The following is a 56633-nucleotide window of genomic DNA, read 5'->3' as shown; positions in this document are numbered from 1 at the left end:
CGTCGAACAGGACCAAGTACGTGGTGTCGTCACTCAAATGGGCCTGCGTTTCTTCGCAGAATCCGTCGTACTGACCACCGGCACTTTCCTGGGTGGGCTTATCCACATCGGTATGCAGAATTATTCCGGTGGTCGCGCTGGCGATCCGCCGTCGATTGCTCTGGCAAAACGCCTGCGGGAATTGCCGTTGCGTGTCGGTCGCCTGAAAACCGGGACTCCGCCACGTATTGACGGGCGTTCCGTGGATTTTTCGGTGATGACCGAACAAGCCGGCGATACGCCGATTCCGGTCATGTCGTTCATGGGTTCCAAGGAACAGCATCCGAAACAGGTCAGTTGCTGGATCACCCACACCAATGCGCGTACCCACGAAATCATTGCCGCGAACCTTGATCGTTCGCCGATGTATTCCGGGGTGATCGAAGGCATTGGCCCGCGTTATTGCCCGTCGATCGAAGACAAGATCCACCGCTTTGCCGACAAGGAAAGCCACCAGGTCTTTATCGAGCCGGAAGGGTTGACCACCCACGAGCTGTATCCGAACGGAATTTCGACTTCGTTGCCGTTCGACGTGCAAATCCAGATCGTGCAATCGATTCGCGGTATGGAAAACGCGCACATTGTGCGTCCGGGCTATGCCATCGAGTATGACTACTTCGACCCGCGCGACCTGAAATACAGCCTGGAAACCAAAGTGATTGGCGGGCTGTTCTTCGCCGGCCAAATCAACGGCACCACCGGTTATGAAGAAGCCGGGGCCCAAGGTTTGCTGGCCGGGACCAACGCAGCATTGCGTGCACAGGGCAAAGACAGCTGGTGCCCGCGTCGCGATGAGGCCTACATCGGCGTATTGGTCGACGACCTGATTACCCTGGGTACCCAGGAACCGTACCGGATGTTCACATCTCGGGCGGAATACCGTCTGATCCTGCGCGAAGACAACGCCGACCTGCGCTTGACCGAAAAAGGTCGCGAGCTGGGCCTGGTCGATGACGCCCGCTGGGCGGCCTTCTGCAAAAAACGCGAAAGCATTGCGCTCGAAGAACAGCGTCTGAAAAGTACCTGGGTTCGCCCGGGCACGGAGCAGGGCGACGCCATTGCAGAAAAATTCGGCACGCCGTTGACCCATGAGTACAACTTGCTCAACCTGCTTTCCCGTCCGGAAATCGACTACGCTGGTCTGGTCGAAGTGACTGGCCAGGGCGCAGAAGACCCCCAGGTTGCCGAACAGGTTGAAATCAAGACCAAATACGCAGGCTACATTGATCGCCAGCAGGACGAGATCGCCCGGCTGCGCGCCAGTGAAGACACCAAGCTGCCTGTGGATATCGACTACACCGGGATTTCCGGTTTGTCGAAAGAAATCCAAAGCAAGCTGGGGATAACTCGGCCGGAAACCCTCGGCCAGGCTTCACGTATCCCTGGCGTCACGCCGGCAGCGATCTCGCTGTTGATGATTCATTTGAAAAAACGCGGCGCGGGCCGTCAGTTGGAGCAAAGCGCTTGAGTTCGTTGGTCACCTTGCAACACGCCGAAGAGTTATCCACAGGAGCGCGCCAGTTGGGCGTGGTCCTGACCGAAGCCCAGCATGAGTTACTGCTGGGCTATCTGGCCCTGTTGATCAAATGGAACAAGGCTTACAACCTGACCGCGGTACGTGATCCGGACGAGATGGTGTCGCGGCATTTGCTCGACAGCCTCAGCGTGATGCCGTTTATCGAAAACGGCCGCTGGCTCGACGTCGGCAGTGGCGGCGGCATGCCTGGCATTCCGTTGGCAATCCTGTTTCCCGAGTCCCATGTGACCTGCCTGGACAGCAACGGCAAGAAAACCCGCTTCCTGACCCAGGTCAAACTCGAGCTCAAGCTGGATAACCTGCAAGTTATCCACAGTCGTGTCGAAGCGTTCACGCCTGAACTGCCTTTCAACGGGATCGTGTCCCGGGCGTTCAGCAGCATGGAGAACTTCAGCAACTGGACACGCCACCTGGGCGACCGTGATACCCGCTGGTTGGCAATGAAGGGCGTTCATCCAAGCGACGAGCTGTTAGCATTGCCGGCAGACTTCCACCTCGATAGCGAACACGCCTTGGCCGTACCTGGTTGCCAAGGCCAACGCCATCTGCTGATACTGCGCCGCACGGCATGATTGGGAACACAAGCAAGAATGGCTAAGGTATTCGCGATAGCGAACCAGAAAGGTGGCGTGGGTAAAACCACCACCTGTATCAACCTCGCAGCATCCCTGGTCGCGACCAAGCGTCGGGTGCTGCTGATCGATCTCGATCCACAGGGCAACGCCACCATGGGTAGCGGTGTGGATAAACACGGCCTGGAAAACTCGGTCTACGATTTGCTGATTGGCGAATGCGACCTGGCCCAGGCCATGCACTATTCCGAGCACGGCGGTTACCAACTGCTGCCGGCCAACCGCGATCTGACCGCGGCGGAAGTGGTGCTGCTGGAAATGCAGATGAAAGAAAGCCGTCTGCGCAGCGCCCTGGCGCCCATTCGCGACAACTACGATTACATTTTGATCGACTGCCCACCGTCGCTGTCGATGCTCACGCTTAACGCCCTGGTAGCCGCCGATGGGGTGATTATCCCCATGCAGTGCGAGTACTACGCGTTGGAAGGCCTGAGCGACCTTGTGGATAACATCAAGCGCATTGCCGAGTTGCTCAACCCGAAACTGCAGATCGAAGGCTTGTTGCGGACGATGTTCGACCCGCGCCTGAGCCTGATGAACGATGTGTCGGCGCAGCTCAAGGAACACTTCGGTGACCAGCTGTACGACACCGTGATTCCACGCAACATCCGCCTGGCCGAAGCGCCAAGCTATGGCATGCCCGCGTTGGCGTACGACAAATCCTCGCGTGGTGCCATTGCCTACCTGGCATTGGCTGGCGAGATGGTTCGCCGCCAACGCCGTAATTCACGCACCGCTGCAGCCCAGCCAACTTAAGGAACCCCCATGGCCGTCAAGAAACGAGGTCTCGGACGTGGACTGGATGCACTGTTGAGTGGTCCGACCGTCACATCGCTTGAAGAACAAGCGGTGCAGGCCGACGAGCGCGAGCTGCAGCACTTGCCGCTGGACTTGATCCAGCGCGGCAAATACCAGCCACGTCGGGACATGGACCCCCAGGCCCTGGAAGAACTGTCCAACTCGATCAAGGCCCAGGGCGTGATGCAGCCCATCGTGGTGCGCCCCATTGGCGGTGGCCGCTTTGAGATCATCGCCGGTGAGCGCCGCTGGCGTGCCAGCCAGCAGGCCGGCAAGGAAACTATCCCGGCGATGGTGCGCGATGTGCCGGATGAAACCGCGATCGCCATGGCGTTGATCGAGAATATCCAGCGTGAAGACCTCAACCCGATCGAAGAAGCGATTGCGTTGCAGCGTTTGCAGCAGGAATTCCAGCTCACCCAGCAGCAAGTGGCCGAGGCGGTGGGCAAGTCCCGCGTCACCGTGTCCAACTTGTTGCGTTTGATCGCGCTGCCGGAAGTGATCAAGACCATGTTGTCCCACGGCGACCTGGAAATGGGCCATGCCCGTGCGTTGCTCGGTTTGCCCGAAAATCAACAGGTTGAAGGGGCGCGACACGTTGTCGCACGAGGCCTGACCGTACGTCAGACTGAAGCGCTGGTGCGCCAATGGCTCAGCGGCAAACCTGCACCGGTCGAAACCGCCAAACCTGATCCGGATATCGCCCGACTCGAGCAGCGCCTGGCCGAGCGCCTGGGCTCTGCGGTGCAAATTCGTCACGGCAAGAAGGGCAAAGGGCAATTGGTCATCGGATATAACTCCCTTGACGAGCTTCAAGGCGTCCTTGCCCACATCCGCTGAAACATTTGCTTATGTAGCGCGTGATCGGAAATCACTACCCGACAGTTGAATAGGGGCTGAACCGCCCCTATACTCTGCGCGCATTTTGTCGGCACAAATTATGCCAAGTTATTGATTTCCGGCAGCCGACCATTGAGGAGCAAGAGTGATGGAAACCCGCACGCCAAACACGTTGCCGTTCCATCGCTTGGCTGTTTTTCCGGTTCTACTGGCTCAATTTGTCATTTTGCTGATCGCCGCATTGGCGCTTTGGTATTGGCATGGAGTCGTAGCCGGGTATTCAGGACTCTGCGGAGGCCTGATAGCCTTGCTGCCCAATATGTATTTTGCTCACAGGGCCTTTCGGTTTTCCGGCGCCCGAGCAGCCCAGGCTATCGTCCGGTCTTTTTATGCTGGCGAGGCGGGGAAACTGATTTTGACGGCAGTGCTGTTTGCACTGACCTTTGCAGGTGTGAAGCCATTGGCGCCGCTGGCTGTATTCGGCGTCTTCGTGTTGACCCAACTGGTCAGCTGGTTCGCTCCCCTGCTAATGAAAACAAGACTTTCGAAACCTTAGGGCGTTTGAGGCAACCATGGCAGAAACAACCGCTTCGGGCTATATCCAGCACCACTTGCAGAACCTGACCTTCGGTCAGCTTCCTAATGGCGGCTGGGGCTTTGCCCACACCGCAGCAGAAGCCAAAGAAATGGGTTTCTGGGCTTTCCACCTGGATACTCTGGGTTGGTCGGTCGCATTGGGTCTGATCTTCGTCCTGATTTTCCGCATGGCGGCGAAGAAGGCGACTTCCGGTCAGCCAGGTGCTTTGCAGAACTTCGTTGAAGTATTGGTCGAATTCGTCGATGGCAGCGTGAAAGACAGCTTCCATGGCCGTAGCCCGGTGATTGCACCGCTGGCACTGACCATCTTCGTGTGGGTGTTCCTGATGAACGCCGTCGACCTGATCCCGGTGGACTGGATTCCTCAGTTGGCCATGGCGATCTCCGGCGACCCGCACATTCCATTCCGCGCCGTATCCACCACTGACCCGAACGCCACACTGGGCATGGCTCTGTCGGTATTCGCGCTGATCATTTTCTACAGCATCAAGGTCAAGGGCATCGGCGGCTTCATCGGCGAACTGACCCTGCACCCGTTCGGCAGCAAGAACATCTTCGTTCAAGCCCTGCTGATCCCGGTGAACTTCCTGCTGGAATTCGTCACCCTGATCGCCAAGCCGATTTCCCTGGCTCTGCGACTGTTCGGCAACATGTATGCCGGCGAGCTGGTGTTCATTCTGATCGCTGTGATGTTTGGCAGCGGCCTGCTCTGGCTTAGCGGCCTGGGCGTAGTACTGCAGTGGGCGTGGGCTGTGTTCCACATCCTGATCATTACCCTGCAGGCCTTCATCTTCATGATGCTGACCATCGTCTACCTGTCGATGGCGCACGAAGAGAACCATTAAGACCAGTCTCGACTAGTCTGATGTCCTTCCCGGTCAAACGGGAAGGTGGCCCAACAGGGCTATGAAACGATTTGTTTTACCGCTTTAAAATCTAAAAAACCTAAACCATACGACGTAAAAGTCGGGAGGAAAGATGGAAACTGTAGTTGGTCTAACCGCTATCGCTGTTGCACTGTTGATCGGCCTGGGCGCCCTGGGTACTGCCATTGGTTTCGGCCTGCTGGGCGGCAAATTCCTGGAAGGCGCAGCGCGTCAGCCAGAAATGGTCCCAATGCTGCAAGTTAAAATGTTCATCGTCGCCGGCCTGCTCGACGCCGTGACCATGATCGGCGTTGGTATCGCACTGTTCTTCACCTTCGCGAACCCCTTCGTTGGTCAACTCGCTGGCTAATCACTCGACTTTTCGAGTGATTGGGGTGATGGACAACGAATGAGCGAGGTGTTGGCGTGAACATTAATGCAACCCTGATTGGCCAATCCGTTGCGTTCTTCATTTTTGTAGTGTTTTGCATGAAGTTCGTGTGGCCTCCGGTCATCGCGGCTTTGCACGAACGTCAGAAGAAGATCGCGGATGGTTTGGACGCTGCCAGCCGTGCAGCTCGCGACCTGGAGTTGGCCCACGAGAAAGTGGGTCAGCAACTGCGCGAAGCTAAAGCACAGGCAGCCGAGATCATTGAGCAAGCCAAGAAACGCGGTAACCAGATCGTCGAAGAGGCTGTTGAAAAAGCCCGCGTCGAAGCTGACCGTGTGAAGGCTTCGGCTCATGCCGAGATCGAACAGGAACTGAACGGTGTCAAAGACGCGCTGCGTGCCCAACTGGGTGCTCTGGCCGTTGGCGGTGCTGAGAAGATCCTCGGTGCCACAATCGATCAAAACGCGCACGCGGAGCTGGTTAACAAACTGGCTGCTGAAATTTAAGCGAGGGCGATCATGGCAGAACTGACCACGTTGGCCCGACCTTACGCTAAGGCAGCCTTCGAGCACGCCCAGGCCCACCAGCAACTGGCCTCTTGGTCAGCCATGCTCGGCCTGGCTGCAGCAGTGTCGCAAGACGACACCATGCAGCGCGTGCTCAAGGCCCCGCGCCTGACGAGCGCAGACAAGGCCGCCACTTTTATTGAAGTGTGCGGCGACAAGTTTGATGTGAAGGTGCAGAACTTCATCCACGTCATTGCCGAAAACGACCGTCTCCCGCTATTGCCGGAGATCGCCGCTCTGTTCGACCTGTACAAGGCCGAAGCAGAGAAATCGGTAGACGTTGAAGTGACCAGTGCTTTCGCATTGAACCAAGAACAGCAAGACAAACTCGCCAAGGTTCTCAGTGCACGACTCAATCGGGAAGTGCGCCTGCAAGCTTCGGAGGACGCATCGCTTATTGGTGGTGTTGTTATCCGTGCCGGCGACCTGGTTATCGATGGCTCGATTCGCGGCAAAATCGCGAAACTTGCCGAAGCATTGAAATCTTGAGTTTGAAGGGGCAGCAGAGCAATGCAGCAACTCAATCCTTCCGAAATAAGTGAAATTATCAAGGGCCGCATCGACAAGCTCGATGTGACCTCCCAAGCCCGTAACGAAGGCACTGTCGTCAGCGTATCTGACGGCATCGTGCGGATTCACGGTCTGGCCGACGTTATGTACGGCGAGATGATCGAGTTTCCGGGCGGCGTCTACGGTATGGCCCTCAACCTGGAGCAAGACTCCGTAGGTGCCGTTGTATTGGGCGCGTACACCAGTCTGGCTGAAGGCATGAGCGCCAAGTGCACAGGCCGCATCCTGGAAGTTCCGGTTGGTAAGGAACTGCTGGGTCGCGTTGTCGACGCACTGGGTAACCCTGTTGACGGTAAAGGTCCACTGGGCAACACCGAGACCGACGCGGTCGAGAAAGTTGCTCCAGGCGTGATCTGGCGTAAGTCGGTAGACCAGCCTGTACAGACTGGCTACAAGGCTGTCGATGCCATGATCCCAGTCGGCCGTGGCCAGCGTGAGCTGATCATCGGTGACCGTCAGATCGGTAAGACCGCTCTGGCGATCGACGCGATCATCAACCAGAAAGACAGCGGCATTTTCTGCGTCTACGTAGCCATCGGTCAGAAGCAATCGACCATCGCCAACGTGGTTCGCAAGCTGGAAGAAAACGGCGCCCTGGCCAACACGATCATCGTGGCTGCCAGTGCTTCGGAATCTCCTGCGCTGCAATTCCTGGCACCGTACTCCGGTTGCACCATGGGTGAATTCTTCCGCGACCGCGGTGAAGACGCGCTGATCGTTTATGACGATCTGTCCAAGCAAGCAGTGGCTTACCGCCAGATTTCCCTGCTGCTGCGCCGTCCACCAGGCCGTGAAGCTTACCCAGGCGACGTGTTCTATCTCCACTCCCGTCTGCTGGAGCGCGCATCCCGCGTTTCGGAAGAGTACGTAGAGAAGTTCACCAACGGCGCAGTGACCGGCAAAACCGGTTCCCTGACCGCACTGCCGATCATCGAAACCCAGGCTGGCGACGTTTCCGCGTTCGTTCCGACCAACGTGATTTCCATCACCGACGGTCAGATCTTCCTGGAATCGGCCATGTTCAACTCGGGCATCCGCCCTGCAGTGAACGCCGGTGTTTCGGTATCCCGTGTGGGTGGTGCCGCTCAGACCAAGATCATCAAGAAGCTCTCCGGTGGTATCCGTACCGCTCTGGCTCAGTACCGTGAACTGGCGGCATTCGCCCAGTTCGCTTCTGACCTGGACGAAGCGACCCGTAAGCAACTTGAGCATGGTCAGCGCGTTACCGAGCTGATGAAGCAGAAGCAATACGCCCCAATGTCGATCGCTGACATGGCGTTGTCGCTGTATGCCGCTGAGCGTGGGTTCCTGACCGACGTTGAAATCGCCAAGGTCGGCAGCTTTGAACAAGCGCTGATTGCTTACTTCAACCGCGATCACGCCGAATTGATGGCGAAGATCAACGTGAAGGGTGACTTCAATGACGATATCGACGCTGGCATGAAAGCCGGTATCGAGAAGTTCAAGGCCACCCAAACCTGGTAAGCCGCAGCGGGAGCCGCAAGGCTCCCGCTTGCTAACCTGATAGGTGTTACATGGCAGGCGCAAAAGAGATTCGCAGTAAGATTGCGAGCATCAAAAGCACGCAAAAAATTACCAGCGCCATGGAAAAAGTGGCGGTCAGCAAAATGCGCAAGGCACAAATGCGCATGGCTGCTAGCCGTCCTTATGCGGAGCGTATCCGCCAGGTAATTGGGCATCTGGCCAACGCCAACCCGGAATACCGCCACCCGTTCATGATCGACCGCGCAGTAAAGCGTGTGGGTTATGTGGTAGTGAGCAGTGACCGTGGTTTGTGCGGTGGTCTGAATACCAACCTGTTCAAGGCCCTGGTCAAGGACATGGCGGTAAACCGCGAAAACGGCGTCGAGATTGATCTGTGTGTTGTTGGTAGCAAGGGTGCGGCCTTTTTCCGCAACTTCGGCGGTAACGTCGTTGCAGCTATCAGCCACCTGGGTGAAGAGCCGTCGATCAATGATTTGATCGGCAGTGTGAAGGTGATGCTGGATGCGTACCTGGAAGGCCGGATTGACCGCCTGTCCGTGGTATCCAACAAGTTCATCAACACCATGACCCAGCAGCCAACCGTGGAGCAATTGATTCCACTGGTGGCGACCCCGGATCAGGAACTCAAGCACCACTGGGACTACCTCTACGAACCAGACGCCAAAGAGCTGCTTGACGGCTTGATGGTGCGCTACGTGGAGTCGCAGGTGTACCAGGCGGTGGTCGAGAACAACGCAGCTGAACAAGCGGCGCGGATGATCGCGATGAAAAACGCTACCGATAACGCCGGTGATCTGATCAGCGATTTGCAGCTGATCTACAACAAGGCGCGTCAGGCTGCGATCACCCAAGAGATCTCGGAAATCGTCGGCGGCGCTGCCGCGGTTTAACGGTTCAAATATTCAGAGGATCCAGCTATGAGTAGCGGACGTATCGTTCAAATCATCGGCGCCGTTATCGACGTGGAATTTCCACGCGACAGCGTACCGAGCATCTACAACGCGCTGAAAGTACAAGGCGCGGAAACTACCCTGGAAGTTCAGCAGCAGCTGGGCGACGGCGTAGTTCGTACCATTGCGATGGGTTCCACCGAAGGCTTGAAGCGCGGTCTGGACGTTGTCGACACTGGCGCTGCCATCTCCGTACCGGTCGGTAAAGCGACCCTGGGCCGGATCATGGACGTACTGGGCAACCCGATCGACGAAGCTGGCCCGATCGCCACCGAAGAGCGCTGGGGCATTCACCGCGCAGCACCTTCGTTCGCAGAACAAGCGGGCGGCAACGACCTGCTGGAAACCGGCATCAAGGTTATCGACCTGGTTTGCCCGTTCGCCAAAGGCGGTAAAGTCGGTCTGTTCGGTGGTGCCGGTGTAGGCAAGACCGTAAACATGATGGAACTGATCCGTAACATCGCCATCGAGCACAGCGGTTATTCCGTGTTCGCAGGTGTGGGTGAGCGTACTCGTGAGGGTAACGACTTCTACCACGAGATGAAGGACTCCAACGTTCTGGACAAAGTGGCACTGGTTTACGGTCAGATGAACGAGCCGCCGGGAAACCGTCTGCGCGTAGCCCTGACTGGCCTGACCATGGCCGAGAAGTTCCGTGACGAAGGTAACGACGTTCTGCTGTTCGTCGACAACATCTACCGTTACACCCTGGCCGGTACTGAAGTATCCGCACTGCTGGGCCGTATGCCTTCGGCAGTAGGTTACCAGCCGACCCTGGCTGAAGAGATGGGCGTTCTGCAAGAACGTATCACTTCGACCAAGGAAGGTTCGATCACCTCGATCCAAGCGGTATACGTACCTGCGGATGACTTGACCGACCCGTCGCCAGCTACCACCTTCGCCCACTTGGACGCTACCGTCGTTCTGTCCCGTGACATCGCTTCCCTGGGTATCTACCCAGCGGTCGATCCACTGGACTCGACTTCGCGCCAGCTGGATCCGAACGTGATCGGCCAGGAGCACTACGACACCGCTCGCGGCGTTCAGTACGTGCTGCAGCGTTACAAAGAACTGAAGGACATCATTGCGATCCTGGGTATGGACGAGCTGTCGGAAGCCGACAAGCAGTTGGTAAACCGTGCTCGTAAGATCCAGCGTTTCTTGTCGCAGCCGTTCTTCGTGGCTGAAGTCTTCACCGGTGCCTCGGGTAAATACGTTTCCCTGAAAGACACCATTGCTGGCTTCAAAGGCATCCTCAACGGTGACTACGACCACCTGCCAGAACAAGCGTTCTACATGGTCGGCGGCATCGAAGAAGCGATCGAGAAAGCCAAGAAACTGTAATCCTGGCGCCCGGAAACGGGCGCTCATCAGGTTGAGGCAATCAGATGGCTATGACAGTCCATTGCGATATCGTCAGCGCGGAAGGGGAAATTTTCTCCGGTCTGGTCGAGTTTGTAACAGCGCACGGTGACCTGGGTGATCTTGGTATCGCCATGGGTCACGCCCCGCTGATCACAAGCTTGAAGCCAGGTCCGATCACTCTGACCAAGCAAGGCGGGGAACGTGAGGTGTTTTACATCTCCGGTGGTTTCCTCGAGGTTCAGCCGAACATGGTCAAGGTACTTGCCGACACCGTGCAACGTGCTGGCGACCTGGATGAAGCCTCCGCTCAGGAAGCCGTCAAGGCTGCCGAGAAGGCGCTGAACGAAAAAGGCGCAGACTTCGACTACAGCGCTGCTGCAGTCCGTCTGGCCGAGGCCGCAGCCCAGCTGCGTACTCTCCAGCAGATCCGCAAGAAGTAAGCGGCCACGCCGTTTTGCTTGATGCGTGATTGATTAAAAAGGGTAGCCTCGGCTACCCTTTTTCTTTTTTTGCAAAACACTTCTTTGGTCTGAACCCGGACCGCCCAGGATTGGTAGCCATTCATGTCTCTTGAAATCGTCATTCTCGCCGCAGGCCAGGGCACCCGCATGCGTTCTGCCCTGCCCAAGGTGCTGCACCCGGTCGCGGGCAACTCCATGCTGGGTCATGTTATCCACAGCGCCCGGCAGTTGGACCCACAGCGTATTCATGTGGTGATCGGCCACGGTGCAGACCTGGTTCGCGAGCGTCTGGCCGCGGACGATCTGAATTTCGTATTGCAAGACAAGCAACTGGGCACCGGACACGCGACTGCGCAGGCTGTGCCTTTCATCACCGCAGACACCGTGTTGATCCTCTACGGCGATGTCCCGCTGATTGAAGTAGAAACCCTGCAACGCCTGCTCAAGCACGTGGTGCCTGGCCAGATGGGCCTGCTCACCGTTGAGCTGGATGACCCTACGGGTTACGGCCGCATTGTGCGCAACGCCGATGGCAAGGTCGCCGCGATCGTCGAGCACAAAGATGCCAGCGAAGCCCAGCGCGCGATTACTGAAGGCAACACCGGCATTCTCGCGGTGCCTGCCAACAAGCTCGCCGACTGGATGAGCCGTTTGTCCAACAACAATGCCCAGGGCGAGTACTACCTCACCGACGTCATCGAGATGGCCGTCAGCGATGGCCTGGTGGTCGCCACCGAGCAGCCCCACCACCCGATGGAAGTGCAGGGCGCCAACGACCGCAAGCAACTGGCAGAGCTGGAGCGTCACTATCAACTGCGCGAAGGCCTGCGCCTGATGGCCCAGGGTGTGACTCTGCGAGACCCCGCGCGTTTCGATATACGTGGTGAAGTCACAGTGGGCCGCGACATCCTGATCGATATCAACGTGATCCTCGAAGGCCGCGTGATCATTGAAGACGGTGTGGTCATCGGCCCGAACTGCGTGATCAAGGACAGCACCTTGCGCAAAGGCGTGGTGGTCAAGGCCAACAGCCACATCGACGGTGCCGTGATGGGCGAGGGCAGCGATGCCGGGCCGTTTGCGCGCTTACGTCCGGGTAGTGAGCTGGGGGCCAAGGCCCATGTGGGTAACTTTGTCGAACTGAAAAACGCTCACCTGGGTGAAGGCGCCAAAGTCGGCCACCTGACGTACCTGGGCGATGCCGTCATCGGCGCCCGCACCAACATCGGTGCCGGTACCATCACCTGCAACTATGACGGTGCCAACAAGTACCAGACCACCATTGGTGAAGACGTGTTCATCGGCTCCAATAACTCGCTGGTTGCTCCAGTGACCATTGGCGATGGTTCCAACACCGCTGCGGGCTCGACTATTAACCAGGATGTGGATAAGTCCCAACTGGCCGTTGCCCGCGCTCGCCAACGCAACATTGACGGCTGGAAACGCCCGGTCAAAATCAAGAAGACCTGAGTTATCCACAGTATTTGAAATACTCGGTACCCATGTGGGAGCGGGCTTGCTCGCGAATGCGCAATGTCAGTCACTGAAGGTGTGCCTGATACACCGCCTTCGCGAGCAAGCCCGCTCCCACATTTGATAGGTGGTGACTTAAAATTCGCTTCCAGTGCTTGACGATCTTTCGCCAATAGGTTTTGATTGCCTTCGTTATCTTTCGAAACGAAACTTATCACTACCATGTCGAAACGAAACACCCCCCAACGACGCCACAACATCCTGACCTTGCTCAACGAACAGGGCGAAGTCAGCGTGGACGAATTGGCCAAACATTTCGAAACTTCGGAAGTGACCATCCGCAAGGACCTTGCCGCCCTCGAAAGTAACGGCCTACTCCTGCGTCGCTATGGCGGCGCAATCACCATGCCTCAAGAGTTGGTGGGCGACGCTGCTCAGCCGATCTCGGCCTACAAGCGCGCCATCGCCCGTGCGGCCGTGCAGCGTTTGCGTGAACATGCGCGCATCATCATCGACAGCGGCAGCACCACCGCCGCGATGATTCCCGAACTGGGCCATCAACCGGGCCTGGTGGTGATGACCAACTCCCTGAACGTAGCCCGCGCCTTGAGCGAACTGGAACATGAACCGGTGCTGTTGATGACCGGTGGTACCTGGGACCCGCATTCGGATTCGTTCCAGGGCCAGGTCGCCGAGCAGGTGCTGCGTTCCTACGACTTTGATCAGCTGTTCATCGGTGCCGATGGCATTGATCTGCAGCGCGGCACTACCACCTTCAACGAGCTGCTGGGCTTGAGCCGTGTGATGGCCGAGGTCGCCCGTGAAGTGGTGGTGATGGTCGAATCCGACAAGATCGGCCGCAAGATCCCCAACCTGGAACTGCCCTGGAGCAGCGTCCATACCCTTATTACCGATGATCGCCTGCCGCTCGAGGCCCGCGACCAGATCCAAGCCCGCGGCATTACGCTGATATGCGCGGCAATCATCTAGGAGAAGCACCATGTGTGGAATTGTTGGCGCAGTCGCCGAACGTAACGTTACTGCCATCCTGATCGAAGGCCTCAAGCGCCTTGAATACCGCGGCTATGACAGCGCCGGTGTGGCCGTCTTCACCAACGCCGGCAAGCTGGAGCGCATGCGCCGCCCGGGCAAGGTCAGCGAGTTGGATCAGGCCCTGGCCGGTGAGCCGCTGGTAGGGCGCTTAGGGATCGCCCACACCCGTTGGGCTACTCACGGTGCGCCGTGCGAGCGTAACGCCCACCCGCACTTTTCCGGCGACCTGGCGGTGGTGCACAACGGCATCATTGAAAACCACGAAGTGCTGCGCGAACAGCTCAAGGGCCTGGGCTATGTGTTCACCTCGGACACCGACACCGAAGTGATCGCCCACCTGCTCAACCACAAGCTCAAGGACCACAGCGACCTGACCACCGCCCTCAAGGCCACGGTCAAAGAGCTGCACGGTGCCTACGGTTTGGCCGTGATCAGCGCCAGCCAGCCTGACCGCGTTGTGGCAGCCCGCAGCGGCAGCCCGCTGGTGATCGGCCTGGGCCTGGGTGAGAACTTCCTCGCCTCCGATCAACTGGCCCTGCGCCAGGTGACCGACCGCTTCATGTACCTGGAAGAAGGCGACATTGCCGACATCCGCCGTGAAAGCGTGCAGATCTGGGACGTGAACGGTCAGTCCGTCGAGCGCGAAGCCGTGCAATACCGCGATGGCGCCGAAGCCGCTGACAAAGGCGAGTTCCGCCACTTCATGCTCAAGGAAATCCACGAGCAGCCGTCCGTGGTACAGCGCACCCTGGAAGGTCGCCTGAGCCAGAACCAAGTACTGGTGAACGCGTTCGGCCCGCAAGCCGCCGAACTGTTCGCCAAAGTGCGCAACGTGCAGATCGTCGCCTGTGGCACCAGCTACCACGCCGGTATGGTGGCGCGTTACTGGTTGGAAGAACTGGCCGGCATCCCGTGCCAGGTCGAAGTCGCCAGCGAGTTCCGCTACCGCAAAGTGGTGGTGCAACCCGACACCCTGTTCGTGACCATTTCCCAGTCTGGTGAGACCGCCGACACCCTGGCCGCCCTGCGCAATGCCAAGGAACTGGGCTTCCTCGGCAGCCTGGCCATCTGCAACGTCAGCATCAGCTCCCTGGTGCGTGAATCCGACCTGACCCTGCTGACCCAGGCCGGTCGCGAAATCGGCGTAGCTTCCACCAAAGCCTTCACTACCCAACTGGTGGGCCTGTTGCTGCTGACCCTGTCCCTGGGCCAAGTGCGCGGCACCCTCGCTGAAGGTGTCGAAGCCACCCTGGTGGAAGAACTGCGCCGCCTGCCGACCCGCCTGGGCGAAGCCTTGGCCATGGACAGCACTGTGGAAAAAGTCGCCGAACTGTTCGCCGACAAGAACCACACCCTGTTCCTCGGCCGTGGTGCGCAATACCCGGTGGCGATGGAAGGCTCACTGAAACTCAAGGAAATCTCGTACATCCACGCCGAAGCCTACCCGGCCGGTGAGCTGAAGCACGGCCCGCTGGCCCTGGTGGACGACGACATGCCAGTGGTCACCGTGGCGCCGAACAACGAACTGCTGGAGAAGCTTAAATCCAACCTGCAGGAAGTACGCGCCCGTGGCGGCCAACTGATCGTCTTCGCTGACGAGAAGGCCGGCATGACCAACGGTGAAGGCACCCACGTCATCAACATGCCGCACATCCACGACACCCTGTCGCCGATCCTCTACACCATCCCGCTGCAGCTGCTGTCGTACTACGTTGCTGTGCTTAAGGGCACAGACGTTGACCAGCCGCGTAACCTGGCGAAGTCGGTGACGGTGGAGTAAGCCTTACCGATGTACCCAAAAGGGGCTGTGTTTAACAGCCCCTTTTTTCGTTTTGGATTCGCTTAATTCAAGGATGCGTACTGATGCAAAGCTCTTCTGCGACTGTCCAGGCACGTTTGCACGATCGTCGGTTCGTGGTCGCGAATAACGCCCAAGGGTTGTCCGGTACCGGCACCGTGTTTCATTACAAAGTCGAAGACGGGGTGATTTCGAGCACTTACCAGGGTGGCCGAATTTGCCTGGGAACGCAGGTCGGGCGGGTGACCGGCCCAGATGCTATCGAGCTGCTTTATCAGTGCGTCACCCTGGATGGGGAGCTGCTTGCAGGGTGGTCACGAGGCACGGTAGGTGTGGATCACGCCGGGCTCACAACGCTGAGTTTCGTTTGGGGCTGGCTATCGGGTGCGACAGGAGGCGGAGAGTCTAGCTATGTCGAGATCACTGGCTTGAGGTATTGAAAGCACCACAAAACCTACAGGTAAGCGCATATTCCCTGTGGGAGCGGGCTTGCCCGCGAAGGCGGCGTGTCAGTCGCTGCATCTGTTACTGCACCACCGCTTTCGCAGGCAAGCCAGCTCCCACATTTGGATCTCCATGGGGTTTGTGAAAGGGGTGGCTCAGGTCCACCAGTAGCGCACGAGATGAAAGAAGATCGGCGCCGCGAAGCACACCGAATCCAGCCGATCCAGCATCCCGCCGTGCCCTTCGATCATATGCCCCCAATCCTTCACGCCACGGTCACGCTTGATCGCCGACATCACGATCCCGCCGGCAAACCCCAGCAAGTTGATCAGCAGCGCGATCAGGAACGACTGCCAGGGATTGAACGGTGTGGTCCACCACAGCGCTGCGCCGATCAGCGACGACAACAGGATCCCGCCGACAAAACCTTCCACGGTTTTCGACGGTGACAGGTTAGGCGCGATTTTGTGTTTGCCGAACAGCTTGCCGCACACGTACTGCAGCACGTCCGACAGTTGCACCACGATCACCAGATAGGCGATCAGCAGCAGGTTACGGCCTTCGTAACCCGGTATGTCCAAGGTCAGCAGCGCCGGGACGAAAGACACGCAGAACACGGCGATCATCAACCCCCATTGCACCTTCGATGCCCGTTCCAGAAAGTGCGTACTGTCGCCGCCCAGGGAGGCGAGGATCGGCAGCAGCAGGAACACGTACACCGGGATGAAGATCGAGAACAGCCCATACCAGTCGGCGTAGATCAGCAGGTATTGCAGCGGCAGGGCCAGGTAAAACGCGGCCACCAGGGCCGGGTAGTCGCTGCGCCGGGTGGGCGTGAGGGTGAGAAATTCGCGCAGGGCGTAGAACGACACCGCGTAGAACAGCAGGATCACCGCGCCGGTGCCGAGCCAGAAGGCGATGCCGATGACCACCACCATTACCCACCAGGCGTTGATGCGGGCGTTGAGGTTGTCGATAACTGCGTTGGGGCTGCCACGGGTGCGCAGCTTGAGGATCAGGCCGATCAGCGAGGCGATGACCAGGATCGCGCCGATGCCGCCAAATAACATCAGGGTTTGGCTATCCATCTCAAGAATGCTCCGGGGCAAGGGCGAGCAGGGCGTCGCGGCTGCGGGCAAGGAAGGCGGCTTTGTCTTCGCCTTCTTCCAGTTGCAGGGGGGCACCGAAGCTGGTGGTGCATAACAAGGGCAGTGGCAACACGCGACCCTTGGGCATGACCCGGTTCAGGTTGGCTATCCACACGGGGACCAGCTCGGCTTGTGGGTAACTCTTTGCCAAGTGATACAAGCCGCTTTTGAACGGCAGCAAGCCATCCTCCAGATTGCGCGTGCCTTCGGGGAAAATGATCAGCGAGTCGCCGCCCTCCAACGCCGCAAGCATGGGCTGCAGAGGGTTATCCACAGGGTCCTTGCGCTCACGGTCGATCAGCACGCCATTAAACACTCGATTGATGATGTAGCGGCGCAGCGCACTCTTGTTCCAGTAATCACTGCCGGCCACCGGGCGTGTGAACTTGCGCAAGTTCTGCGGCAGCGATGCCCATACCAGCACGAAGTCGCCGTGGCTGCTGTGGTTGGCAAAGTAGATACGCTGCACCGGTACCGGCGCGCACCCCAGCCACAGGCTGCGGGCGCCGGTGACGGTGCGGGCCATGGAAGTAATCAGCGTGGCGACCACGGGTTCGAACATGGGAATTCCTTATCCGGCGAAAGGTAGCCAAGGGCTGGCGAGGATGACGCCCAGGGTCAGCAGCGCTTGCGCGCCCAGCAGCCAGGCTTGTTTACGCAACAGTTTGAGGGCGCCACGACGGCGTTCAGTCCAGGGGCGACCGGCTCGTTTGGGCGGTTGCAGGCCAAGGGTCTGCAGGGCCTGGTCGAGGTCTGGCGTGCGGGTGGTGTCGCGAGCGAGCAGGGCGAACAGGTCGGCGTCAAAGGCCACCCGCAGCGCCCAATATTTTTGCAACAGGCCCAGCACAATCATCCACAGGGCCAACAGCAAGCAAATGGTGGAAATACTGGCCAGCAACAACTGGGCGAGGCCGAACAGCACACCGAGCAGCGTCAGCCCTGTGGATAACTGATCCAATGATCGGCCACGGCGCAACAGGCTGGCGACGACCTGAAGTTCCATATCAGCAGGCATTTGGCAAACCCTCCAACGCTTGACGGTGTGCGGGGTGCAGGACCACATCGGCCCGCGCTGTACGAATAATAGTCAGCGCTTGCTCAACCGTGGCGGCGCGCCCCGTATTCAGCAGCCAGGCGGCGACGGCGGTGGCGCTGCGTGAGTAACCGAGGGCACAACACACCAATAGCGGGCCGCTCGCTCGCAGGCGTTCAATGGCGTGGGCGGCTTTCAGGCATTCATTGGGGGTTGGGGCGATCAGGTCCAGCACGGGCACGCAGGCATATGCACGGCCTTGTGGATTCATCGGCAGTTCGGCGCATAAGTCGACGATGCTCGCGAATGAACGCTGTTCACCGGTTGTAGGAATGCGCCCAAGCCAGACGTTATCCACAATCAGGTCCGGCTGTGGATGTTTGCGTGTCCACAGCCGCGAATTGATCCACGCGCCCGCCAGATAAGGCGCATACAACCAGCGGGCGGCAGGCGTCAGGCGGCCATCGTCGCGTTTTTGAAAGCCCGGCGCACCGAGTGCAAGGTAATTGGCCGTAATCAACCCCAAGGAAACCGCTGGCCATAGCAGCCATAGCCACCCGCCACCGAGCACCCAGGCCAGCGCCGTCAGGACCAAGGCACCTAACCCATAGCGCATCCCCAGCCGCCAGCGCTGGGAATCGCGCGTCAATCGCGCGCTCAGTAATGGGCTGGGATGCGCTACAGGCCATAACCACACACACAGCCATCCCGCCAGGGCGCCTGTGGGTAAGTCGATAAAGTGATGTTGATAAGTGGTCAGCACCGAAACGCCGATCAGCGTGAACCAGCCATGCACCACCCAACGCCAGAATCCTTGAGTGTGCCGCTGGTACATCACCCACAGGATCACCAGCAGAGCGATATGCAGCGAAGGTGCCTGGTTGAAGGGCTTGTCAAAACCGGCCAGCACCGCAAACAACCAACCGAACACGCCGTCCAGTTCCGGCCGCTCAAATGTGAAGCGCAGTGGCCAGATCAGAAAGCAACTCACGGCAATCACCTGCGCACTCAGCAGGCGCAGCGCATGCTGTTTGAGCTCATGGCGTGTATTGGGCAGCAGCAGGGAGAAGCCGTAAAGCAGGTCGATGGACCAATAGGGCACGATGGTCCAGGCCCAGAACGGCATGTGGCTTTCCCAGCCGAACACCAGCGTGCCGACGTCACTGCGCTGGCTGGTGACCCAGGTGGCAAAGCCATAGGTGCTGAAAAACAGCGGTGCCAACAGCAGCAGCCAAAGCACCGCAGGTTTCAATAAACCGGGTTCGCGCATGTTCAGATCTTCTGTGCCAGGGACACGGTGAAAATGCCCCACTCATCCACGCGCTGGGTGATCTTGCGAAAGCCCGCCGCTTCGACGAGTTGGTCCATTTCTGCCTGGCTGCGTCGGCGCATCACCCAGGCCTGGCCCTGGCGGTGGCTGGTGAGCGCGCGGGCAATCAGCTCCAATTGTGGGTGCCACGGTTGGCCGGTGTAGACCAAGTAACCACCTGGCTCCACGGCTTCGGCCAGGCCCGCCAGCGAGCCGCCGACCATGGCGTTATCGGCAAACAATTCGTACAGGCCGGACACCACGGCCAGTGTCGGCTTGGGGTCCAGGGCAGCCAGGTCAGCGCGGTCGAACGCATCGCCTTTGACGAACTGGGCGATGTCCCCCAGGCCCTTCTCGCGAATCAGCGCGCCACCGTCGCGCACGTTGATGTCGCTGTAGTCGCGCAGCAGGATCGATTCCGGCAGCGGCGATACGCCTTGCAAGGCTTCCAGGATGTAGCGGCCGTGGCCGGCGGCGATGTCGACAATGCGTACTTCGCGTTGGTCGTCACGCAGCTTGGCCATCGCCAGGCGCAGCAGCTCCTCGACGTTCAGCTTGCGCTGGCGAATACCGCGCCAGCCGATGGAGTTGAGGTAATTGGTGTCGATCATCCGCCCCAGCCCGCCCTTGCCGGTAGGCTTATTGCGATACACGTAGTCCAGCGTGCTGCCGGAGTCGAAGCCGGTATCGAAGCCCAGCTTCACCCCGTCCGACAGGTTTTTACCCAGGCCCATGCTGGCGCGGGTCATGCGCCAGTACAGGTCGCGCAGGGAATTGCGCGGCAGCGGTGCGGCGAGGGATTCGGATTCGGCGCACGTCGCGCCAAGTTTGTCTGCATCCAGTAAAGAAGCGCGGTCCAGCGGGTGGGCGAAGTTCTGCAGGATAAAGCGCTTGGCGCTGCTCACAGCCACGGCACGGTCACGTTCGCCGAGGGTGTCGTGGAAAAAACCGGGGAGGATATGCAGCTCTTTTTTCAGGCTGCCGAGGCGGTCGAAAAACTGCTGCTGGGGTTTACGGTGCACCACAAAGTCGGAGCCCGAAATAAGCAGTTGGGTCGGCACCTGGATCGCCTGGGCGTCGGCGACAACCCGGTCGGCTGCTTCGTACAGACCCAGCAGCACATTCACCGAAATGGCCTTGGTGATTAGTGGATCGTTGTCGTAGGACGCCACGCGTTCCGGGTCATGGCTGAGAAACTTGGCCTTGACGTAGCTGTTGACGAAAAAGTTGCCGCGAAACTTGCGCATCAGTGCCAGGCCGGGGCGGGCGAAGGGCACGTACAGCTTGACCTTGAAGGCTGGCGAGGCGAGCACCAGGGCGCGGATTTTCGGTGCGTAGTCATGAACCCAGGTGGCCGCGATCACCGCGCCGACGCTTTGGGCGATGACGGCGAGGTCTTCCTCTTCGATGCCGTAGGTGGCATTGATGTGGTCACAGAACGTCTGCACGTCGCGGGCGCTGGTGGCAAAGCTGGGGCTGTCGCCGCGCTCGCCGGGGGATTGGCCGTGGCCACGGGCGTCCCAGGCGAAGAAGTCGAATTCAGGCAGGCCCAGCTCATCCACCAGGTGGGCAATGCGCCCTGAGTGCTCATGGCCGCGATGGAACAACAGGATCGCCTTGCGCGGCCCGGCACCTGCCGTGGCCGGCCAGTGCCGGTAGAAAAGCTCGACGCCATCATGGGTACTGAAGGTGTGCTGTTGTTGTTCGCGCATCGCAAAATCCTTATGCAGAAGGGAGAGATTGTTGTTCTTTGAGGCCCTGACGCACCCGGTTGACCAAGGTGTAGGCGAGCAGGGCGGCCACCAGCCACATCACCACCTCCACCCAACCGGCGCCGAGCCAGCCCAGCGCCACGCCCGTGGCCAGCACCCCGAGCACGAACGCCCGATCACTCTTGCCCATGGGCCCGTCATAACGGCGCGACGCGCCCACCATCGGCCCCAGCACGCCGGCGTATTCGCTGAATACCGCCAGCAGCGTCACCAGCAGCACCGGTGCCAGGCTCACATCGGGGATCAATGCAAAGGGCAGGATCAGCGCGCTGTCGGCGATCACATCGCACAGTTCGTTCAGGTAAGCACCGAGGCGCGACTGTTGGCCGAATTCCCGGGCGAGCATGCCGTCAATGGCATTGAGGGCCATGCGCACAATCATCCACAGCGGGATCAGTGCAAACAGCCAGAGGTGTTGGGCAAAGTCCGCGATCAACAGCCCCACCAGCAGGGAAACAACCCCGGCCAGCACGGTGATCTGGTTGGCGGTGGTGCCGTTGTCATAGAGGCGCTGCACGAGAGGGCGCAGCAGGTTTTGAAAACGCGGTTTGAGTTGGTAGATGGAAATCATGGGGGTGGCGCTTCCTTGTCCGTGAACCCGCGAAAAACTGTTTTGAAGTGTGCCGACTAATCGCAGCCGACACCAGTGATGGCTCGCGTTTATAGGGGTTTAGTCACTGTATTAAGCACGGCGCAGGTCGAATGTGGGAGCGGTCTTGCTCGCGAATGCGGTTTGTCAGTAAAAGATATTCTGTCTGGCACACCGCATTCGCGAGCAAGCCCGCTCCCACAGGGGATTTACGGTGGCATTTGAATTGGGGGTTTCGAACAAAAATTTCACGCTTCGTGTTATATCGTAACGAATTGTGTACAAGTGGGCGTTGAGCAGATGCAAGTGGATCTAGAGGCTGACGGGGCTTCGGTTGAAGGCCTCGCGCGTTTTCAGCAGGGGCTGTTCCACGCCCGTCGATTGCGCCAGGCCGGTATCGGCCTGACGACCCTGGCCCTCAGCGGTTGGATATTGGCGCTGTTTGTAGCGTTGTTTGCACACCTGTCGATCTGGCCGGTGGTATTGATCAACTGCGCGTCGGCCTTGCTGCTGCTGGTGGCCGGGTTGCAGTCGGCCTGGTGGGTGGCCGATTGGCGTGCCCAGGCGCTGGAAGCGCCGAGCGGTGAAGCGGTCGAACAATCCATCGAGCCCACACCCTGGCATAAAGGCCTGATCAACCGGTTCGGCAACGGCCTGTTGGCGCAGATTGGCGCGCCGGTGCTGTGGTTGGGCGGCTGGTCGCTGTTGGCGCTGGTCAGCATCCTGCAGTTCTGGAACTTGGGCTTGCCCGCTGCCGCCATCGGGCAGTCGGCAAGTATTGGCGCAGCGCTCGCATTGGCCCTGGCGTTTGGCCTGTTGGTATTCGAACGCCGTTTGGCCCAGGAAACTGCCGCCCAATGGCCGGAAGCCTCACAGCTGGCGCAGTTGAGCCGGATGGCAATTATCTGCCTGGTGATCAGCGCGATCTGCCTGCTGTTTGCCAGTGCAGAGTCGGTCTGGCCGTTGCGCCTGGCCACTCTCATCGGGCTGTTGCCAGCGTTGGTGGCGTTGGAGTTCCTGCTCAGGGGCGTGCTCTCGCTGTTCAGCCCGCGCCAGCCGCGCCTCGAACCGCGCTTGATGGCGCAGAGTTTCATCGCCGGCCTGCTGCGTTGGCCGCCGCAACCCTTGCTGGCGTTGCAGCATGAACTGCACAACCGCTTTGGCATCGACCTGCGTCAGATCTGGGCCTTTACCTACATGCGCCGGGCGTTTTTCCCGGTGCTGCTGGTGGTGCTGGCGGTAGGTTGGGCGCTGACCGGTGTGCATGAAGTGCCCCTGCAAGGCCGTGGGATTTATGAGCGCTTTGGTAAACCGGTCGAGGTGTTCGGCCCCGGGCTGCATGCGGGTTTGCCGTGGCCGTTGGGCCGCGTACTCAACGTGGAAAACGGCGTGGTGCATGAGCTGGCGACCAGCGTCAGTGACGCCGCCACACCGCAGTTGGCTGGCGCGGAAGGCCCGGCGCCGTTGATCGCCAACCGCCTGTGGGACGCCAGCCATGTGAATGACAAATCCCAGGTGATTGCCAGCAGTAGCGGCGACAAGCAGGGCTTCCAGATCGTCAATATGGACGTGCGCTTTGTCTACCGCATCGGCCTCACCGATCAGGCTGCGCTTGCTGCCACCTACAACAGCGCGGATATCCCGACCCTGATCCGCAGCACCGCCAGCCGCATCCTGGTGCACGATTTTGCCTCGCGCACCCTGGATGAGTTGCTCGGGGAAGAGCGCACCAGCCTCGCCGACGAGATTGGCCGCAGTGTGCAAGCCGACCTGCAAACCCTCGACAGCGGTGTGGAAATCCTTGCCACGGTGGTCGAGGCGATCCATCCGCCGGCCGGTGCCGCTAACGCTTACCACGGTGTGCAAGCCGCGCAGATCGGCGCCCAGGCGCTGATCGCCCGTGAACGCGGTGCCGCCAGCGAGCAGACCAACCAGGCGCTGCTGCAAGCCAGCACTGCCCGCGATCAGGCCCAGGCCACTGCCCGCGAAGTGAATGCTGGCGCCCAAGCAGCGAACCTGCGCTTTGCCGCCGAACAAAAGGCCTACGCCGCTGCGGGCCAAGCCTTCGTGCTGGAACAGTACCTGGGCCAACTGAGCCAGGGCCTGGCCCAGGCCAAGCTGCTTATTCTGGATCATCGTTTGGGCGGCGACAGCGCGCCGACGATCGATCTGCGTTCTTTTACCTTGCCCGCCGACCCGTCGGCGCCGCGCAAAGCCGTTCAATAAGGAGTTCGTCTGTTGAGCGCTCATTCCCACGATCATGATCACGGTCATCACCACCATCACGGCCACCACCATCACCATCACGGCGATGAACAGGCGGCCGGGCCTTTTCCCTGGCGCCGCATGGCGTGGGCGGTGTTGCTGGTGCTGTTTGCCGTGGCAGCGGCGAGCCTGGTGCAAGTGCGCTCCGGCGAGGCCACGGTGATTACCCGCTTCGGCAACCCCGCGCGCGTGCTGCTGGAGCCTGGCCTGGGTTGGCGCTGGCCGGCACCGTTCGAAGCAGCGATCCCGGTGGACCTGCGCCTGCGCACCACGTCCAGCGGCTTACAGGATGTGGGCACCCGCGATGGCCTGCGGATTATCGTGCAGGCTTACGTGGCGTGGCAGGTGCAGGGCGATGCCGACAACGTGCAGCGCTTTATGCGTGCGGTGCAGAACCAGCCGGATGAAGCAGCGCGGCAGATTCGTACCTTCGTCGGCTCGGCGTTGGAAACCACCGCAGCCAGCTTTGACCTTTCCAGCCTGATCAATACCGACGCCAACCAAGTGCGCATCGCCGATTTTGAAGCGCAGTTGCGCCAGCAGATTGATCAACAATTGCTCACCACGTATGGCGTGCGTGTGGCGCAGGTCGGCATCGAGCGCTTGACGCTGCCGTCGGTGACCCTCACCGCCACGGTTGATCGCATGCGCGCCGAGCGTGAAACCATCGCCACCGAACGCACCGCCGTGGGCAAGCGCGAAGCCGCGCAGATCCGCTCCGCTGCCGAACGTGATGCGCGCATCATGCAGGCCGATGCCACTGTGAAAGCCGCTGATATCGAAGCGCAGTCGCGGGTTGAAGCTGCGCAGATTTATGGTCGCGCCTACGCGGGCAATCCGCAGCTATATAACCTGCTGCGCTCGCTGGATACCTTGGGCACGGTGGTCACGCCGGGGACCAAGATCATCCTGCGCACCGACGCCGCGCCTTTTCGCGCCTTGGTGGACGGGCCCAAGGACCTGCAGCCATGAGCGAGCCTGAAAGCCCGGACAGCCCGTGGATCCAGGCCGGGCGCCTGACGTTCCTGGCACTCTACGCGGTCACCGTATTAGCGGCGTTGGCCTGGGCCTTTTCCAATGTGCGCCAGATCGACCCGCAGAATCGCGCCGTGGTCTTGCACTTTGGCGCCCTCGATCGCATTCAGAACGCCGGGTTGTTGCTGGCCTGGCCGCAACCTTTTGAGCAAGTCATCCTGCTGCCAGCGGCCGACCGGGTGATCGAACGCCGGGTGGAAAACCTGCTGCGTTCCGACGCGGCGTTGCAGGCGGATCGCGTGGCCAGTTTCGCCACGCCGTTAAGCGATGCCCTGGCCGGTTCCGGCTACCTGCTGACCGGTGATGCCGGGGTGGTGCAACTGGACGTGCGGGTGTTCTACAAGGTGACCGAGCCCTACGCCTTTGTGTTGCAGGGCGACCACGTGCTGCCGGCCCTGGATCGGCTGGTGACACGCAGCGCAGTGGCTCTTACCGCTGCGCGGGATCTGGACACCATCCTGGTAGCGCGCCCGGAACTGATCGGTAGCGACAATGGCGCCGCCGAACGGCGTGAGCGGCTGCGCGGCGACCTGGTGCAAGGCATTAATAAACGCCTGGCGGAGTTGGCGGCCAGCGGCTTGGGGCTGGGTATCGAAGCCACCCGCGTCGATGTGCAATCGAGCCTGCCTGGGCCTGCGGTGAATGCGTTCAACGCCGTACTGACCGCCAGCCAGCAGGCTGATAAAGCCGTGGCCAACGCCCGTACTGAAGCGGAAAAGCTCAACCAGACCGCCAACCAGGAGGCTGACCGCCAAGTGCAAGTCGCCCACGCCCAGGCCAGCGAGCGCTTGGCCAATGCCCAGGCGCAAACCGCTACCGTTGCCAGCCTGGCCCAGGTCAAAGACCCCGGTTTGCTGTTGCGCCTGTACCGCGAACGCCTGCCGAAGATTCTCGGCCAGGCCGGTTCGGTAACCACCGTCGATCCCAAAGACGACTCCCGCTTGATCATCCAGGGAGCCGAACAATGAGCGCACCCATGCTGACCTCTGCCGAACAGCGCAGCGCTGCCCGGCAATTGACCTTGGCGATGCTCGCCCTGGGCTTGCTCGTGCTGGGCCTGGTGTGGCGCTGGCTCGCGCCCGACCAGAGCGGCGTCAGCCAGCTGCTGCTGGGCGTGGCTTCGCTGTTGGTGGCGGTGCCGGTGATGCGTTCAGCCTGGTACAGCCTGCGCTTTCCGAGCCTGCACGGCATCACCGACCAATTGATCGCCCTGGCCATGCTCGGCGCTTGGGCCACGGGCGATCTGCTCACCGCCGCGTTGCTACCGATCATCATGATCTTCGGCCATGTGCTGGAAGAACGCAGCGTGATTGGCTCCCAGGAAGCGATCCATGCCTTGGGCAAACTCACCCGCAGCCACGCCCGCCTGGTGCAGGCAGACGGCAGCATCACCGAAGTGGATAACGGCACCTTGAACACCGGCGATATCGTCGAAGTGCGGGCCGGTGACCGCGTGCCGGCCGATGGCGTGGTGTTGTCCGGCCAGGCGAGCCTGGACACGGCGCCGATCACCGGCGAGTCGGTGCCGTTGGAAGCGAGCGTGGGCGTGCAGGTGTTTGGTGGGGCGATCAACCTCGATGGCCTGCTGCGCCTTGAGGTCACGCGCACCGGTAACGAATCGACGTTGGGCAAAGTCATTGCGCTGATGCAGAACGCCGAGCGGTCCAAGCCGCCGATCACCCGGCTGCTGGAGCGCTATGCCGGCAGCTACATGGTGCTGGTGTTGCTGCTGGCGGCCGTCACCTGGTTTGTCACCAATGACGCCCAGGCGATGCTCGCGGTGCTGGTAGCGGCGTGCCCCTGTGCCTTGGTGCTGTCGGCACCGGCCACGGCGATTGCCGGGATCGCCGTGGCGGCGCGCCATGGCATTCTGATTCGCAGCTCGGCGTTCCTGGAAGAGCTGGCCGACCTGACATCACTGGTGGTCGACAAGACCGGCACCCTGACCTTTGGCACCCTGCGCTTGCAGTCCATCGAGACCCGCGCGCCGGATCGCCAAAAGCTGCTGAACCTGGCGGCCAGCCTCGGTTCGGCGAGCAGTCACCCGGTCAGCCGAGCGTTGGCGGGGTTGGCGAGCCAGGAGCAGATGCTGATGCTTAGCGACATCCGCGAGCGTCAGGGCCTGGGCGTGGTCGCCCAGACCGAGCAGGGCGAAGCAGCGCTGGGACGGCCGGAGTTATTTGAACAGTTGGGCATCGTCACCACCGCCGTGCCCATCCACGATGGCCCGATTGCCGGGTTGGCGTTGAACGGCGAGTTCCTCGCCTGGCTGCTGTTGGCCGACAGCGTCAAACCCGAAGCGCGCCAGGCCCTGCAAGAGCTGCGTGACTTGGGCCTGGGCCGCCAACTGCTGCTGACCGGCGACCGCCAAAGCGTGGCCGACAGCCTGGCGCTGGACGTGGGCATCAGTGATGTCGAAGCCCAAGCGCTGCCGGAAGACAAGCTCAATCGCGTGCTGGGCGAAATCAGCAGTGGCTTCAGGCCAATGGTGGTGGGCGATGGCATCAACGACTCCCTGGCGCTCAAGGCCGGCGTGGTTGGCGTGGCCATGGGCGCGGGCGGTGCAGACATCGCCCTGGCCTCGGCGGACGTGGTGTTGATCGGCAGCGACTTGCGCCGCCTGGGCACCTGCGTGCGCTTGAGTCGCCAGTGTCGGCAGACGTTGCAGGTCAACGTGATCATTGGCTTGGGCTGGACGCTGGCCATTGTGGTGTTCGCCGCATTTGGCTGGTTGGGGGCGGCGGGCGCGATGATCGCGGCGGTGCTGCACAACCTCAGTACCTTGCTGGTATTGGGTAATGCCGGGCGTTTGCTGCGCTTCCAGGAGCCGCTGTTGAAGCTCGATGAATAATTTCAAAAATATTTGCTTACGGCTGTAACGCCGATAGGGGACCTCACTCTAGTGCTGTGTCGAGACTGAACAATCCGTTCAGACCGGCTCCACTACTGATCATGAGGAATACAACAATGAGCATTAAATCCGCTGCTGCTGGTGCCGCCCTCGCAATGGCCGCTGCTTCTCTGTTTGCTGGTGTCGCTACCCAAGTCCAAGCCGCAGACGCCACCGTGCACTGCTACGGCGTGACCTCCTGCAAAGGCATGAACGACTGCAAAACCAAGGATCACGCGTGCAAGGGCCAGGGCGAGTGCAAAGGGATGGGCTTCAAGGCCATGACCAAGTCGGCCTGTGACGCCGCTGGCGGTAAAGTCGGCGAGTAACCGGCACACGAGTGCAACCGCGGCGGCTGCCTGCCACCGCTGCGGACACTTTGCCCTGGAGTGAGTCATGTCCGCGTCCCTTCCAAGTCTGGGTTACGGCCTGGGTTTACGCAGTGAGTACTACCACCAGATCCTTGAACAGTCGCCGGCCGTGGATTGGTTCGAAGTGATCTCCGAAAATTACTTGGTACAGGGCGGCAAGGCCTTGTACTACCTGGATGCGATAGCCGAGCGTTACCCCTTGGTGATGCACGGTGTGTCGTTGTCCATCGGCGGGCCGCATGCCCTCGATACCGATTACCTGAACCACATCAAACAGCTCGCAGAGCGCATTCAGCCGGCGTGGATTTCCGATCACCTGTGCTGGAGCCGCGGTAGTGCGCATCAGCTACACGATTTGCTGCCCCTGCCTTACACCGAAGAAAGCCTCTACCACGTGGCCGGCCGCGTACGTCAGGTGCAGGACGTGTTGCAGCGTCCGCTGGTGCTGGAAAATGTCTCCAGCTATGTGCGTTCCAAGGCGGATGAGTTCACCGAGTGGGAGTTCCTCAACGCCTTGGCCCACCTGAGCGGCTGCCAGTTGCTGCTGGACGTCAACAACGTCTACGTCAGCGCACGTAACCATGGTTTTGATGCCTGGACCTTCATTCGCAACCTGCCACCCGAAAGCATTCGCCAGCTGCATTTGGCGGGGCATATGGACTATGGCGACTATGTGGTCGATACCCATGACCATCCCGTGTGCGACCCGGTGTGGGCGCTGTATCAGCAAACTCTGGAGCATTTGGGCCCGGTGTCGACGTTGCTGGAACGCGATGACCATTTTCCGCCCTTCGAAGAGTTGCTCACCGAGTTGAACAAAGCCCGTGAATTGGGTGCCAGCGCCTTGGCCCGGAGAGCGTTATGCGCCTGATCGACTGGCAGTTGGCGTTTGAGCAGCATCTATTATCCGAAGCCCCCGCGGCCAACAGCGGCTTTGCCGCCACCTTGCTGGGAGGGCCGACGTTGGATGTGGAGACCGGCCTGGCGATTTACCACAACGCCTACCTGTCACGCCTGCAGGAGGTGCTGCGCCATGACTTCGGTGCCATCTGGTATTGGCTGGGAGATGAGGCGTTTTGCTCACTGACCGAGGCCTACATCCGCCGTTATCCGTCGGCCCATTACAGCGTGCGCTGGTTGGGCGAGCGCTTTGCGTTGTTTATCGTTGAGCATTTGATGGCTGAGCAAAGTGCGCCTTTGGCTGAGTTGGCGCGCTTGGAGTGGGCGTTCACCTTGGCGTTTGACGCACCCGAAGGGGAGCCGCTGACATTGAATGACATGGCGCACCTGGCGCCTGAAGATTGGCCCACCTTGCAGGTTGCGCTGGCGCCTTCGGTACAGCAGCTGCTTTGCCGTTTCAACACAGTGGCAATCTGGCGAGCCAGCAAGGATGAATCAGACTTCCCAGGCAGCCAGGCGCTGGACCCGGCACAAATCTGCCTGGTGTGGCGTCACCAGAACCGCTGCCACTACCGCAGCCTGGAAGCCGCTGAAGCCTGTGCGCTGGCGGGCATGGTGACCACGGGTTGGAATTTTTCAGAACTGTGTACTGAGCTGGCGGTCACTTATTCAGAGGGGGCGTCGCTGCAAGCGGCCACTTGGCTGAAACAGTGGGTCCAAGAAGGTTTGCTCGAGCGCCGAGCGCCATAGAAGGGGGGCTATTGATTCGATAGCTTCCTACTTTGTTTGGCATGGTCTACCCTCACAGCAGACGTCTGAAACAAGGGGGGACTACTCATGCTCGCGCAACTTCCACCGGCCTTACAGAATCTTCAGCTACCGCTGCGTCTTCGACTCTGGGACGGCCATGAATTCAACTTGGGCCCTGAGCCCAGCGTCACCATCGTGGTCAAGGACCCCACGGTTGTATCCAGGCTCACCCATCCAACGCTCGACTCGCTGGGCGAAGCCTTCGTTGAGGGAAAACTGGAGCTGGAAGGCTCCATCACCGAAGTGATCAGGGTATGTGACGAGTTGAGTCACGCTTTGGTCGATGACGACGAGGAGAGTCGTCCGGTGCGCTCGATTCACGACAAGGCCACGGACGCCGCTTCTATTTCCTACCATTACGACCTGTCCAACGAGTTCTACCAGCTATGGCTGGACCAGGACATGGCGTACTCCTGCGGTTATTTCGAAACCGGCAGCGAGTCGCTCGACCAGGCCCAACAAGACAAATTCCGCCACCTGTGCCGCAAGTTGCGGCTGCAACCGGGTGAGTATCTGCTGGATGTGGGCTGCGGCTGGGGCGGGCTGGCGCGCTATGCCGCGCGGGAGTTCGGGGTCAAGGTGTTCGGCATCACCTTGAGCAAGGAACAACTGGCGCTGGCCAAGGAGCGGGTGAAAGCCGAAGGCCTGGAAGACCAGGTCGACCTGCAGTTGCTCGACTACCGCGACCTGCCCCAGGATGGCCGTTTCGACAAAGTGGTAAGCGTGGGCATGTTCGAACACGTCGGCCACGCCAACCTGGCGCAGTACTGCCGTACCCTGTTCGGCGCGGTGCGTGAAGGTGGCCTGGTGATGAACCATGGCATCACCGCCAAGCACACCGACGGTCGCCCCGTGGGCCGTGGCGCCGGCGAGTTTATAGAGCGCTACGTGTTCCCCAACGGTGAACTGCCGCACCTGGCGATGATGACGGCCGAAATCAGTGAAGTGGGGCTGGAAGTGGTCGATGTCGAAAGCCTGCGTATGCATTACGCCCGCACATTGGACCATTGGAGCGAACGCCTGGAAGACAACCTGGAAGCGGCAGCGAAGATGGTACCGGAGCAGGCGCTACGCATCTGGCGGCTGTACCTGGCTGGTTGCGCTTACGCGTTTGCCCGTGGCTGGATCAACCTGCACCAGATTCTGGCAGTCAAACCCCATGCCGATGGCGGGCATGAACTGCCGTGGACGCGGGAAGATCTCTACCGCTGAGCACGTTCAAAACCGTAGGAGCGAGCTTGCTCGCGAAAAACGTCAACGATAACGCGTACTAGCTGAATGAACGCGGCGCCTGTGAGTTTTTCGCGAGCAAGCTCGCTCCTACATTGGTTTTGTATTGGCGGTTAGAGGATGGGTGAGATCAAGCGAGCCACGCGCATGCCCAGTTGTTGCAGGCGACGGGTCTCGCGGCTTTCTTCCTGGCTGACTTCATGGGCTAGGGCGAAGTCGTCCAGCAGCATCTGTTCAACCTGGCTGGCGAAGGCTTCATCCACCGTCAGCAGCATCACTTCAAAATTCAGCCGGAACGAACGGTTGTCCATGTTGGCACTGCCAATGGCGCTGATTTCGCTGTCCACCAACACCACCTTCTGATGCAAAAAGCCCGGCGTGTAGCGAAACACCCGCACGCCCGCTCGCACCGCTTCGTTGGCATACAGGCTGGATGCGGCATACACGATGCGATGGTCCGGCCGTGACGGCAGCAGCAGGCGCACATCGACCCCGCGCAACACCGCCAGGCGCAGGGCGGCAAACACCGCCTCGTCGGGGATGAAGTAGGGGCTGGTGATCCATACGCGCTCGGTCGCGGCATGGATGGCCTCGACGAAAAACAGCGAGCAGGTTTCATAAGGGTCCGCCGGTCCGCTGGCGAGCAACTGGCAAAGCACGCCGTCTTCCGGGTAGGCGTCCGGCAGGATCAGCGGCGGCAGTTCCCGTGCGGCCCAGAACCAGTCCTCGGCGAACGACTCCTGCAGGCACGCCACCACTGGGCCGGTGACTTGCACATGGGTATCGCGCCATGGTGCCAGCGGCGGTTTTTTACCCAGGTATTCATCGCCTACGTTGTGCCCACCGACAAACCCGGTGATGCCGTCTACCACTACGATCTTGCGATGGTTACGGAAGTTGACCTGGAAGCGATTGAGCCAGCCACTGCGGGTAGCGAACGCCTTGACCTGCACGCCAGCGTCACGCAGCGCTTGCACATAACGATGGGGCAGGGCGTGACTGCCGATGCGGTCGTACAGCACGTAAATGGCTACGCCCTGGGCGGCTTTTTCCTTCAACAGAGCCTGTAACTGGCGGCCCAGTTCGTCATTGTGAATGATGAAAAACTGGAACAGCACCGCGGTCTTTGCGTGACGGATAGCCTCGAAGATCGCGCCGAAGGTGGCATCGCCATTGATCAACAGGCGCACTTCATTGTTGGCCAGGCACGGCATACGGCCCAGCTTGGGCATGGCGCGCAAGGAGGCATAGGCGCTGGAGTTGCGCGCTGCGAGCGCTTCCTCCACCCATGGGCGCCAGTTCAACTCGGTGATGGCCGTGTGCATTTCCTGGTTGGCCTGGCGACGGGCCTGGATGTACGCGTCGAAGGTGCTGCGGCCAAAAATCAGGTAGGGGATCAACGTCAGGTAGGGCATGAACATCAGTGACAGCGCCCAGGCGATCGAGCCTTGTGCGGTGCGCACAGTCAGTACCGCGTGGATCGCGGCGAGCGTTCCCAGAAAGTGCAGCGTGGCAATGACGTAGGCGAGCAGGTGCGGGCCAAAGAAATCCATGAACGACGTAACTCCAGGCAGTCCAGTGCGTAACAGACCATGAACGGCTGTGAATGTCGCTATTTTATTTGCCATGCAACACTGGCTGCTTTGCGACGTCTAACGCCCACAATTACCCAGGAGTTACCCGATGAATGCTCGTCTGCTTGGTTTGGCCATGGTTGTTGGTTTGTCGCTGCCTGTGGCGGCGCAGGCGCAGATGCTGGCGCCGGGCTTGTGGGAATTGACCACCAGCAATATGAAAGTCGATAACCAGGACCTGCCGGACTTGTCGCTGATCCTCGGTCAACTCAAGCAACAGATGACCCCTGAACAGCGCGCCATGCTCGAAAAGCAAGGCATAAACATGGCCGGTAAGGGCGTGCAGGTGTGCCTGACCCCGGCTCAGGTGGCCTCCGATTCGATCCCGCTGACCGACCCTCAATCGGGCTGCAAACAGGAAGTCACCGACAAGAGCGGCAACCAGTGGAAATTCCGCTTCAGTTGCCCGAAAGCCCAAGGCACTGGCGTGGCAACGTTCCAGAGCCAGAAAGAATTCACCACCAGCGTCAACGGTACCTTCAATGCCACCGGTATCCAGCAGAAGGGTAGCCTGGACAGCCACGCCCAGTGGCTGGGTAACGATTGCGGTACCGTTAAACCCCGCGCTTAACGCCCAAACTGCAGGGGCAAGCCCTGGCAACTGTTGACCACCTGGCCGTTGTGCCAGGCCAGGTGGCCGCTGACCAACGTGGTACTCACGCTGTGGCGAAAGCTGCGCTCTGCAAAGGGGGTCCAGCCGCAGCGGGCGAGGATGGGTTGGCTGCTGACCGGCTTGCCGGCAGGCTCCGGTTTGATCAGTACCAGGTCGGCCCAATAGCCTTCACGCACGTAGCCGCGATCAGCAATGGCGAACAGGTCGGCCACGCGGTGGCTGGTCTTGGCGACCAATGTGGTGAGGGGCAAATGCCCGTCGGCCACCAACTCCAGTAACGCCGGCAGGGCATGCTGCACCAGGGGCAAGCCTGAGGGTGCTTGCCGATAGGCCAACTGTTTTTGCGCCCAGGTATGTGGCGCATGGTCGGTGCCAATCACATCCAGACGGTCACTCAACAATGCCAGGCGCAGCGCGTCGCGGTCGGCACGGGTCTTGATCGCCGGGTTGCATTTGATCTGATGGCCAAGGCGGTGGTAATCGCGGTCATCGAACAGCAGGTGGTGCACGCAGACTTCGGCAGTGATGTGCTTGTCGGCCAGGGGCTTGTCTTCGAACAGCGCGAGTTCGCGCGCGCTGGTCAGGTGCAACACATGCAGGCGCGTGCCATGACGTTTGGCCAATTCCACGGCGAACGATGACGAGCGATAACAGGCCTCGGCATCGCGGATCAGCGGATGAGCCACGGCGGGAATATGCTCGCCGAAGCGTTCGCGCAGGCGCTGCTCGTTGGCCAGGATGCTGGGCGTGTGTTCGCAGTGAGCGAGCAGGATGGTCGGCACCTCGGCAAACAGGCGCTCCAGAATGCGTGGATCGTCCACCAGCATATTGCCGGTGGAGGCACCCATGAACACTTTGACCCCAGCCACTTCACGGGGGGCAAGGGCCGCGACGGTGTCGAGGTTGTCGTTGCTCACGCCAAAGTGAAAGCCGTAGTTGGCCACTGAGTGCAGTGCGGCACGGCGCTTTTTATCGGCCAGGGCTTCCAGGCTCAGAGTGGCCGGGTGAGTGTTGGGCATGTCCATGAAGCTGGTGATGCCACCGGCCACCGCCGCGCGGGATTCGCTGTAGAAGCTGCCTTTTTCCGGCGCGCCGGGTTCGCGAAAATGCACTTGGTCGTCGATCATCCCTGGCAGTAGCCACTGGCCGTTGGCATCGATTTCCACCGGTTCGTTATCGCCTTGAATGCTGGTGGCAATCTTCTCGATACGGCCATTGGCGATCAGTAAGTCGGCGTCGAATACCTGGCCTTCGTTGACCAGGCGGGCGTTGCGGATCAGCAGGCGGCTCATGGTTCAGAACTCGTTTTGCAGGGCTTTGTAGCCGCGTACCAGGTCGACGTTGGTGCGTGCCACGTCTTCGGAAAACTCCGAGGCGCTGACACTCACCGGCGGGAACTGCGACAAGTCGGTGTTGGGGCCGATACGCGTCGTAGAGGGCACGTAGAAAGCAGCGGGCAAATCGCGGCCGTCGACCACCGAGTTGTGGCGCACCACGCATCCATCGCCCACGGCGCAATTGAACAGCACGCTGTTGAAGCCAATAAACACACGGTCGCCCACCGTGCAGGGGCCGTGGACGATGGAGCGGTGCGCGATGGAGGTGAATTCGCCGATGGTCACCGCTGCGCCGGATTTGGAGTGGATGACCACGCCATCCTGGATGTTGGAGTTGGCGCCGATGGTGATTGGGTCCATGGCGCCGCTGGCGTCGACTTCGTCGGCGCGGATCACGGCGTAGGGGCCGACGAACACGTTCTCGCCGATGATGACTTTGCCGCAGATGATCGCGGTCTTGTCGACGTAGGCCGACTCTGCAATCACCGGCAGGTCGCCGGAAGGATTTTTGCGGATCATGGCTGGCTCAGTGCGGCGTACAGGGTGTTGAGGTTGTATTCGAACAGCCCGATAAAGGTGCTGGCCGGGCCTTCTGCTGCGAGGGCGTCGGAGTACAGCGTGCCGCCGATCTGTGCGCCGCTTTCGTCAGCGATCTGCTTGAGCAGGCGCGAGTCTTTGATGTTTTCCATGAACACGGCTTTGACCTTGTCCTTGCGAATCTGGGTGATCAGCGCGGCGACTTCAGCGGCCGAAGGGTCACGTTCGGTGGACAAACCCTGGGGCGCGAGGAACTGGATGCCATAGGCCTGGCCCAGGTAACCGAAAGCGTCATGGGAGGTGACGATGCGGCGGTTACCCGGTGGCAGTGCGCCGAACTTGGCCTTGGCCTCGTCCAGCAGGCTATGGATTTGCTTGAGGTAGGCCTGGCTGTTACGCAGGTAGGCGGTCTTGTTGGCAGGGTCGGCGGCCACCAGGGCCTTGGTGATGTTGCTCACATAGATTTCGGCGTTGGCCAGGTTGTGCCAGGCGTGCGGGTCGGGAATGGTTTCCCCATCCTCGTCCATGGTGTGGGAAATCACGCCTTTGCTGGCGGTGACCACCGTTGCCTTGGTTTCGGTGCTGGTAACCAGGCGGTCCAGCCACGGCTCGAAACCCAGGCCGTTCTTGATGATCACCTTGGCCTTGAGCAGTGCCTTGGCGTCATCCGGCGTGGGTTCATAGGTATGGGCATCGGCGTCCGGGCCGACCATGTTGCTGATCTGGATATGCTCGCCACCGATCTGGTGGGTGATGTCATCGAGAATACTGAAGCTGGTGACCACTTGGAGCTTGTCTGCCGCGTGAGCCATCGACAGCGGTAGCAGCAGACTGAACAGCACGAGTAGAGCGCGCATGGGGAAACACCTCATTGGGATGTGAGCAAAGGCGGGCGGCGCAACAAACCGTGCACCGGACCGAACACCACGGACAACAAATACCCAGCGCCCGCCACCAGCACGATCGCCGGGCCGCTGGGCAGTGAGTAGTAGAACGACAGCAGCAGACCCAACCACACCGACAGGCAGCCCAGCAGCGCCGATACTGCGATCAACACCGGCAAGCGTCGGCTCCAGAAGCGTGAGGCGATGGCCGGCAACATCATCAAGCCGACCACCATCAGCGCGCCGATGGCCTGGAAACCAATCACCAGGTTCAGCACCACCAGGGTCAGGAACACGCCATGGGCGAGGGGGCCGAGGCGGCTGACCGTTTGCAGGAACAGCGGGTCGAGGGTGTCCAACAGCAGCGGTTTGTAGATCAGCGCCATGGCGATCAGGCTGAAACCCGAGACCCAGAGCATGCCGGTCAGGGTGGTTTGATCCACGGCCAGGGCGGAGCCGAACAACAGGTGCAGCAGGTCCAGACGCTTGCCGGCAAGGCCCAGGATCAGTACGCCGGCGGCAAGAGAGATGGGGTAGATGGCCGCGAGGCTGGCGTCTTCGCGCAGGCCGGTGCGGCGGGTGATCCACGCGGCCAGGCCGGCCATGCTCAGGCCTGCACCCAGGCCGCCGAGGGTCAGCGCGGGCAGGCTCAACCCCGCAAACCAGAAGCCCAGGGCGGCGCCGGGCAGGATGCCGTGGGCTACCGCATCACCGATCAGGCTCATGCGCCGCAGGATCAGAAACACCCCCAGCGGCGCCGTGCTGCAGGCCAGTACCAAACCGCCGATGAGTGCGCGGCGCATAAAAACGAATTCATGAAACGGCAGCCACAAGTGAGCAGTGAAGTGCATTCAGGCCACCTGCATCTGCGGTTGCGGGCGGATCAGCTCTTTGCTGGGGCCGAATAGGCAGCCGGTGTTTTTGATCTGCAGTACGTGCTGGGTATGGTGGCGCACGGAGGCCAGGTCATGGCAGACGATCACCAGGGTGCGGCCTTCGCTGTGCCAGGCATGGATGTGTTTCCAGCACAGCGCCTGGCCATCCTCGTCGAGGGCTGCGTGAGGTTCGTCGAGTAGCAGAACGGGCGCCTCGGCCAGGCTCATGCGTGCCAGCAGGGCACGCTGCAATTCGCCGCCGGACAATGCCATCAAGGGGCGGTGTTCCAGGCCAATCAGACACCAGTCTTCCAGCACCGCTTGCAGGCGTTGACTGCGTTGTTGAGCGGTGTATTGGGTGCCCCAAAAACCTGCAGCCACCAGTTCTTGCAGGCTGATAGGAAACTGGCGGTCCAAGTGTTGCTGCTGGGGCAAGAAGGCCAGGCCGCCACGGCGTGGAACATCCACGATGACTTTTCCCGCCAAAGGCTTTTGCAGGCCGGCGATGACTTTGAGCAGGCTGCTCTTGCCCGTGCCGTTGGCGCCGATGATGCCGGTGAGGCTGCCTTTTTGCAGGGTCAAATCCAGTGCCGGGGTGAGCGGTTGCCCGGGGGCACCCCAGCGCAACGCGTTGCAGATGATCATGCAGAAGCTCTCGTCCAGCGGCTTTCAGCCACGGCATCGTGCGCGTGCAGGCTTTCGGCGTGGATCACTTTGAGGTGGAAGGCTTTGATGGCATCCGAGCGTTTCAAGGCGAGGTTCAGGCGGCGAGCGGCGTCCTCGCAGAACATCAGGTTCTGCCCGTTGGCCAGGGCGAAGGCTTGTTCGTCTGCGCGTTTCACCGCGGTTTGTACGGCGGTGCCGAGCGCGGCTTCGGCAGCGTTGATCAAGTGGACTATCGGCAGGTCAGTACCTTGCAGATGAACGTGCAACTGCGCGCTGCTGCGTTGGCTGTGGGGTGTGGCGACGATGCCGTTGGCGCTGCCGAGCCAGGCCAGCACCGCTTCATGCTGTAACGGCGTGTTGGCGAAATCATCGACAAATTGCTGCTGAATCAACTGCCTGGCGAGGGCGGCGGAGCAAGGGCAGGTTGAAGAGTAAGTAACGTCAATTTTTAGTTCCACGTGGAACATCTGGTTTTCTAGACGTGCTTCGATGCTCACCGGGTAGGTCTTCCAGCCGGCTAATGGGCTGACCAGTGCAGGACGTTTAAGCAGTAACTGGGTATGGATGCGCAGGTAAGCGTTCTTAGATAAACCTTCATGTGTTTCGAGAAAACGCTGCAGTACATTACGCAGCAGTGCCGATGTCAGCGGCTGTTGATCAAGCATTTCCAGGGCCAGGTACAGGCGTGACATATGAATGCCACGGGCCGTGCCGTCGTCCAGGCTTACACCCGCGTCAGCGGTGGCGGCCAGGTGTTGACCGTCAATCAGGATCGGCAAGGCGATGCCGCACATCCCCACCCAGTCGAGTGGCAAGGCTTGGCGTGAAGCCTGCGCGGCGATATCCGGCAGAGTCAGCGCATTCATAAGCAGGTCCATCGTTGGAAATAATTCGACATGTTATAGTATAACAATACGAGCTACGATGAATTTTCTGCTCCAGCCTTTGTTCAGTCATATCGAGTAGGGACGCTCCTTTATCTGCGGTATATGTCATGCACAGACGTCAGCTCCTCAACCTGCTGCTGGTCAGCCCCCTGTTCACCTTGCCTTTGGGGGCTTACGCCACGCAGATTCGCAATGCACGCCTGTGGCGCTCGGACGATAAGCTGCGCCTGGTGTTCGACCTCAGCGGCCCGGTGCAATACAAGACCTTTTCCCTGACCTCACCAGACCGATTGATCATCGACTTGAGTGGCGCCGGGCTCAGCGGCGACTTTTCCCAATTGGCGTTGAAGAACAGTGGGATTACCTCGATCCGTTCCGGGCATTTCGGCAAGAGCGATACGCGCATCGTGCTGGACCTGGTCGAGCCCATGCGGCTCAACAGTTTCGTGCTGCCGCCCCAGGAGGGACAAGGCCATCGCCTGGTGCTGGATTTGACCAACGCGACCCGTGCGCCCCGGCAAATCGCCGCTGAGCCGGCACCCTTGGTGGCGCCGGTAGACAAGGCGCATCCCAAGCGCGACATCATCGTGGTGGTCGACCCCGGCCATGGCGGCAAAGACCCAGGTGCCATCGGCTCCAAGGGCCAGCGCGAAAAAGATGTGGTGCTGTCGATTGCCCAGTTGCTGGCTAAACGCTTGAAACGCGAAAAGGGTTTTGACGTAAAACTGGTGCGCAACGACGACTTCTTCGTGCCGCTGCGCAAGCGCGTCGACATCGCCCGTCAGCACAAGGCCGATATGTTTATCTCAGTGCATGCCGACGCCGCGCCACGGCTGACCGCGTCGGGCGCCTCGGTGTATGCGTTGTCTGAAGGCGGCGCCACCTCGGCCACGGCGCGTTTCATGGCCCAGCGCGAAAATGGCGCCGACTTGCTGGGCGCCACCACCTTGCTCAATCTGAAGGACAAGGACCCGATGTTGGCCGGGGTGATTCTCGACATGTCGATGAACGCGACCATCGCCTCCAGCTTGCAACTGGGCAGCTCGGTATTGGGCAGCCTGCAAAGCATCACCAGCTTGCATCAGAAACGTGTGGAGCAGGCCGGGTTCGCCGTGCTCAAGTCACCGGACGTACCCTCGATTTTGGTGGAGACGGGCTTCATCTCCAACGCTCGCGACGCCCAGCGGCTGGTGACGGCGCGCCATCAACAGGCGGTGGCGGATGGCCTTTTCGAAGGCCTCAAACGTTACTTCCAGAAGAACCCACCCATGAACAGCTACATGGCCTGGGTGCAGGCGCAGGAAAACAGCCAGGCCTAACAGCCGGTCATTCGGCTGCAGGTGAACTTGGCGCTGGCGCCTCCTGAGCTGGAAAACCGGTTGATAGTGGTCCAGCCCACGCGCCGTGTGTAGCCGACCCACGCCTCGCCATCCGATGCCAACCCAGTAAAGAACGTCAGTTGCCCATACCGGCTGTTGGTCTGCGCCCAATAGCGTTTGCCGATCACTTCGAAACCGCGCAGGTAGGTGATGCTGCCGACGGTCGCCACGCTATAGGCATTGCCCAGCGGGTCTACACAGGCCAGCAGGGTGGCGCTGCGTGTGCACTTGGCCAACAGGCTGGGTGCCTGGGCGCAGGCAGGCCCGGCCGCTGCCAATAGCAGGGCGCACAGCAGATATCTCATCGGGTTTCTCAGCATAAGAAGGTGACTCAGCATTGCGCCCTTCGTCGCGGCGAGCAAGAGGGATTGGCTTATTTGTATTGTTATACTATAACATAAAAGCACAGCCCGACCCGCGAACCGTTTCCCATGACCGAACAAGATTTGTTGGCCCAACCAGCGGCCGACTACATGAATGAGGCCCAACAGCGCTTCTTCCGCGAGCTGTTGCTGGCCCAGCGCGATGACCTGCAAGCCCGTATCGATGCTGAGTTCCAGGCGCTGCGCGAGCAGGAAACCAACAGCGACCTGGCGGATATCGGCAGTGCCGAAGAACAACGCCAGTGGCAATTGCGCCTGCTGGAGCGCGAAAAGAAGCTGCTGGACAAGATCGACGACGCCCTGGAGCTGCTGGCCCGTGGCGAATACGGCTGGTGCCGTGAAACCGGTGAACCCATCGGCCTGCAACGCCTGCTGCTGCGTCCCACTGCCACCTTATGTATCGAAGCCAAAGAACGTGAAGAGCTGCGCGAACGCCATAAACGGGCAGTTTGACCGGCCAACCTTGATGAGGAATACCTGATGCCCAATCGTCTCCCCGTGACCGTGTTGTCCGGCTTTCTCGGCGCCGGTAAAAGTACGCTGCTCAACTATGTCCTGCGCAACCGCGACAACCTGCGGGTGGCGGTGATCGTCAACGACATGAGCGAAATCAACATCGACGGCAGCGAGGTGCAGCGTGATGTCACGCTCAATCGTTCGGAAGAAAAACTGGTGGAAATGAGCAACGGCTGCATCTGCTGCACCTTGCGTGAAGACTTGCTTGAAGAAGTGGGAAAACTCGCCAAGGAAGGTCGTTTCGATTACCTGCTGATCGAATCCACCGGTATTTCCGAACCTTTGCCCGTGGCCGAAACCTTCACTTTTCGCGATGAAAACGAGCAGAGCCTGGCCGACATTGCACGCCTGGACACCATGGTCACTGTGGTCGACGGTATGAATTTCCTGCTCGACTACCAGGCTGCAGAAAGCCTGGCTTCACGGGGCGAAACCCTCGGTGAGGAGGATGAACGTTCCATCACCGACCTGTTGATCGAACAGATCGAATTCGCCGACGTCATCCTCATCAGCAAGATCGACCTGATCAGCAGCCGCGAGCGCGAAGAACTGATGGCCATCCTCGAGCGCCTCAACGCCCAGGCGGAAATCATCCCGATGGTCATGGGCGAAGTGCCGCTGAACAAGATCCTCAACACTGGCCGTTTCGACTTCGAACGCGCCGCCCAGGCCCCGGGCTGGTTGCAGGAATTGCGCGGTGAGCATGTGCCGGAAACCGAAGAATACGGCATAGCGTCCACGGCTTACCGTGCGCGCCGGCCTTTCCATCCACAGCGGTTTTTCGACTTTATCGACCGCCCCTGGGTCAACGGCAAGCTGTTGCGCTCCAAGGGTTTCTTCTGGTTGGCGAGCAAACATCAGGATGCGGGCAGTTGGTCCCAGGCGGGTGGCTTGATGCGTCATGGGTTTGCCGGGCGTTGGTGGCGCTTTGTGCCGAAAAGCCAGTGGCCGCAGGACGAAGAAAGCGTGGCGGCAATCATGGCTAACTGGCAGTTGAGCACCGGCGACTGCCGTCAGGAACTGGTGTTTATCGGGCAAAACATCGACTTTGCCCAGATGCGTGCCGAGCTGGACGCCTGCTTGCTCAACGATGAAGAAATGGCCCTGGGTGTCGAAGGTTGGCGCCAGATGCCCGACCCCTTTGGCCCTTGGTATGAGCAGGTAGCCTGATGCTGGCCCCGGTGATTCCCCTGCGCCCAGTCATCCGCCAAAGCTTCGGAGAAACGCCGCTGGCGCTGTCCGACATCCTCAATGATGGCGTCAACCTGGCGATCTGGCAGCGCCAACTGCCCCTGCATATCGCCGAGTTTGGCGCTTTGCTGGTGGCGCTCAATGAGCCACTGGCCGAATCCTTGGTGATCGAGTTGAGCAACGAAGACACGGTGCCGAACTTGCGGGGTTTGGCGTCCAGTTGTCGTGATCTTGAAGGTTACGACGGGTTTATCGCCGATGTGTCGTGGCTGGTCAGTGCCTTCGCTTGCCTGCTCGGTGCCAAACGCATCGGCGTGCGCTTACGGCTGTTGGACAAGGCCATGTGCCCGCGCTTTCACGTCGATCACGTGCCGGTTCGGCTGATCACCACGTACGCCGGTATCGGTAGCCAATGGTTGCGCGAAGGTGTCATGGACCGGCGCACATTGAGCCAGGCGGATGCCGAGCCCACTGAGCGTATCGAGCAGTTCCACTGCGGTGAAGTGGCGCTGCTCAAGGGCACCAAATGGCACGGCAATGAAGGGCACGGCCTGATCCATCGTTCGCCGGCGCTCAAGGCCGATGAACGACGGTTGATTCTGACGCTGGATTGGCTGGCATAACCGCGTAGGATCAAACGCTCTAAACGGCCTGAACCATGCCTCTTATGCTGCAGAACATTCCTACCCATGTGATTGCCGGGCCCTTGGGCGCCGGCAAGACCAGCTTGATCAAGCACCTGCTTGCCCAACGCCCGGCCAACGAGCGTTGGGCGGTGCTGATCAACGAGTTCGGCCAGATCGGCCTGGATGCTGCCCTACTTACCCAAGACGATGACGGTATCGCCTTGGGCGAGGTGGCGGGCGGCTGTTTGTGCTGTGTGAACGGCGCACCGTTCCAGGTAGGGCTGGGCCGTTTGTTGCGTAAGGCCAAGCCGGATCGGCTGTTTATCGAGCCCTCAGGCCTGGGCCATCCGGCGCAACTGCTCAAGCAACTGCGGCAGGCGCCATGGCAAGGCGTGCTGGCGGTGCAGCCGTGTGTGCTGGTACTCGATGCCCAGGCGTTGGCGGCGGGCAGGCCGTTGCCGAAGGCACAGCGGGAGGCGTTGGCCAGTGCTGGCCTGCTGGTGCTGAACAAGGATGAGACGCTGACCGCGGTGCAACGTCGGGCGATTGAAGCGCAATTACCCGATTGCCCGCTCCATTGGACACGCCAGGCGCAATTGCCACTCGACCGGTTGCCCGGTTTGAAAGCACAGGCCCAAGGCGCTGTGGATAACTTCGCGGTGTCTGAAGCAGTGGGGCAAATGCCGGCGATCTGGAGCGACCCTGGGCTGCCGATTTGTCTGAGCCAGAGCCAGGAGGGCGGCTGGAGCATCGGCTGGCGCTGGCACCCAAGCCAGCGATTCGATGTCAGCCGTCTGCATCAGTGGCTCTCAAGTCTTCACTGGCGCCGTGCCAAACTGGTTATCCACAGTGTCGAGGGTTGGGTGTCCGCCAACGCTGTGGATAACACTCCACTGGACTGGCAACCCAGCGCATGGCGGCGCGATTCGCGGGTTGAATTGATCTTCAGTGAACCACAGGACGTGGCCGCCTTGCAGAGCGCCCTGGCAGCCTGCCGTTACTGATGTTTCTTGCTGGCGTGATCCTGGCGCCACTGGCTCAACTCGATGATCTCGGCACTGGGCAGCGGCTCCTTGGTTTGGAACGGGTAGGGCGCCAGTTCGATCTGCGCACTGTGGGCGCCAAATTGGGTGATGACCCCGGCATGCCGGGTTTCGCCGGTCACGGTGAACTCGAAATTATAAATACGCGCCAAGCGTCGGCGGCCATTGGCATCCTTGACGAAACCGATGCGTTTAAGTGCCACGGCACCGTCGAGCAGCTCGATATCGAGCTTGGCGCAATGCTGCTTGACCCGCGCCAGCGCCCGTTCACGCAGGCCGTGGTTGTGCCAAACCCAGGCGGCGCCGGTCGCCAGCAGCATCAAGACGAAGATGTTTCCCAGGGTCAGCATTCCATGAACTCCAACAAAGTGAGCGCAGCTTAACTGTGTCGCCGGTCTGTCGTACAGGCTGCGTTTAGTCGCATACTGCTCGACCAGAAATTCAACGGTTTTACGGAAATCTCCCGCATGAAACGTACACCTCACCTGCTTGCGATCCAGTCTCATGTGGTCTTCGGCCACGCCGGAAACAGCGCCGCCGTGTTCCCCATGCAGCGGGTCGGGGTGAACGTCTGGCCGCTCAACACGGTGCAGTTCTCCAACCACACACAGTATGGACAGTGGGCGGGCGAAGTGCTGGCGCCGCAGCAAATTCCTGCATTGGTGGAGGGCATTGCCGCGATCGGCGAGCTGGGCAACTGTGATGCGGTGCTGTCCGGATACCTGGGCAGTGCAGACCAGGGCCGCGCCATCCTCAGCGGTGTGGCGCGCATCAAGGCGATCAACCCCAAGGCGCTGTACCTGTGCGACCCGGTGATGGGCCACCCGGAAAAGGGTTGCATCGTGCCGCAGGAGGTCAGCGATTTCCTCTTGGATGAAGCCGCCGCCATGGCGGACTTCCTGTGCCCCAACCAACTGGAACTGGACAGTTTTGCCGGGCGCAAGCCGCAATCGCTGTTCGATTGCCTGGCGATGGCCAAGGCCTTGCTGGCGCGCGGGCCCAAGGCGGTGTTGGTCAAGCACCTGGATTACCCAGGCAAACTGCCAGAAGGGTTTGAAATGCTGTTGGTGACGGCTGATGGCAGTTGGCACTTACGTCGGCCACTGCTGGCGTTTCCGCGTCAGCCAGTGGGCGTGGGCGACCTGACGTCGGGGCTGTTCCTGGCGCGGGTACTGTTGGGTGATAGCCTGGTGGCTGCCTTTGAATTCACCGCCGCGGCCGTGCATGAAGTGCTGCTGGAAACCCAGGCCTGCGCCAGTTATGAACTGGAACTGGTGCGGGCCCAGGACCGTATTGCCCATCCGCGTGTGCGCTTCGAAGCCACACCGATCAGCCTGTAAGCACACAAAACCCATTTTGATTGGGTTTACAAATTACGGCGCGTCGGCTTTGATTTCCCGGTAGCGCTTTTCCAATTCCTGGCGAATCTGCCGACGCTGCTGAGCCTGCACAAAGCGGCGCTTGTCTTCGCTGTTCTGCGGCTGCAACGGCGGTACAGCGGCAGGTTTGCGCTGGTCGTCCACGGCCACCATGGTGAAGAAGCAGCTGTTGGTATGGCGCACCGAGCGTTCACGGATGTTCTCGGTCACCACCTTGATGCCCACTTCCATCGACGTATTGCCGGTGTAGTTGACTGACGCCAGGAAGGTCACCAGTTCACCGACATGGATCGGCTCGCGAAAGATCACCTGGTCTACTGACAGCGTGACCACATAACGACCGGCATAACGGCTGGCGCAGGCATAGGCCACTTCGTCGAGGTACTTGAGCAGCGTACCGCCGTGCACATTGCCAGAGAAGTTGGCCATGTCAGGGGTCATCAGTACCGTCATCGACAGCTGGGCGTTTCCGGGTTCCATAGCACACTCACGGGTTGTAGGCATTGGTTGGGGGGAAGGCACCTCTGCGGGTACTCAAGGTCTTTGCAGCGCCATCCCTAACGGGACGCCGTCAGGCGGCTTGCCGTCACGCGCGCAGCGATCTGTTTCCATATATTGCACCGGCTTTCCAGCAGAAGTCGCGGTGTTACCCTTCAAAAGCCCTTCTCAGGGCTTTTCTTACGATCAAGGCAGACTTTTCCGACCCTACAAAGGCGCGGCCGGAAGTGGGAAAAGCGCCGGCACCCTCAAGGAGCCCCTCGCCATGCACGCCATCAGCTTTATCCAGGACTTGGCCGTGATCATGCTGGTGGCAGGGGTGGTCACCATCCTGTTTCACCGCTTCAAGCAGCCGGTGGTGTTGGGCTACATCGTCGCCGGCTTCATTATCGGCCCCCACACCCCGCCGTTTGGCCTGATCCACGATGAAGACACGATCAAGACCCTGGCGGAGCTGGGGGTCATCTTCCTGATGTTCTGCCTGGGCCTGGAATTCAGCCTGCGCAAGCTATTCAAAGTCGGGGCCACGGCGTTTATCGCGGCGTTCCTGGAAATCGTGCTGATGATCTGGATCGGCTACGAGATCGGTCGGTGGTTCGACTGGAGCACCATGGACTCGCTGTTCCTCGGTGCGATCCTGGCGATCTCCTCGACCACCATTATCGTCAAGGCCCTCAACGACCTGAAGATGAAAGACCAGCGGTTCGCCCAGCTGATTTTCGGTGTGCTGATTGTCGAGGACATCCTGGGTATCGGCATCATTGCCTTGCTGTCGAGCATCGCGGTGAGTGGCACGGTCAGCTCCGGCGAGGTGTTCTCCACGGTCGGCAAGCTCTCGCTGTTCATGATCGTCGCGCTGGTGATTGGTATTTTGCTGGTGCCGCGCCTGCTGGCTTATGTGGCCAAGTTTGAAAGCAACGAGATGCTGCTGATCACGGTATTGGGGCTGTGCTTTGGTTTCTGCCTGCTGGTGGTGAAGTTGGAATACAGCATGGTGCTCGGGGCCTTTCTGATCGGCGCAATCATGGCTGAATCCCGCCAGTTGATTAAGATTGAACGCCTGATCGAACCCGTTCGCGACATGTTCAGCGCGATTTTCTTCGTGGCGATTGGCTTGATGATCGACCCGCAGATCCTGCTGCAATACGCCTGGCCCATTGCGGTGATCACCGTCGCCGTGGTGCTGGGCAAGATGCTGTCTTGCGGGCTGGGCGCGTTTATCGCCGGCAACGATGGCCGCACCTCGCTGCGGGTGGGTATGGGGCTGTCACAAATTGGCGAATTTTCTTTCATCATCGCGGCGCTGGGGATGACCCTGCAGGTCACCAGCGACTTTCTGTACCCCGTGGCGGTGGCCGTTTCGGCGATCACCACGCTGCTGACGCCCTACCTGATTCGTGGCGCGGACCCACTGTCGTTGAAGATCGCGGCGGTGATGCCCAAGCGTATGAGCCGAGTGTTCGGCATGTATGGCGAATGGCTGCGCAGCATTCAGCCTCAGGGCGAGGGGGCGATGTTGGCCGCGATGATCCGCAAGATCATCCTGCAGGTTGGGGTAAACCTGGCGTTGGTGATCGCGATCTTCTTTGCCGGCAGTTTTTTCGCGGGGCGCATCGGTGGGTACCTGGAGGGCTGGATCAGCGATCAAAGTTGGCAGAAAGCGTTGATCTGGGGCGGGGCGCTGCTGGTGTCGTTGCCGTTTCTGATTGCGGCGTATCGCAAGCTCAAGGCGTTGTCGATGCTGCTGGCGGAGATGAGCGTGAAGCCGGAAATGGCCGGGCGGCATACCCAGCGTGTGCGCCGGGTGATTGCCGAGCTGATCCCCATCTTGTCGCTGCTGGTGATCTTCCTGCTATTGGCAGCCTTGTCGGCCAGTATTCTGCCGACCAACAAGTTGCTGGTGCTGATTGCCGTGGTCACGGCGGCGGTGGCGGCAGTGCTCTGGCGCTGGTTTATCCGTGTGCATACGCGGATGCAGGTTGCGTTGCTGGAGACGCTGGATAACCACAAAGATACACAGTAGGAGCGAGCTTGCTCGCGAAGAACGTTAACGATAACGCGGCAAACCTGACACCCAGCGGCGCCCTCAGGTTTCTCGCGAGCAAGCTCGGCTCCTACAAGGGACTCAGCTTTCCAGCCAGACGTCCCGGGCCCAGTGCCACACCGATTCCCAGGATTCTTCGGTGACGATTTCTTCTTCGCCAGACCACAGCACCACGGTGCCGTCTTCTTCGACGCAGTAGTAGTCGTCACCGTCTTGGCAGATTGGGATCAGCTCACGGGGTACACCAAAGTCCCAGGCGTTTGCAGCCACTTCAGGCAGGTAGGTATGGGAGCCTGGGTCGGTAATGGTCACTGGCTCCAAGCTGCCGTACACCACATCACTGACGGTCAGCAGGAATTCCTTGAAGACGAACGGAATATTGATGAACAGCTGTTCTTCAACTTCCACCAGTTGGTCTTCGTCAGGTAGCTCCAAAGGAACCGGGACCGGTTCGTTGGCTTCACGCAGTTGTTCGATGATTTCTTCCACGGCCGGGATCCTCTTGCTAGATGGCGCGGTTTATAGGGGCGTTTTATACAGTAGCTCGCTATAAGTGCAACCGTGAAATAGAAAACCCCGGACATGTCCGGGGTTTTTGTTACCGCTTGCTCAACCGCGCAGGTATTAGCCGTTCTGGCGGATACCGGCGACCAGCCATGGCTGGTCGTCGCCCTGGGCGCGTTCCATGTTCCAGCTTTCGCTGAACACTTCGCCCTGGTCGAAACGCGAGGACTTCGACACACCGCTGAAGGTCAGGGTGGCGATGGTCTTGTCGGCGCGATCATCCACGCCGTCGAGCTGTACGCGCAGGTCGTCGATGTAGGTCGACTGGAACCCGTCACCGATTTCGGCACGTTCGCGCTTGAGGAACTCCAGCAGCTGCGGGGTCACGAACTCGGAGATCTTGTCCATTTCGTTGGCGTCCCAGTGCTGTTGCAGGGACTGGAAGTGGCTGCGGGCCGCTTCGACGAAACGCTCTTCGTTGAACCAGGCCGGTGCGTTGATCACCGGACGGGCGGCAGGGGCTGGCGAACCACCGAAGATCGAACCCATGGCAGGCTTTTGCTCGAACGCTTCACGCTGCATCGGCGCGCCGGCTGGAGCCAGGTGCTCCTGCTGCTTGCGGCGACGGGCGGCGATAAAGCGGAAGACCAAAAAGGCGATGACGCCCATGATCAGGATGTCGAAGATCTGCATGCCCTGGAAGCCGTCGCCCATGAACATGGACGCCAGCAGGCCACCGGCGGCGATGCCAGCCAGTGGGCCCAGCCAGCGCGAAGCACCGCCGGCCTTGGCAGCAGCGCCAGCGGCACCGGCTGCGCCTGCAGTCGCCGCAGCACCGCCCGCACCGGCGGATGGAGCCATTTGGCTGGTCTGGTGAGTCGGTGCCGCGCCCGAGCTTTTGCCGCCACCGAAGCGTTTGGCGTTGGCGTCGAGGCTCATCGTCAGGCCGATGCACAACGCCATGGCGATGCTAAGAAAACGTTTCATATAGGGAATTCCCATTTGTGGATTGCACGCGCGCCATGTTGCACAGGTGTCGTGGCAGTGGCTAGCGGCATAATGTTTCGGGCTTTTGCGTAAGATCAAATCCGAAGGGTCTGTAGGACTAATTACAGATATTGGCCCACACGCGTGAAATACAAGGGCGCAGCCGTATCTTCCTGTAGGAGCGAGCTTGCTCGCGAAAATCGTCAACGATTACGCGGGCATTCTGGATGAACGCATTGTCTGGGCGTTCTTCGCGAGCAAGCTCGCTCCTACAGGAGTGGGGTTCAGACCGCTTCGAGCTTGGCGTAACCCATCATCAGCCACTTGCTGCCCTCGGCGAAGTTCACCTGCACCCGGGCCTGGGCGCCGGCGCCTTCGAAGTTGAGGATCACGCCTTCGCCGAAGATCGCATGTTTGACCTGCTGGCCCAGGCTGAACGGGGTTTCCGGTATTTCGGAGCCGGCAAACATGCTGCTGGAGTTCTGTTGCTGGCCACCGCCGAACGGGCGGCTGACGCTGTTGGACAAGCGAACTTCCTGGATCAGGCCCTTTGGCACCTCACGTACGAAGCGCGACACCTTATTGTAGGTTTCGCTGCCGTACAGACGTCGGGTCTCGGCGTAGGTCATCACCAGGTTCTGCATCGCCCGGGTAATGCCCACGTAGGCCAGGCGGCGTTCTTCTTCAAGACGGCCAGGTTCTTCCAGGCTCATCTTGTGAGGGAACAGGCCTTCTTCCATGCCCACCAAGAACACGTAAGGGAATTCCAGGCCCTTGGCGCTGTGCAAGGTCATCAGCTGGATGCTGTCTTCATGCTCATCGGCCTGGGTATCGCCGGCTTCCAGCGAGGCGTGGCCCAGGAAGGCGGCGAGCGGCGTCAGCTCTTCGTCGTCATCGGTGTTTTCGAACGCACGGGCGGCGCTGACCAGCTCCTCAAGGTTTTCTACCCGAGCCTGGCCTTTCTCGCCTTTTTCCGCTTCGTGATAGGCGATCAGCCCGGACTGCTCGATGACAGTCTGAGTCATCAGGTGCAGCGGCATCTCTGCGCACTTGGCCGCCAGGTTCTCGATCAGCTCGACGAACACCCCCAACGCCCCGGCAGCACGGCCAGTCAGGCCTTTGTTGGCGATCAGCAAGCGCATGGCTTCCCACATCGACACATCGGCATGGCGCGCATGGTCGCGGATCGCTTCGACGGTTTTCTCGCCAATGCCACGCGCCGGGATATTGATCACCCGCTCCAGCGCCGCATCGTTACCCCGGCCTTCAAGCAAGCGCAGGTAGGCCATGGCGTTCTTGATTTCGGCACGTTCAAAGAAGCGCTGGCCGCCGTAGATGCGGTACGGGATGCGCTCGCGCAGCAAGGCTTCCTCCAGCACCCGCGATTGGGCGTTGGAACGGTACAGGATCGCGATATCGCTACGGGCCAGGCCGGTTTTCAGTGCGCTTTCGATGGTTTCCACCACGTAGCGCGCTTCATCGTGCTCATTGAACGCCGCGTACAGGTTGATCGCTTCGCCTTCGCCGCCGTCGGTCCACAGCTCTTTGCCCAGGCGCCCGGTGTTGTTGGCGATCAAGGCGTTGGCCGCCTTGAGGATCCCGGCGGTGGAGCGGTAATTCTGCTCCAGGCGGATGGTCACCGCGTCCGGGAAGTCTTCGGAATACTGGTAGATGTTCTCGATTTTCGCGCCGCGCCAGCCGTAGATCGACTGGTCGTCATCGCCCACCACCATCAGGCTGTCGCCGCCCTTGGCCAGCAGGCGCAACCAGGCGTACTGCACGGCGTTGGTGTCCTGGAACTCGTCCACCAGAATGTGGCGGAAGCGTTTCTGGTAATGAGCCAGCAAACCGGGGTTGTCGCGCCACAGGTCGAGGGCACGCAACAGCAGTTCGGAGAAGTCGATGACGCCGGCGCGCACGCAGGCCGCTTCATAGGCTTCATAAATGCTGCGCATGGTGGCCAGGAACAGGTCGCCGCTGGCCTGGATATGTTGCGGGCGCAGGCCTTCGTCTTTCTGGCCGTTGATAAACCACTGCGCCTGGCGCGCCGGCCAGCGTTGTTCGTCTAGGCCCAGCTCGCGGATCACGCGCTTGACCAGGCGTTGCTGGTCGTCGCTGTCGAGAATCTGGAAGGTCTGGCTCAGCCCCGCTTCCTGCCAATGCGCCCGCAACAGGCGGTGCGCCAGGCCGTGGAACGTGCCCACCCACATGCCGGCCGGGCTGATGCCCATCAACTGCTCGATGCGATGACGCATCTCGGCAGCGGCCTTGTTGGTGAAGGTCACCGACAGGATGGAATGCGGGGACGCGTTTTCGACCTGGATCAACCAGGCGATACGGTGCACCAGCACTCGGGTTTTACCGGAGCCAGCACCGGCCAGGACCAACTGACGGCCAACGGGGGCCGCTACGGCCTGGCGTTGGGCATCGTTGAGGGAGTTCAGCAAAAGAGAGAGATCATCGCGCATCGACGCATTCTATGGGCCTTGGGGGGCCTGGGCAAATCCCAATGCCGGATGGTCGATGCAAAACGCCTGCACGTTAGCGCCGGGGCGAGCATTCTGGCGGGAGTGATGACCGGTTGGTCATCGGCCGCAGCCCGTGCCGCGTCTTGCCCAAGCGGTCTGGGCCAAAGGTTTGCGGCCAATCGCAACAGGTTTTTTATGACTTGTAGCAGTTTGGCCCGGGCGCTTGCTTGTGTATGCTCCGTCGACGTTTCGGGCTCACCATTATAAGAACACCGCCTATGACCCTTAGCACCGACCTGTTTGGCCCTTCGCCGGCCCCCGCACAGGTCATCCGTAAACACTATGCAACCGAAATCGCGGTTGAGCGCACGCGCCTGCTCTATCAAGGCTCGTTGCTGCCTACGCTGCTGATGCTGGTCAATGGCCTGGTCTGCGCCTGGTTGCTGTGGAACCCCGATCAGTACCTGCTGGACAGCGTCTGGCTGCTCTGGCTGCTCGCCCTGGTGGCGATGCGCGTGATCCAAGTGGCGGCCTTTGACTCGGCCATGCCCAGCCGGCAGGCCCAGCCCGTGTGGCGGCGTATGTTCATGCTCGGCTCGGCGGTCAGTGGCCTGACCCTCTCCGTTGCGGCCATTGCCTGGGTGCCCACGGACAGCTTCATGCATCAGGCCTGGGTGTTTGGCCTGATTGGCGCCGCCACCTTGTCGGCCAGCGTGGCCTATGCCGTGAGCCTGTGGGCCTACCTGTCGTTTGCCTTGCCGTGCCTGGTGCCGGCCATCGTCTACCTGTTCTGGGATGGCACCCCGCAGCAACAAGGCTGGGGCGTACTCGGCCTGATCCTGCTGGCGTCCCTGAGCCTGGTCGCGTGGCAGGTCAACCGCCTGATCCAGCGCGGGCTGTTGCGCCGTTTCCAGAACCAGGCCCTGATCGAGCATCTACAGCAGGCGCAGCAACGCAGTGAGCAGTTGAATCTGGAGCTGGTGCGCGAAGTCGAGCAGCGCCGCGAGGTGGAGCAGGACTTGCGTGAAGCCCAGGTCGGCCTGCAAGACCGTGTGGCGCAACGCAGCCAGCAATTGGATGCTGCCAGCCTCGCCTTGAGTAAAAGCGAAGCGCGTCTGGCCATGGCCCTGCAAGCCAGTGAACTGGGCCTGTGGGACTGGAACCTGCAAACCGACGAGGTCCACCACACACAACTCAAAGAGTTGTTTGGCCTGGAGCCCGAATACGTCACGGCGATGCTCAGCCACCTCAAACCGCGCCTGCACCCCGACGATCTGCCCTTGCTCAAGCACGCGCTGGTCGAGCATCTCAAAGGCCGCAGCGAGGACTATCAGGTGGAATACCGGATACGTCATGGCGACGGGCATTGGGTGTGGATCCAAGACCGCGGGCGCGCCGTGGAGCGCACGCCCAGTGGCCGAGTCATCCGTATGCTCGGCACGCGCCGTGACATCAGTGCCGCCAAGGCGGTGGAAGAGCAGCAGCGCCTGGCCTCGACGGTGTTCGAGGCGGCCAGCGAAGGCATTGTGATCCTCGACCCGAACTATGCGTTGATCGCCGTGAACCAGGCGTTCAGCCGCGTCACCGGTTTTGACATCGACGACATGCTTGGCCGCAACGTCGTGGAACTGCCCTGCAGTCGCGATGCGCGGCGGCACTTCCCGCTGATCCGCCAGGCATTGCTCAGCCACGGCACGTGGCAGGGCGAATTGGTGGAGACGCGCAAGAACGGCGAACTGTACCCGCAGTGGCTACAGCTGAACGTGGTGCGCGATGTGCGGGGGAACGTCAGTCATATCGTAGGGTTCTTCGCCGATCTGTCGGCGCGGCGCGAGTCTGAAGAGCGTATGCGCTACCTCACTCACTACGACGAGTTAACCGGCCTGGCCAACCGTTCGCTGTTTCGCGAACGGCTGCGCGAAGCTCACCAGCGCGTGCGCCAAGGCGGTCGCAGCCTCGCGCTGCTGCATATCAACCTCGACCGCTTCAAATTGCTCAATGACAGCCTGGGCCATGAAGTGGCCGACCAACTGCTGCAGAAAATGGCGCGGCGCTTGATCAACGCGCTGCCGGAGGCCGACACCATCGCGCGCCTGTCCGGGGATGAATTCGCCGTGCTGTTCGACGCCTATGGCAACCTATCGAGCCTGGCGCGGGTGGCGACCCGGCTGCTGGCGAAATTGCGCGTGCCGGTGAATGTGGAGGGGCATGAACTGGTGGTCAGCGCCTCGATGGGCGTCAGCCTGTTGCCGGATAACGCGCGGGAAATTTCTGCGCTGGTCAGCCAAGCGAATATGGCGATGCAGCATGCCAAGCACTTGGGCGGGAATAATTTCCAGTTCTTCACCGACAGCCTGCAAGCCAGCACCCTGGAGCGTTTGCAGCTGGAAAACCACCTGCGCAAAGCCATCGACGAGCGTCAGCTCACGGTGTTCTACCAACCCAAGCTGTGCCTGGCCACTGGCAAGCTGAAGGCTGCCGAGGCGTTGGTCCGCTGGGAGCATCCGCAGTGGGGCATGGTGCCGCCGGGTGACTTTATCGGTTTGGCGGAAGAAACCGGCTTGATCGTGCCGTTGGGCGAATTTGTGCTGCGCCAGGCCTGCTGGCAGGCCTGCGAATGGCAGCGCCAGGGGCTGGCGCCGATTCGCGTGTCGGTCAACCTGTCGGTGCATCAGTTGCGCCAGGGCAAGCTGGTCAGCCTGGTGCGCCAAGTGCTGGAAGAAACCGCACTGGACCCGCAGTACCTGGAGCTGGAACTGACCGAAAGCCAGTTGCTCGACAGCGTTGAACACATCATCGCCACCTTCCAGCAATTGCGCGACCTGGGGGTGAAGCTGGCCATCGACGACTTTGGCACCGGTTACTCATCCCTCAGCTACCTCAAGCGCATCCCGGTGGACTACGTAAAGATCGACCAGGCCTTTATTCGCGGGCTTGGCCAGGGACGCGAGGATGCGGCCATCACCCGTGCGATCATCGCCATGGCGCACGGGTTGGCGCTCAAGGTAGTGGCCGAAGGTGTGGAGGATCAGCAGCAGCTGGATTTCCTGCGCGGCGAGCAGTGTGACGAGGTACAGGGTTACCTGATCAGCCCGCCCATGCGGGCTGAAGGGCTGGCGGATTTGTTACGCAAAAATGCAGATTTTTCTTAACGCAGCGTAGACCGCCTTTATGGCTACATAGCGCCTGCCCGCTGAATCAGGGGGGAGCGGGGCGATTTAGTGATGCATCGGACGGGCAAAACGACAATTCTTGTAGTATAACTACAAGCTTGCTACATCCCTGGCGTCTGCCAATAACAAGAGTCCTGCCCTTTGAACCTGTTGCAACATATCGCCCAGTCGCGCCACCTGTTACGCAAATCGGAACTCAAGGTTGCCGATCATGTGCTGCTTGACCCTGCGGCCGTGATGCACAGTTCCATGGCCGACCTGGCCCACAGCGTGGGCATCAGTGAGCCGACCATCGTGCGCTTCTGCCGCGCCATTGGTTGCTCCGGGTTTCAGGATCTGAAACTCAAGCTGGCGCAAAGCCTGGCTGCCGGTGCCAGCTTCGGCCAGTTTGCGATCCATGAAGACGACTCCGTCGCCGACTACAGCTTGAAAATCTTCGACACCACCTTGCACACCCTGATGGAAGTGCGTGAGAAGCTCGACCCGGTGGAGCTGCAAAAGGCCGTGACCGCGATGTCCCAGGCCCAGCGCGTGGAGTTCTACGGCTTTGGCGCGTCCGGCGCGGTAGCGGCTGATGCCCAGCACAAGTTCTTCCGCCTGCTGCTGACCGCCGCGGCCTACAGCGACCCGCACATGCAGGCCATGTCGGCGGTGACCTTGAAGCCCACTGACGTGGCCATCTGCATTTCCCAATCGGGTCGCTCCAAAGACCTGCTGATCACCGCCAACCTGGTGCGTGAGAGCGGCGCTTCGCTGATCACCCTGTGCCCGAGCCAGACGCCATTGGCGGAGCTGTCCACGGTGAACCTGGCGATCGACGTGCATGAAGACACCGAAATCTACACGCCGCTGACCTCACGCATTGCCCACCTGGTGGTGATCGACGTGCTGGCGATGGGCGTGGCCATGGCCCGTGGCCCGAGCCTGGTCAACCACCTCAAGAGCGTGAAGCGCAGCTTGCGTAGCCTTCGCCTCTCGCCAAAATCCGTCAAAGCCCTCGACGACTAAGCCCAGGCCATACTTGGTCAAAATGTGGGAGCTGGCTTGCCTGCGATAGCGGTGGGTCAGTTGATAAGGTGGCGACTGGCAGGCTGCTATCGCAGCATAGGTATCTACACATCTTTGGTGTGACGCTGGACCTGTGGCGAGGGAGCTTGCTCACGTGACGGACTGACAGCCGACGCTGATCTAACTGACACGCCACGATCCAAATGTGGGAGCTGGCTTGCCTGCGAAGACGGTCTGACAGGCGACACAGTGGGATTGTGTACATATCCATTGCTGCGGTAACGGCCGCTTAGGGTTCCGCCCTGACGGCGGCTCACTTTTGAACAGCGCAAAAGTAAGCAAAACGCTCTTGCCCCACCACTCGGCACCTCGCTTAGGCTCGGTGTGCCCGTAATCCGCCAGTGATTTGGGGGGCCGCCGCCACGCGCCATCCATGGCGCGGGGCGGCTAAACCGGCATCCCTGCCGGTTTACCCCCCAAATCACTGGCGAATTACGGCCAGCGTGGTTTAACGGGGCGCCTAAGATCAAAAGCAGATCAAGATCAAGAGCGGCTCGCTTCGCATCGTAGTTACCGTTGGCTGCTACAGGCTACAAAGTGTGTAGATACCTATGGCTATCGCAGGCAAGCCTCTCCCACATGGGTTTGCGCCATATGCGCAAGATTCATCATCCTGTAACCCCCGCGCCGCCAAACCGTCATCCCCCACGCCCATCCTGTACTCCCCGTACTCGCATTGGGAGACTCCAAATGACCCGGCCCT

The 56633-nt window shown here is 60.5% G+C and carries 55 protein-coding genes (2 of these 55 only partly in view); 36 read left to right on the top strand and 19 right to left on the bottom strand.

Annotated features, from left to right (window positions below; translation table 11 throughout):
- The 17 genes from mnmG to N2A98_RS27030 all read left to right on the top strand — a co-directional run.
- A protein-coding gene (gene mnmG / locus N2A98_RS27110; protein WP_025854394.1) for a tRNA uridine-5-carboxymethylaminomethyl(34) synthesis enzyme MnmG crosses the window boundary here: on the top strand, positions 1–1507 show its 3' portion. It extends 386 nt beyond the left edge of the window; the window shows 1507 of its 1893 coding nt (coding positions 387–1893); its start codon lies off the left edge, out of view; its stop codon occupies positions 1505–1507.
- Complete coding sequence (gene rsmG / locus N2A98_RS27105; protein ID WP_275622847.1) at positions 1504–2148, top strand: 16S rRNA (guanine(527)-N(7))-methyltransferase RsmG; 645 nt, start codon at positions 1504–1506, stop codon at positions 2146–2148. Before mnmG ends, rsmG begins: the two co-directional genes overlap by 4 nt.
- Positions 2149–2166: 18 nt before the next feature.
- Positions 2167–2964, top strand: a complete 798-nt coding sequence (locus N2A98_RS27100) for a ParA family protein (protein WP_003195891.1) — start codon at positions 2167–2169, stop codon at positions 2962–2964.
- Positions 2965–2973: 9 nt separating this feature from the next.
- The gene (locus tag N2A98_RS27095; protein ID WP_003195890.1) at positions 2974–3846 is read left to right on the top strand and encodes a ParB/RepB/Spo0J family partition protein; all 873 of its coding nucleotides are present in this window, start codon (positions 2974–2976) and stop codon (positions 3844–3846) included.
- A 148-nt stretch (positions 3847–3994) separates the two neighbouring features.
- Complete coding sequence (locus N2A98_RS27090; protein WP_010565865.1) at positions 3995–4402, top strand: F0F1 ATP synthase subunit I; 408 nt, start codon at positions 3995–3997, stop codon at positions 4400–4402.
- A gap of 16 nt (positions 4403–4418) precedes the next feature.
- On the top strand, positions 4419–5288 hold the full coding sequence (gene atpB / locus N2A98_RS27085; protein ID WP_003195886.1) for a F0F1 ATP synthase subunit A: 870 nt from the start codon (positions 4419–4421) through the stop codon (positions 5286–5288).
- A gap of 133 nt (positions 5289–5421) precedes the next feature.
- The gene (gene atpE / locus N2A98_RS27080; protein WP_002555987.1) at positions 5422–5679 is read left to right on the top strand and encodes a F0F1 ATP synthase subunit C; all 258 of its coding nucleotides are present in this window, start codon (positions 5422–5424) and stop codon (positions 5677–5679) included.
- A 56-nt stretch (positions 5680–5735) separates the two neighbouring features.
- On the top strand, positions 5736–6206 hold the full coding sequence (locus N2A98_RS27075) for a F0F1 ATP synthase subunit B (RefSeq protein WP_003195835.1): 471 nt from the start codon (positions 5736–5738) through the stop codon (positions 6204–6206).
- Positions 6207–6218: 12 nt separating this feature from the next.
- The gene (locus N2A98_RS27070) at positions 6219–6755 is read left to right on the top strand and encodes a F0F1 ATP synthase subunit delta (RefSeq protein ID WP_003195833.1); all 537 of its coding nucleotides are present in this window, start codon (positions 6219–6221) and stop codon (positions 6753–6755) included.
- 21 nt (positions 6756–6776) lie between these two features.
- Positions 6777–8321, top strand: coding sequence for a F0F1 ATP synthase subunit alpha (gene atpA, locus N2A98_RS27065; protein ID WP_003195831.1), 1545 nt, complete (start codon positions 6777–6779; stop codon positions 8319–8321).
- Between the two features lie 50 nt (positions 8322–8371).
- On the top strand, positions 8372–9232 hold the full coding sequence (gene atpG, locus N2A98_RS27060) for a F0F1 ATP synthase subunit gamma (RefSeq protein ID WP_003233565.1): 861 nt from the start codon (positions 8372–8374) through the stop codon (positions 9230–9232).
- Between the two features lie 27 nt (positions 9233–9259).
- Positions 9260–10636, top strand: coding sequence for a F0F1 ATP synthase subunit beta (atpD, locus tag N2A98_RS27055; protein WP_003195827.1), 1377 nt, complete (start codon positions 9260–9262; stop codon positions 10634–10636).
- 44 nt (positions 10637–10680) lie between these two features.
- On the top strand, positions 10681–11097 hold the full coding sequence (locus tag N2A98_RS27050) for a F0F1 ATP synthase subunit epsilon (RefSeq protein WP_003195825.1): 417 nt from the start codon (positions 10681–10683) through the stop codon (positions 11095–11097).
- A gap of 123 nt (positions 11098–11220) precedes the next feature.
- The gene (glmU, locus tag N2A98_RS27045) at positions 11221–12588 is read left to right on the top strand and encodes a bifunctional UDP-N-acetylglucosamine diphosphorylase/glucosamine-1-phosphate N-acetyltransferase GlmU (protein WP_044270115.1); all 1368 of its coding nucleotides are present in this window, start codon (positions 11221–11223) and stop codon (positions 12586–12588) included.
- 225 nt (positions 12589–12813) lie between these two features.
- Complete coding sequence (locus tag N2A98_RS27040; protein WP_032894387.1) at positions 12814–13581, top strand: DeoR family transcriptional regulator; 768 nt, start codon at positions 12814–12816, stop codon at positions 13579–13581.
- Positions 13582–13591: 10 nt separating this feature from the next.
- Positions 13592–15424, top strand: coding sequence for a glutamine--fructose-6-phosphate transaminase (isomerizing) (gene glmS, locus N2A98_RS27035; RefSeq protein WP_032894388.1), 1833 nt, complete (start codon positions 13592–13594; stop codon positions 15422–15424).
- A gap of 83 nt (positions 15425–15507) precedes the next feature.
- Complete coding sequence (locus N2A98_RS27030) at positions 15508–15882, top strand: hypothetical protein (RefSeq protein ID WP_275622846.1); 375 nt, start codon at positions 15508–15510, stop codon at positions 15880–15882.
- 159 nt (positions 15883–16041) lie between these two features.
- On the opposite strand, the gene N2A98_RS27025 is transcribed toward N2A98_RS27030, so the two are convergent.
- Genes N2A98_RS27025 through N2A98_RS27000 form a run of 6 tightly spaced genes read right to left on the bottom strand, consistent with a single transcriptional unit; the run spans position 16042 to position 21719 of the window.
- Positions 16042–16974: a phosphatidate cytidylyltransferase gene (locus tag N2A98_RS27025; protein WP_014720583.1), complete on the bottom strand. Its 933-nt coding sequence runs from the start codon at positions 16972–16974 to the stop codon at positions 16042–16044.
- A 1-nt stretch (position 16975) separates the two neighbouring features.
- The gene (locus N2A98_RS27020; RefSeq protein ID WP_003195812.1) at positions 16976–17596 is read right to left on the bottom strand and encodes a lysophospholipid acyltransferase family protein; all 621 of its coding nucleotides are present in this window, start codon (positions 17594–17596) and stop codon (positions 16976–16978) included.
- A gap of 9 nt (positions 17597–17605) precedes the next feature.
- Positions 17606–18049: a hypothetical protein gene (locus tag N2A98_RS27015; protein ID WP_044270111.1), complete on the bottom strand. Its 444-nt coding sequence runs from the start codon at positions 18047–18049 to the stop codon at positions 17606–17608.
- Positions 18039–19337: a phosphatase PAP2/dual specificity phosphatase family protein gene (locus N2A98_RS27010; RefSeq protein ID WP_044270108.1), complete on the bottom strand. Its 1299-nt coding sequence runs from the start codon at positions 19335–19337 to the stop codon at positions 18039–18041. Before N2A98_RS27010 ends, N2A98_RS27015 begins: the two co-directional genes overlap by 11 nt.
- Positions 19338–19339: 2 nt before the next feature.
- On the bottom strand, positions 19340–21088 hold the full coding sequence (locus tag N2A98_RS27005) for a bifunctional alpha/beta hydrolase/class I SAM-dependent methyltransferase (RefSeq protein ID WP_275622845.1): 1749 nt from the start codon (positions 21086–21088) through the stop codon (positions 19340–19342).
- Between the two features lie 10 nt (positions 21089–21098).
- Positions 21099–21719 carry a CDP-alcohol phosphatidyltransferase family protein gene (locus N2A98_RS27000; protein WP_275622844.1) on the bottom strand — a complete coding sequence of 207 codons (621 nt, stop codon included), beginning with the start codon at positions 21717–21719 and terminating at the stop codon, positions 21099–21101.
- A gap of 318 nt (positions 21720–22037) precedes the next feature.
- Between N2A98_RS27000 and N2A98_RS26995 the strand changes: the two genes are divergently transcribed.
- The 8 genes from N2A98_RS26995 to cfaB all read left to right on the top strand — a co-directional run bounded on the left by N2A98_RS26995 (position 22038) and on the right by cfaB (position 31220).
- Positions 22038–23963 (top strand): protease modulator HflK, encoded by a 1926-nt coding sequence (locus N2A98_RS26995; protein WP_275622843.1) that lies wholly within the window; start codon positions 22038–22040, stop codon positions 23961–23963.
- A gap of 9 nt (positions 23964–23972) precedes the next feature.
- A complete protein-coding gene (locus N2A98_RS26990; RefSeq protein WP_161794309.1) occupies positions 23973–24974 on the top strand; it encodes a protease modulator HflC in 1002 nt (333 codons plus the stop codon).
- A complete protein-coding gene (locus N2A98_RS26985) occupies positions 24971–26005 on the top strand; it encodes a protease modulator HflK (RefSeq protein ID WP_047712772.1) in 1035 nt (344 codons plus the stop codon). The genes N2A98_RS26990 and N2A98_RS26985 overlap by 4 nt, the downstream gene beginning before the upstream one ends.
- Entirely contained in the window at positions 26002–27888 is a 1887-nt protein-coding gene (locus N2A98_RS26980; RefSeq protein WP_275622842.1) for a cation-translocating P-type ATPase, read from the top strand. Before N2A98_RS26985 ends, N2A98_RS26980 begins: the two co-directional genes overlap by 4 nt.
- Before the next feature lie 116 nt (positions 27889–28004).
- Positions 28005–28256 (top strand): membrane protein, encoded by a 252-nt coding sequence (locus N2A98_RS26975; RefSeq protein WP_003195792.1) that lies wholly within the window; start codon positions 28005–28007, stop codon positions 28254–28256.
- 67 nt (positions 28257–28323) lie between these two features.
- Positions 28324–29169, top strand: coding sequence for a DUF692 domain-containing protein (locus N2A98_RS26970; protein WP_034134115.1), 846 nt, complete (start codon positions 28324–28326; stop codon positions 29167–29169).
- Complete coding sequence (locus N2A98_RS26965; protein WP_078804081.1) at positions 29160–29948, top strand: DNA-binding domain-containing protein; 789 nt, start codon at positions 29160–29162, stop codon at positions 29946–29948. Before N2A98_RS26970 ends, N2A98_RS26965 begins: the two co-directional genes overlap by 10 nt.
- Positions 29949–30035: 87 nt before the next feature.
- Positions 30036–31220 (top strand): C17 cyclopropane fatty acid synthase CfaB, encoded by a 1185-nt coding sequence (gene cfaB, locus N2A98_RS26960; RefSeq protein ID WP_044270096.1) that lies wholly within the window; start codon positions 30036–30038, stop codon positions 31218–31220.
- Between the two features lie 131 nt (positions 31221–31351).
- On the opposite strand, the gene cls is transcribed toward cfaB, so the two are convergent.
- Positions 31352–32791: a cardiolipin synthase gene (cls, locus tag N2A98_RS26955; RefSeq protein WP_275622841.1), complete on the bottom strand. Its 1440-nt coding sequence runs from the start codon at positions 32789–32791 to the stop codon at positions 31352–31354.
- Between the two features lie 130 nt (positions 32792–32921).
- Between cls and N2A98_RS26950 the strand changes: the two genes are divergently transcribed.
- Positions 32922–33443, top strand: a complete 522-nt coding sequence (locus N2A98_RS26950; RefSeq protein ID WP_003195781.1) for a DUF3617 domain-containing protein — start codon at positions 32922–32924, stop codon at positions 33441–33443.
- Here N2A98_RS26950 and N2A98_RS26945 read toward each other — a convergent pair.
- Genes N2A98_RS26945 through folE2 form a run of 6 tightly spaced genes read right to left on the bottom strand, consistent with a single transcriptional unit; the run spans position 33440 to position 38650 of the window.
- Positions 33440–34777 (bottom strand): dihydroorotase, encoded by a 1338-nt coding sequence (locus N2A98_RS26945; protein ID WP_069556877.1) that lies wholly within the window; start codon positions 34775–34777, stop codon positions 33440–33442. The two genes, N2A98_RS26950 and N2A98_RS26945, sit on opposite strands and share 4 nt — an antisense overlap.
- Positions 34778–34780: 3 nt before the next feature.
- Positions 34781–35341 (bottom strand): DapH/DapD/GlmU-related protein, encoded by a 561-nt coding sequence (locus tag N2A98_RS26940; RefSeq protein WP_005792581.1) that lies wholly within the window; start codon positions 35339–35341, stop codon positions 34781–34783.
- Positions 35338–36216, bottom strand: coding sequence for a metal ABC transporter substrate-binding protein (locus N2A98_RS26935; protein WP_275622840.1), 879 nt, complete (start codon positions 36214–36216; stop codon positions 35338–35340). Before N2A98_RS26935 ends, N2A98_RS26940 begins: the two co-directional genes overlap by 4 nt.
- A gap of 11 nt (positions 36217–36227) precedes the next feature.
- Entirely contained in the window at positions 36228–37094 is an 867-nt protein-coding gene (locus N2A98_RS26930; RefSeq protein ID WP_003195772.1) for a metal ABC transporter permease, read from the bottom strand.
- Entirely contained in the window at positions 37095–37763 is a 669-nt protein-coding gene (locus N2A98_RS26925; RefSeq protein ID WP_125970875.1) for an ATP-binding cassette domain-containing protein, read from the bottom strand.
- On the bottom strand, positions 37760–38650 hold the full coding sequence (gene folE2 / locus N2A98_RS26920) for a GTP cyclohydrolase FolE2 (protein ID WP_275622839.1): 891 nt from the start codon (positions 38648–38650) through the stop codon (positions 37760–37762). The genes N2A98_RS26925 and folE2 overlap by 4 nt, the downstream gene beginning before the upstream one ends.
- Before the next feature lie 128 nt (positions 38651–38778).
- On the opposite strand from folE2, the gene N2A98_RS26915 reads away from it, so the two are divergent.
- Complete coding sequence (locus tag N2A98_RS26915; protein ID WP_275622838.1) at positions 38779–39990, top strand: N-acetylmuramoyl-L-alanine amidase; 1212 nt, start codon at positions 38779–38781, stop codon at positions 39988–39990.
- On the opposite strand, the gene N2A98_RS26910 is transcribed toward N2A98_RS26915, so the two are convergent.
- Positions 39987–40355: a hypothetical protein gene (locus N2A98_RS26910; RefSeq protein ID WP_047712764.1), complete on the bottom strand. Its 369-nt coding sequence runs from the start codon at positions 40353–40355 to the stop codon at positions 39987–39989. The two genes, N2A98_RS26915 and N2A98_RS26910, sit on opposite strands and share 4 nt — an antisense overlap.
- A gap of 126 nt (positions 40356–40481) precedes the next feature.
- On the opposite strand from N2A98_RS26910, the gene dksA reads away from it, so the two are divergent.
- Genes dksA through N2A98_RS26890 form a run of 4 tightly spaced genes read left to right on the top strand, consistent with a single transcriptional unit; the run spans position 40482 to position 43770 of the window.
- Positions 40482–40886 (top strand): RNA polymerase-binding protein DksA, encoded by a 405-nt coding sequence (dksA, locus tag N2A98_RS26905; protein ID WP_047712763.1) that lies wholly within the window; start codon positions 40482–40484, stop codon positions 40884–40886.
- A gap of 27 nt (positions 40887–40913) precedes the next feature.
- A complete protein-coding gene (gene zigA / locus N2A98_RS26900; protein WP_032894420.1) occupies positions 40914–42119 on the top strand; it encodes a zinc metallochaperone GTPase ZigA in 1206 nt (401 codons plus the stop codon).
- Positions 42119–42763: a DUF1826 domain-containing protein gene (locus N2A98_RS26895; RefSeq protein ID WP_275622837.1), complete on the top strand. Its 645-nt coding sequence runs from the start codon at positions 42119–42121 to the stop codon at positions 42761–42763. Before zigA ends, N2A98_RS26895 begins: the two co-directional genes overlap by 1 nt.
- A 44-nt stretch (positions 42764–42807) precedes the next feature.
- Entirely contained in the window at positions 42808–43770 is a 963-nt protein-coding gene (locus N2A98_RS26890; protein ID WP_275623633.1) for a CobW family GTP-binding protein, read from the top strand.
- On the opposite strand, the gene N2A98_RS26885 is transcribed toward N2A98_RS26890, so the two are convergent.
- Positions 43764–44159, bottom strand: coding sequence for a DUF3301 domain-containing protein (locus N2A98_RS26885; RefSeq protein ID WP_044270074.1), 396 nt, complete (start codon positions 44157–44159; stop codon positions 43764–43766). The two genes, N2A98_RS26890 and N2A98_RS26885, sit on opposite strands and share 7 nt — an antisense overlap.
- A gap of 117 nt (positions 44160–44276) precedes the next feature.
- Between N2A98_RS26885 and pdxY the strand changes: the two genes are divergently transcribed.
- Positions 44277–45149, top strand: a complete 873-nt coding sequence (gene pdxY / locus N2A98_RS26880) for a pyridoxal kinase PdxY (RefSeq protein WP_003195749.1) — start codon at positions 44277–44279, stop codon at positions 45147–45149.
- 33 nt (positions 45150–45182) lie between these two features.
- On the opposite strand, the gene N2A98_RS26875 is transcribed toward pdxY, so the two are convergent.
- Positions 45183–45668: an acyl-CoA thioesterase gene (locus tag N2A98_RS26875; RefSeq protein ID WP_003195747.1), complete on the bottom strand. Its 486-nt coding sequence runs from the start codon at positions 45666–45668 to the stop codon at positions 45183–45185.
- 283 nt (positions 45669–45951) lie between these two features.
- Here N2A98_RS26875 and N2A98_RS26870 point away from each other — a divergent pair, with 283 nt between their 5' ends.
- The gene (locus N2A98_RS26870) at positions 45952–47709 is read left to right on the top strand and encodes a cation:proton antiporter (protein ID WP_047712760.1); all 1758 of its coding nucleotides are present in this window, start codon (positions 45952–45954) and stop codon (positions 47707–47709) included.
- A 102-nt stretch (positions 47710–47811) separates the two neighbouring features.
- Here the strand turns inward: N2A98_RS26870 and N2A98_RS26865 are convergent, their stop codons facing one another.
- The 3 genes from N2A98_RS26865 to uvrD all read right to left on the bottom strand — a co-directional run bounded on the left by N2A98_RS26865 (position 47812) and on the right by uvrD (position 51689).
- Positions 47812–48219 carry an SMI1/KNR4 family protein gene (locus tag N2A98_RS26865; RefSeq protein ID WP_044270070.1) on the bottom strand — a complete coding sequence of 136 codons (408 nt, stop codon included), beginning with the start codon at positions 48217–48219 and terminating at the stop codon, positions 47812–47814.
- A gap of 135 nt (positions 48220–48354) precedes the next feature.
- Positions 48355–49221, bottom strand: coding sequence for a Tim44 domain-containing protein (locus N2A98_RS26860; RefSeq protein WP_044270069.1), 867 nt, complete (start codon positions 49219–49221; stop codon positions 48355–48357).
- A 284-nt stretch (positions 49222–49505) separates the two neighbouring features.
- Positions 49506–51689, bottom strand: coding sequence for a DNA helicase II (gene uvrD / locus N2A98_RS26855; RefSeq protein ID WP_044270067.1), 2184 nt, complete (start codon positions 51687–51689; stop codon positions 49506–49508).
- A gap of 278 nt (positions 51690–51967) precedes the next feature.
- Between uvrD and N2A98_RS26850 the strand changes: the two genes are divergently transcribed.
- The 3 genes from N2A98_RS26850 to N2A98_RS26840 all read left to right on the top strand — a co-directional run.
- Positions 51968–54841, top strand: coding sequence for an EAL domain-containing protein (locus N2A98_RS26850; RefSeq protein ID WP_078804073.1), 2874 nt, complete (start codon positions 51968–51970; stop codon positions 54839–54841).
- A gap of 162 nt (positions 54842–55003) precedes the next feature.
- On the top strand, positions 55004–55870 hold the full coding sequence (gene hexR, locus N2A98_RS26845; protein ID WP_003177007.1) for a transcriptional regulator HexR: 867 nt from the start codon (positions 55004–55006) through the stop codon (positions 55868–55870).
- Between the two features lie 750 nt (positions 55871–56620).
- Positions 56621–56633: the 5' end (the start) of a hypothetical protein gene (locus N2A98_RS26840; RefSeq protein WP_073526287.1), read on the top strand. The gene runs 185 nt beyond the window's last position; only the first 13 of its 198 coding nucleotides appear in the window; its start codon is at positions 56621–56623; the stop codon falls past the right edge of the window.

Origin of the sequence: Pseudomonas sp. FJ2-5-13 (assembly GCF_029201605.1) — a bacterium.
Lineage (GTDB): Bacteria > Pseudomonadota > Gammaproteobacteria > Pseudomonadales > Pseudomonadaceae > Aquipseudomonas > Aquipseudomonas lactis.
This window is presented reverse-complemented; position numbering and strand designations above follow the sequence as displayed.

Bases quoted from the DNA above. Each gene is read 5' to 3' on its own strand.
- N2A98_RS27050 (WP_003195825.1), top strand. From the start codon at position 10,681: ATGGCTATGACAGTCCATTGCGATATCGTCAGCGCGGAAGGGGAAATT.
- N2A98_RS27040 (WP_032894387.1), top strand. From the start codon at position 12,814: ATGTCGAAACGAAACACCCCCCAACGACGCCACAACATCCTGACCTTG.
- N2A98_RS27030 (WP_275622846.1), top strand. From the start codon at position 15,508: ATGCAAAGCTCTTCTGCGACTGTCCAGGCACGTTTGCACGATCGTCGG.
- N2A98_RS26975 (WP_003195792.1), top strand. From the start codon at position 28,005: ATGAGCATTAAATCCGCTGCTGCTGGTGCCGCCCTCGCAATGGCCGCT.
- cls (WP_275622841.1), bottom strand. From the start codon at position 32,791: ATGGATTTCTTTGGCCCGCACCTGCTCGCCTACGTCATTGCCACGCTG.
- N2A98_RS27010 (WP_044270108.1), bottom strand. From the start codon at position 19,337: ATGCGCGAACCCGGTTTATTGAAACCTGCGGTGCTTTGGCTGCTGCTG.
- N2A98_RS26995 (WP_275622843.1), top strand. From the start codon at position 22,038: ATGCAAGTGGATCTAGAGGCTGACGGGGCTTCGGTTGAAGGCCTCGCG.
- N2A98_RS27090 (WP_010565865.1), top strand. From the start codon at position 3,995: ATGGAAACCCGCACGCCAAACACGTTGCCGTTCCATCGCTTGGCTGTT.
- atpD (WP_003195827.1), top strand. From the start codon at position 9,260: ATGAGTAGCGGACGTATCGTTCAAATCATCGGCGCCGTTATCGACGTG.
- N2A98_RS27015 (WP_044270111.1), bottom strand. From the start codon at position 18,049: ATGCCTGCTGATATGGAACTTCAGGTCGTCGCCAGCCTGTTGCGCCGT.
- N2A98_RS27000 (WP_275622844.1), bottom strand. From the start codon at position 21,719: ATGATTTCCATCTACCAACTCAAACCGCGTTTTCAAAACCTGCTGCGC.
- N2A98_RS26950 (WP_003195781.1), top strand. From the start codon at position 32,922: ATGAATGCTCGTCTGCTTGGTTTGGCCATGGTTGTTGGTTTGTCGCTG.
- N2A98_RS26895 (WP_275622837.1), top strand. From the start codon at position 42,119: ATGCTGGCCCCGGTGATTCCCCTGCGCCCAGTCATCCGCCAAAGCTTC.
- atpB (WP_003195886.1), top strand. From the start codon at position 4,419: ATGGCAGAAACAACCGCTTCGGGCTATATCCAGCACCACTTGCAGAAC.
- N2A98_RS26870 (WP_047712760.1), top strand. From the start codon at position 45,952: ATGCACGCCATCAGCTTTATCCAGGACTTGGCCGTGATCATGCTGGTG.
- N2A98_RS27100 (WP_003195891.1), top strand. From the start codon at position 2,167: ATGGCTAAGGTATTCGCGATAGCGAACCAGAAAGGTGGCGTGGGTAAA.
- glmU (WP_044270115.1), top strand. From the start codon at position 11,221: ATGTCTCTTGAAATCGTCATTCTCGCCGCAGGCCAGGGCACCCGCATG.
- zigA (WP_032894420.1), top strand. From the start codon at position 40,914: ATGCCCAATCGTCTCCCCGTGACCGTGTTGTCCGGCTTTCTCGGCGCC.
- N2A98_RS26970 (WP_034134115.1), top strand. From the start codon at position 28,324: ATGTCCGCGTCCCTTCCAAGTCTGGGTTACGGCCTGGGTTTACGCAGT.
- N2A98_RS26940 (WP_005792581.1), bottom strand. From the start codon at position 35,341: ATGATCCGCAAAAATCCTTCCGGCGACCTGCCGGTGATTGCAGAGTCG.
- folE2 (WP_275622839.1), bottom strand. From the start codon at position 38,650: ATGAATGCGCTGACTCTGCCGGATATCGCCGCGCAGGCTTCACGCCAA.
- N2A98_RS27070 (WP_003195833.1), top strand. From the start codon at position 6,219: ATGGCAGAACTGACCACGTTGGCCCGACCTTACGCTAAGGCAGCCTTC.
- N2A98_RS26915 (WP_275622838.1), top strand. From the start codon at position 38,779: ATGCACAGACGTCAGCTCCTCAACCTGCTGCTGGTCAGCCCCCTGTTC.
- N2A98_RS26925 (WP_125970875.1), bottom strand. From the start codon at position 37,763: ATGATCATCTGCAACGCGTTGCGCTGGGGTGCCCCCGGGCAACCGCTC.
- N2A98_RS26910 (WP_047712764.1), bottom strand. From the start codon at position 40,355: ATGAGATATCTGCTGTGCGCCCTGCTATTGGCAGCGGCCGGGCCTGCC.
- N2A98_RS26875 (WP_003195747.1), bottom strand. From the start codon at position 45,668: ATGGAACCCGGAAACGCCCAGCTGTCGATGACGGTACTGATGACCCCT.
- dksA (WP_047712763.1), top strand. From the start codon at position 40,482: ATGACCGAACAAGATTTGTTGGCCCAACCAGCGGCCGACTACATGAAT.
- atpE (WP_002555987.1), top strand. From the start codon at position 5,422: ATGGAAACTGTAGTTGGTCTAACCGCTATCGCTGTTGCACTGTTGATC.
- N2A98_RS26985 (WP_047712772.1), top strand. From the start codon at position 24,971: ATGAGCGAGCCTGAAAGCCCGGACAGCCCGTGGATCCAGGCCGGGCGC.
- N2A98_RS26945 (WP_069556877.1), bottom strand. From the start codon at position 34,777: ATGAGCCGCCTGCTGATCCGCAACGCCCGCCTGGTCAACGAAGGCCAG.
- N2A98_RS26980 (WP_275622842.1), top strand. From the start codon at position 26,002: ATGAGCGCACCCATGCTGACCTCTGCCGAACAGCGCAGCGCTGCCCGG.
- N2A98_RS27095 (WP_003195890.1), top strand. From the start codon at position 2,974: ATGGCCGTCAAGAAACGAGGTCTCGGACGTGGACTGGATGCACTGTTG.
- cfaB (WP_044270096.1), top strand. From the start codon at position 30,036: ATGCTCGCGCAACTTCCACCGGCCTTACAGAATCTTCAGCTACCGCTG.
- N2A98_RS26890 (WP_275623633.1), top strand. From the start codon at position 42,808: ATGCTGCAGAACATTCCTACCCATGTGATTGCCGGGCCCTTGGGCGCC.
- atpA (WP_003195831.1), top strand. From the start codon at position 6,777: ATGCAGCAACTCAATCCTTCCGAAATAAGTGAAATTATCAAGGGCCGC.
- N2A98_RS26885 (WP_044270074.1), bottom strand. From the start codon at position 44,159: ATGCTGACCCTGGGAAACATCTTCGTCTTGATGCTGCTGGCGACCGGC.
- atpG (WP_003233565.1), top strand. From the start codon at position 8,372: ATGGCAGGCGCAAAAGAGATTCGCAGTAAGATTGCGAGCATCAAAAGC.
- N2A98_RS26930 (WP_003195772.1), bottom strand. From the start codon at position 37,094: ATGCACTTCACTGCTCACTTGTGGCTGCCGTTTCATGAATTCGTTTTT.
- N2A98_RS27005 (WP_275622845.1), bottom strand. From the start codon at position 21,088: ATGCGCGAACAACAACAGCACACCTTCAGTACCCATGATGGCGTCGAG.
- glmS (WP_032894388.1), top strand. From the start codon at position 13,592: ATGTGTGGAATTGTTGGCGCAGTCGCCGAACGTAACGTTACTGCCATC.
- pdxY (WP_003195749.1), top strand. From the start codon at position 44,277: ATGAAACGTACACCTCACCTGCTTGCGATCCAGTCTCATGTGGTCTTC.
- N2A98_RS27020 (WP_003195812.1), bottom strand. From the start codon at position 17,596: ATGTTCGAACCCGTGGTCGCCACGCTGATTACTTCCATGGCCCGCACC.
- N2A98_RS26860 (WP_044270069.1), bottom strand. From the start codon at position 49,221: ATGAAACGTTTTCTTAGCATCGCCATGGCGTTGTGCATCGGCCTGACG.
- N2A98_RS26850 (WP_078804073.1), top strand. From the start codon at position 51,968: ATGACCCTTAGCACCGACCTGTTTGGCCCTTCGCCGGCCCCCGCACAG.
- uvrD (WP_044270067.1), bottom strand. From the start codon at position 51,689: ATGCGCGATGATCTCTCTCTTTTGCTGAACTCCCTCAACGATGCCCAA.
- N2A98_RS27025 (WP_014720583.1), bottom strand. From the start codon at position 16,974: ATGGATAGCCAAACCCTGATGTTATTTGGCGGCATCGGCGCGATCCTG.
- N2A98_RS26965 (WP_078804081.1), top strand. From the start codon at position 29,160: ATGCGCCTGATCGACTGGCAGTTGGCGTTTGAGCAGCATCTATTATCC.
- N2A98_RS26935 (WP_275622840.1), bottom strand. From the start codon at position 36,216: ATGCGCGCTCTACTCGTGCTGTTCAGTCTGCTGCTACCGCTGTCGATG.